55 protein-coding genes (2 of these 55 only partly in view) are annotated in these 55,252 nt (G+C 71.7%); 32 read left to right on the top strand and 23 right to left on the bottom strand.

Going from position 1 to position 55,252, the window contains the following annotated elements:
* The 3 genes from ACFWYW_RS05605 to ACFWYW_RS05595 all read left to right on the top strand — a co-directional run.
* Nucleotides 1–1,135, top strand: partial view of a glycerol-3-phosphate dehydrogenase/oxidase gene (locus ACFWYW_RS05605; RefSeq protein WP_379613722.1) — the 3' portion only. 320 nt of this gene lie to the left of the window's left edge; only the last 1,135 of its 1,455 coding nucleotides appear in the window; its start codon lies beyond the left edge, outside the window; the stop codon is at nt 1,133–1,135.
* A 159-nt stretch (nt 1,136–1,294) separates the two neighbouring features.
* Nucleotides 1,295–2,164, top strand: a complete 870-nt coding sequence (locus ACFWYW_RS05600; protein ID WP_379613724.1) for a sucrase ferredoxin — start codon at nt 1,295–1,297, stop codon at nt 2,162–2,164.
* A 101-nt stretch (nt 2,165–2,265) separates the two neighbouring features.
* The gene (locus ACFWYW_RS05595; protein ID WP_157245964.1) at nt 2,266–2,577 is read left to right on the top strand and encodes a WhiB family transcriptional regulator; all 312 of its coding nucleotides are present in this window, start codon (nt 2,266–2,268) and stop codon (nt 2,575–2,577) included.
* Between the two features lie 108 nt (nt 2,578–2,685).
* Here ACFWYW_RS05595 and cydB read toward each other — a convergent pair whose 3' ends face one another.
* From cydB to ACFWYW_RS05575, 4 genes are all read right to left on the bottom strand, one after another.
* Nucleotides 2,686–3,681 carry a cytochrome d ubiquinol oxidase subunit II gene (gene cydB / locus ACFWYW_RS05590; protein ID WP_379613726.1) on the bottom strand — a complete coding sequence of 332 codons (996 nt, stop codon included), beginning with the start codon at nt 3,679–3,681 and terminating at the stop codon, nt 2,686–2,688.
* A gap of 9 nt (nt 3,682–3,690) precedes the next feature.
* Nucleotides 3,691–5,070 carry a cytochrome ubiquinol oxidase subunit I gene (locus ACFWYW_RS05585; RefSeq protein WP_379613727.1) on the bottom strand — a complete coding sequence of 460 codons (1,380 nt, stop codon included), beginning with the start codon at nt 5,068–5,070 and terminating at the stop codon, nt 3,691–3,693.
* A 54-nt stretch (nt 5,071–5,124) separates the two neighbouring features.
* Nucleotides 5,125–5,358 carry a DUF397 domain-containing protein gene (locus ACFWYW_RS05580; protein WP_379613729.1) on the bottom strand — a complete coding sequence of 78 codons (234 nt, stop codon included), beginning with the start codon at nt 5,356–5,358 and terminating at the stop codon, nt 5,125–5,127.
* Nucleotides 5,359–5,461: 103 nt separating this feature from the next.
* Entirely contained in the window at nt 5,462–6,340 is an 879-nt protein-coding gene (locus ACFWYW_RS05575; RefSeq protein ID WP_379613731.1) for a helix-turn-helix domain-containing protein, read from the bottom strand.
* Between the two features lie 162 nt (nt 6,341–6,502).
* On the opposite strand from ACFWYW_RS05575, the gene ACFWYW_RS05570 reads away from it, so the two are divergent.
* Nucleotides 6,503–6,985 (top strand): ATP-binding protein, encoded by a 483-nt coding sequence (locus tag ACFWYW_RS05570; protein ID WP_184971621.1) that lies wholly within the window; start codon nt 6,503–6,505, stop codon nt 6,983–6,985.
* Between the two features lie 7 nt (nt 6,986–6,992).
* Here ACFWYW_RS05570 and ACFWYW_RS05565 read toward each other — a convergent pair whose 3' ends face one another.
* The 3 genes from ACFWYW_RS05565 to rsgA form a co-directional block, all read right to left on the bottom strand.
* Nucleotides 6,993–7,772 carry a hypothetical protein gene (locus tag ACFWYW_RS05565; protein WP_379613734.1) on the bottom strand — a complete coding sequence of 260 codons (780 nt, stop codon included), beginning with the start codon at nt 7,770–7,772 and terminating at the stop codon, nt 6,993–6,995.
* 101 nt (nt 7,773–7,873) lie between these two features.
* A complete protein-coding gene (locus tag ACFWYW_RS05560; protein ID WP_379613736.1) occupies nt 7,874–8,503 on the bottom strand; it encodes a phosphoribosyltransferase in 630 nt (209 codons plus the stop codon).
* Nucleotides 8,504–8,531: 28 nt separating this feature from the next.
* Complete coding sequence (gene rsgA, locus ACFWYW_RS05555) at nt 8,532–9,629, bottom strand: ribosome small subunit-dependent GTPase A (RefSeq protein ID WP_379613738.1); 1,098 nt, start codon at nt 9,627–9,629, stop codon at nt 8,532–8,534.
* A 304-nt stretch (nt 9,630–9,933) separates the two neighbouring features.
* Here rsgA and ACFWYW_RS05550 point away from each other — a divergent pair, with 304 nt between their 5' ends.
* From ACFWYW_RS05550 to ACFWYW_RS05540, 3 genes are all read left to right on the top strand, one after another.
* On the top strand, nt 9,934–10,494 hold the full coding sequence (locus ACFWYW_RS05550; RefSeq protein WP_379613935.1) for a sigma-70 family RNA polymerase sigma factor: 561 nt from the start codon (nt 9,934–9,936) through the stop codon (nt 10,492–10,494).
* Nucleotides 10,491–11,204: an anti-sigma factor family protein gene (locus ACFWYW_RS05545; RefSeq protein ID WP_379613740.1), complete on the top strand. Its 714-nt coding sequence runs from the start codon at nt 10,491–10,493 to the stop codon at nt 11,202–11,204. The genes ACFWYW_RS05550 and ACFWYW_RS05545 overlap by 4 nt, the downstream gene beginning before the upstream one ends.
* Before the next feature lie 136 nt (nt 11,205–11,340).
* Nucleotides 11,341–12,576, top strand: a complete 1,236-nt coding sequence (locus ACFWYW_RS05540; RefSeq protein WP_379613742.1) for a CHRD domain-containing protein — start codon at nt 11,341–11,343, stop codon at nt 12,574–12,576.
* A 129-nt stretch (nt 12,577–12,705) separates the two neighbouring features.
* Here ACFWYW_RS05540 and glyA read toward each other — a convergent pair whose 3' ends face one another.
* The 4 genes from glyA to ACFWYW_RS05520 all read right to left on the bottom strand — a co-directional run bounded on the left by glyA (nt 12,706) and on the right by ACFWYW_RS05520 (nt 16,316).
* Nucleotides 12,706–13,959, bottom strand: a complete 1,254-nt coding sequence (glyA, locus tag ACFWYW_RS05535) for a serine hydroxymethyltransferase (protein WP_379613744.1) — start codon at nt 13,957–13,959, stop codon at nt 12,706–12,708.
* Nucleotides 13,960–14,105: 146 nt separating this feature from the next.
* A complete protein-coding gene (locus ACFWYW_RS05530; protein WP_379613746.1) occupies nt 14,106–15,059 on the bottom strand; it encodes a YihY/virulence factor BrkB family protein in 954 nt (317 codons plus the stop codon).
* 57 nt (nt 15,060–15,116) lie between these two features.
* Entirely contained in the window at nt 15,117–15,491 is a 375-nt protein-coding gene (locus ACFWYW_RS05525; RefSeq protein ID WP_379613748.1) for a YccF domain-containing protein, read from the bottom strand.
* Nucleotides 15,492–15,518: 27 nt separating this feature from the next.
* The gene (locus ACFWYW_RS05520) at nt 15,519–16,316 is read right to left on the bottom strand and encodes a TIGR03084 family metal-binding protein (protein WP_379613750.1); all 798 of its coding nucleotides are present in this window, start codon (nt 16,314–16,316) and stop codon (nt 15,519–15,521) included.
* Nucleotides 16,317–16,354: 38 nt separating this feature from the next.
* Between ACFWYW_RS05520 and ACFWYW_RS05515 the strand changes: the two genes are divergently transcribed.
* The 6 genes from ACFWYW_RS05515 (at nt 16,355) to ACFWYW_RS05490 (ending at nt 20,193) form a co-directional block, all read left to right on the top strand.
* On the top strand, nt 16,355–16,489 hold the full coding sequence (locus ACFWYW_RS05515) for a hypothetical protein (RefSeq protein WP_379613752.1): 135 nt from the start codon (nt 16,355–16,357) through the stop codon (nt 16,487–16,489).
* Nucleotides 16,490–16,567: 78 nt separating this feature from the next.
* Entirely contained in the window at nt 16,568–16,651 is an 84-nt protein-coding gene (locus tag ACFWYW_RS05510; protein ID WP_311132608.1) for a putative leader peptide, read from the top strand.
* Nucleotides 16,652–16,767: 116 nt separating this feature from the next.
* A complete protein-coding gene (locus tag ACFWYW_RS05505) occupies nt 16,768–18,441 on the top strand; it encodes a nitrite/sulfite reductase (RefSeq protein WP_379613754.1) in 1,674 nt (557 codons plus the stop codon).
* The gene (locus ACFWYW_RS05500) at nt 18,438–18,584 is read left to right on the top strand and encodes an Insertion element protein (protein ID WP_246510212.1); all 147 of its coding nucleotides are present in this window, start codon (nt 18,438–18,440) and stop codon (nt 18,582–18,584) included. Before ACFWYW_RS05505 ends, ACFWYW_RS05500 begins: the two co-directional genes overlap by 4 nt.
* Nucleotides 18,581–19,309, top strand: coding sequence for a phosphoadenylyl-sulfate reductase (locus ACFWYW_RS05495; protein WP_379613756.1), 729 nt, complete (start codon nt 18,581–18,583; stop codon nt 19,307–19,309). The genes ACFWYW_RS05500 and ACFWYW_RS05495 overlap by 4 nt, the downstream gene beginning before the upstream one ends.
* Before the next feature lie 140 nt (nt 19,310–19,449).
* Nucleotides 19,450–20,193 carry a sirohydrochlorin chelatase gene (locus tag ACFWYW_RS05490; protein WP_379613937.1) on the top strand — a complete coding sequence of 248 codons (744 nt, stop codon included), beginning with the start codon at nt 19,450–19,452 and terminating at the stop codon, nt 20,191–20,193.
* 172 nt (nt 20,194–20,365) lie between these two features.
* Here the strand turns inward: ACFWYW_RS05490 and ACFWYW_RS05485 are convergent, their stop codons facing one another.
* Nucleotides 20,366–21,019 carry a DUF1707 domain-containing protein gene (locus ACFWYW_RS05485; protein WP_379613758.1) on the bottom strand — a complete coding sequence of 218 codons (654 nt, stop codon included), beginning with the start codon at nt 21,017–21,019 and terminating at the stop codon, nt 20,366–20,368.
* A 126-nt stretch (nt 21,020–21,145) separates the two neighbouring features.
* Here ACFWYW_RS05485 and ACFWYW_RS05480 point away from each other — a divergent pair, with 126 nt between their 5' ends.
* Nucleotides 21,146–22,489: an ankyrin repeat domain-containing protein gene (locus ACFWYW_RS05480; RefSeq protein WP_379613760.1), complete on the top strand. Its 1,344-nt coding sequence runs from the start codon at nt 21,146–21,148 to the stop codon at nt 22,487–22,489.
* Between the two features lie 12 nt (nt 22,490–22,501).
* Here the strand turns inward: ACFWYW_RS05480 and ACFWYW_RS05475 are convergent, their stop codons facing one another.
* The 5 genes from ACFWYW_RS05475 to ACFWYW_RS05455 all read right to left on the bottom strand — a co-directional run bounded on the left by ACFWYW_RS05475 (nt 22,502) and on the right by ACFWYW_RS05455 (nt 26,704).
* Nucleotides 22,502–23,392 (bottom strand): maleylpyruvate isomerase family mycothiol-dependent enzyme, encoded by an 891-nt coding sequence (locus tag ACFWYW_RS05475; RefSeq protein WP_379613762.1) that lies wholly within the window; start codon nt 23,390–23,392, stop codon nt 22,502–22,504.
* The gene (locus ACFWYW_RS05470) at nt 23,392–23,943 is read right to left on the bottom strand and encodes a sigma-70 family RNA polymerase sigma factor (RefSeq protein ID WP_379613764.1); all 552 of its coding nucleotides are present in this window, start codon (nt 23,941–23,943) and stop codon (nt 23,392–23,394) included. Before ACFWYW_RS05470 ends, ACFWYW_RS05475 begins: the two co-directional genes overlap by 1 nt.
* A gap of 500 nt (nt 23,944–24,443) precedes the next feature.
* Nucleotides 24,444–25,046 (bottom strand): hypothetical protein, encoded by a 603-nt coding sequence (locus ACFWYW_RS05465; RefSeq protein WP_379613766.1) that lies wholly within the window; start codon nt 25,044–25,046, stop codon nt 24,444–24,446.
* A 198-nt stretch (nt 25,047–25,244) separates the two neighbouring features.
* Nucleotides 25,245–26,189 (bottom strand): hypothetical protein, encoded by a 945-nt coding sequence (locus ACFWYW_RS05460; RefSeq protein ID WP_379613768.1) that lies wholly within the window; start codon nt 26,187–26,189, stop codon nt 25,245–25,247.
* On the bottom strand, nt 26,189–26,704 hold the full coding sequence (locus tag ACFWYW_RS05455; protein ID WP_379613770.1) for an RNA polymerase sigma factor: 516 nt from the start codon (nt 26,702–26,704) through the stop codon (nt 26,189–26,191). Before ACFWYW_RS05455 ends, ACFWYW_RS05460 begins: the two co-directional genes overlap by 1 nt.
* A gap of 121 nt (nt 26,705–26,825) precedes the next feature.
* Between ACFWYW_RS05455 and ACFWYW_RS05450 the strand changes: the two genes are divergently transcribed.
* The 10 genes from ACFWYW_RS05450 (at nt 26,826) to ACFWYW_RS05405 (ending at nt 39,214) form a co-directional block, all read left to right on the top strand.
* A complete protein-coding gene (locus tag ACFWYW_RS05450; RefSeq protein WP_379613772.1) occupies nt 26,826–27,251 on the top strand; it encodes an OsmC family peroxiredoxin in 426 nt (141 codons plus the stop codon).
* A 33-nt stretch (nt 27,252–27,284) separates the two neighbouring features.
* Nucleotides 27,285–29,402, top strand: coding sequence for a glycogen debranching protein GlgX (gene glgX, locus ACFWYW_RS05445; RefSeq protein WP_379613774.1), 2,118 nt, complete (start codon nt 27,285–27,287; stop codon nt 29,400–29,402).
* A 269-nt stretch (nt 29,403–29,671) separates the two neighbouring features.
* On the top strand, nt 29,672–30,958 hold the full coding sequence (locus ACFWYW_RS05440; RefSeq protein ID WP_379613776.1) for an ABC transporter substrate-binding protein: 1,287 nt from the start codon (nt 29,672–29,674) through the stop codon (nt 30,956–30,958).
* Nucleotides 30,958–31,887: a carbohydrate ABC transporter permease gene (locus tag ACFWYW_RS05435; RefSeq protein ID WP_379613778.1), complete on the top strand. Its 930-nt coding sequence runs from the start codon at nt 30,958–30,960 to the stop codon at nt 31,885–31,887. Before ACFWYW_RS05440 ends, ACFWYW_RS05435 begins: the two co-directional genes overlap by 1 nt.
* Nucleotides 31,874–32,734, top strand: coding sequence for a carbohydrate ABC transporter permease (locus ACFWYW_RS05430; protein ID WP_379613780.1), 861 nt, complete (start codon nt 31,874–31,876; stop codon nt 32,732–32,734). The genes ACFWYW_RS05435 and ACFWYW_RS05430 overlap by 14 nt, the downstream gene beginning before the upstream one ends.
* A 19-nt stretch (nt 32,735–32,753) precedes the next feature.
* The gene (locus tag ACFWYW_RS05425; RefSeq protein ID WP_379613782.1) at nt 32,754–35,099 is read left to right on the top strand and encodes a polysaccharide lyase 8 family protein; all 2,346 of its coding nucleotides are present in this window, start codon (nt 32,754–32,756) and stop codon (nt 35,097–35,099) included.
* A 37-nt stretch (nt 35,100–35,136) separates the two neighbouring features.
* Nucleotides 35,137–36,099: an acetylxylan esterase gene (locus tag ACFWYW_RS05420; RefSeq protein ID WP_379613784.1), complete on the top strand. Its 963-nt coding sequence runs from the start codon at nt 35,137–35,139 to the stop codon at nt 36,097–36,099.
* A 9-nt stretch (nt 36,100–36,108) separates the two neighbouring features.
* Entirely contained in the window at nt 36,109–36,864 is a 756-nt protein-coding gene (locus tag ACFWYW_RS05415; RefSeq protein WP_379613786.1) for an SDR family NAD(P)-dependent oxidoreductase, read from the top strand.
* Nucleotides 36,852–38,633 (top strand): heparinase II/III family protein, encoded by a 1,782-nt coding sequence (locus tag ACFWYW_RS05410; protein WP_379613788.1) that lies wholly within the window; start codon nt 36,852–36,854, stop codon nt 38,631–38,633. The genes ACFWYW_RS05415 and ACFWYW_RS05410 overlap by 13 nt, the downstream gene beginning before the upstream one ends.
* Nucleotides 38,630–39,214 carry a hypothetical protein gene (locus ACFWYW_RS05405; RefSeq protein WP_379613790.1) on the top strand — a complete coding sequence of 195 codons (585 nt, stop codon included), beginning with the start codon at nt 38,630–38,632 and terminating at the stop codon, nt 39,212–39,214. Before ACFWYW_RS05410 ends, ACFWYW_RS05405 begins: the two co-directional genes overlap by 4 nt.
* Here the strand turns inward: ACFWYW_RS05405 and ACFWYW_RS05400 are convergent.
* Nucleotides 39,211–41,214 (bottom strand): hypothetical protein, encoded by a 2,004-nt coding sequence (locus ACFWYW_RS05400; protein ID WP_379613792.1) that lies wholly within the window; start codon nt 41,212–41,214, stop codon nt 39,211–39,213. The two genes, ACFWYW_RS05405 and ACFWYW_RS05400, sit on opposite strands and share 4 nt — an antisense overlap.
* An 86-nt stretch (nt 41,215–41,300) precedes the next feature.
* Between ACFWYW_RS05400 and ACFWYW_RS05395 the strand changes: the two genes are divergently transcribed.
* Nucleotides 41,301–42,356: a LacI family DNA-binding transcriptional regulator gene (locus ACFWYW_RS05395; RefSeq protein ID WP_379613794.1), complete on the top strand. Its 1,056-nt coding sequence runs from the start codon at nt 41,301–41,303 to the stop codon at nt 42,354–42,356.
* On the opposite strand, the gene ACFWYW_RS05390 is transcribed toward ACFWYW_RS05395, so the two are convergent.
* A complete protein-coding gene (locus tag ACFWYW_RS05390) occupies nt 42,328–42,732 on the bottom strand; it encodes a hypothetical protein (RefSeq protein WP_379613796.1) in 405 nt (134 codons plus the stop codon). The genes ACFWYW_RS05395 and ACFWYW_RS05390 overlap by 29 nt on opposite strands.
* Nucleotides 42,733–43,270: 538 nt before the next feature.
* Here ACFWYW_RS05390 and ACFWYW_RS05385 point away from each other — a divergent pair.
* The 3 genes from ACFWYW_RS05385 to ACFWYW_RS05375 are packed head-to-tail and all read left to right on the top strand — an operon-like array spanning nt 43,271 to nt 45,481.
* Nucleotides 43,271–43,963 carry a pyrimidine reductase family protein gene (locus ACFWYW_RS05385; RefSeq protein ID WP_379613798.1) on the top strand — a complete coding sequence of 231 codons (693 nt, stop codon included), beginning with the start codon at nt 43,271–43,273 and terminating at the stop codon, nt 43,961–43,963.
* 4 nt (nt 43,964–43,967) lie between these two features.
* Complete coding sequence (locus ACFWYW_RS05380; protein WP_379613800.1) at nt 43,968–45,104, top strand: ATP-dependent DNA ligase; 1,137 nt, start codon at nt 43,968–43,970, stop codon at nt 45,102–45,104.
* 26 nt (nt 45,105–45,130) lie between these two features.
* Nucleotides 45,131–45,481 (top strand): hypothetical protein, encoded by a 351-nt coding sequence (locus ACFWYW_RS05375; protein WP_379613802.1) that lies wholly within the window; start codon nt 45,131–45,133, stop codon nt 45,479–45,481.
* A 7-nt stretch (nt 45,482–45,488) separates the two neighbouring features.
* Here the strand turns inward: ACFWYW_RS05375 and ACFWYW_RS05370 are convergent, their stop codons facing one another.
* Nucleotides 45,489–46,196: a polyphenol oxidase family protein gene (locus tag ACFWYW_RS05370; protein WP_379613804.1), complete on the bottom strand. Its 708-nt coding sequence runs from the start codon at nt 46,194–46,196 to the stop codon at nt 45,489–45,491.
* A 49-nt stretch (nt 46,197–46,245) separates the two neighbouring features.
* Here ACFWYW_RS05370 and ACFWYW_RS05365 point away from each other — a divergent pair, with 49 nt between their 5' ends.
* From ACFWYW_RS05365 to ACFWYW_RS05355, 3 genes are all read left to right on the top strand, one after another.
* On the top strand, nt 46,246–47,679 hold the full coding sequence (locus ACFWYW_RS05365; protein WP_379613806.1) for an aldehyde dehydrogenase family protein: 1,434 nt from the start codon (nt 46,246–46,248) through the stop codon (nt 47,677–47,679).
* A 66-nt stretch (nt 47,680–47,745) separates the two neighbouring features.
* Nucleotides 47,746–48,213, top strand: a complete 468-nt coding sequence (locus ACFWYW_RS05360) for a hypothetical protein (RefSeq protein ID WP_379613808.1) — start codon at nt 47,746–47,748, stop codon at nt 48,211–48,213.
* Nucleotides 48,214–48,876, top strand: coding sequence for a class F sortase (locus ACFWYW_RS05355; protein WP_379613810.1), 663 nt, complete (start codon nt 48,214–48,216; stop codon nt 48,874–48,876). It abuts the gene before it with no gap.
* Here ACFWYW_RS05355 and ACFWYW_RS05350 read toward each other — a convergent pair.
* A complete protein-coding gene (locus ACFWYW_RS05350) occupies nt 48,854–50,704 on the bottom strand; it encodes a polysaccharide lyase family 8 super-sandwich domain-containing protein (protein WP_379613812.1) in 1,851 nt (616 codons plus the stop codon). The two genes, ACFWYW_RS05355 and ACFWYW_RS05350, sit on opposite strands and share 23 nt — an antisense overlap.
* 10 nt (nt 50,705–50,714) lie before the next feature.
* Nucleotides 50,715–52,775: an acyl-CoA dehydrogenase gene (locus ACFWYW_RS05345; protein WP_379613814.1), complete on the bottom strand. Its 2,061-nt coding sequence runs from the start codon at nt 52,773–52,775 to the stop codon at nt 50,715–50,717.
* 130 nt (nt 52,776–52,905) lie between these two features.
* Between ACFWYW_RS05345 and ACFWYW_RS05340 the strand changes: the two genes are divergently transcribed.
* On the top strand, nt 52,906–55,035 hold the full coding sequence (locus ACFWYW_RS05340; protein ID WP_379613816.1) for an alpha-L-fucosidase: 2,130 nt from the start codon (nt 52,906–52,908) through the stop codon (nt 55,033–55,035).
* A gap of 5 nt (nt 55,036–55,040) precedes the next feature.
* Here the strand turns inward: ACFWYW_RS05340 and ACFWYW_RS05335 are convergent, their stop codons facing one another.
* Nucleotides 55,041–55,252 carry the 3' portion of a hypothetical protein gene (locus ACFWYW_RS05335; RefSeq protein WP_379613818.1) on the bottom strand. It continues 55 nt past the right edge of the window, so only the last 212 of its 267 coding nucleotides appear in the window; its start codon lies beyond the right edge, outside the window; its stop codon occupies nt 55,041–55,043.

Raw genomic sequence — 55,252 nt, 5'->3', positions numbered from 1 at the left:
GGTCAGGGCCCATCCGTACCTGCTGCCGCTGACCCCCGGGGTCTCCAGAGGACAGGAGTCGCTGGTCATGACCGGCTACCGCCTGGGCGACGGGCTGCGGGCCGCCGCGCGCACGCCGCGCCGCCTGCTGCCCGGTCCGTCCCGCCTCACGGCCGTCCGCGCCCGCGCAGCCGCTCCCGTTCTGAGCGGGTACGGCCTGCGCGGCGCCCTGCTGTCCTGGGACGGACGGCTGGAGGACGACGCCCGGCTCGTGGTGGCCATCGCCCGCACGGCGGCGGCGTTCGGCGCACGCGTCCTGACCCGGTGCCGGGCCCTGGAGCTGACGCCGACCGGCGCGCGGGCCCGCGACGAGCTGACCGGCGAGGAGTTCACGATCAGGGCCCGCGCCGTGATCAACGCGGCCGGGGTGTGGGCCGGGCAGCTGAACCCGGAGGTCACGCTGCGCCCCTCGCGCGGCACCCACCTGGTCCTGCGCGGCGAGACGCTGCCGGGGCTGCGGGCCGGGCTGCATGTCCCGATTCCCGGGGAGAGCAATCGCTTCGCCCTGGTCCTGCCCCAGCACGACGGTCGCGTCTACGTCGGCCTCACCGACGAGCCGGTGGACGGACCGGTCCCCGACGTGCCGGAGGCGCCCGAGGACGACATCAGGGCGTTGCTGGAGGTGCTGAACGGCATCCTGGAGGCTCCGGTGACCCGTGAGGCGGTCGCGGGCGCCTACGCGGGCCTCAGGCCGCTCCTGGCCCAAGGAGACGGCTCGGGCCGCACCGCCGACCTGTCGCGGCGGCACGCCGTGCTGGACGCGGGCGGGTTCGTCACGGTGGTAGGGGGAAAGCTAACGACATATCGCCGCATGGCGGAGGATGCCGTGGATCGGGCGGTACGGCGGGCGAAGCTGCCCGCCGGACCGTGTGTCACCACGGAGGTGGTTCTGGCGGGGCGGGCCGTACGGCCTTATGCCGAGGCGGAGCCCGAGCCGGCCGGGGCGGGCGTCACGAAGGGCGAGCTGCGCTTCGCGGTGGAGCACGAGGGCGCGCTCGACGAGGACGACCTCCTGGACCGCAGGACTCGCATCGGCCTGATCCCGGAGGACCGCGTGGCGGCCCTGCCGATCGCCCGTGACGTGCTGAAGGGTTGAGACCCCTGGTTCGCGGGTAAGAAGATCCTTTTCATCGGCGTGTCGACCCCGCGCCGACCCCTACCCTGGCGTTAGGTTAGTCTTACCTAAATTTCCGTCGGGGGAAGGTGGAACGTGGCCAGGGGTTGTGATCATCCGGACGGGTGCCACACCGGCGGCGTGCCCACCTTCGCCAGCGCGACGGTGGGTGCGCGGCTCTGGCTGCTCATCGAGTATTCCGGAGCCTGGCCCTCGCACGTCGACGACGGGACGCTTCCGCCGAAAATCTCCGAGCTGATCAGGCGGGCCGTGGCGCGGGGCGTCAGGCCGCAGCTGATCCGCCGCCCCGGACGCCGGACCCGCCCGCAGGAGCAGGGGATCCGTGTGCTAGCCGGGTATGCGATCGGCGACAACCCCTGGCTGGCCGGGGGTGTCATCGCAGGTCCCGACGATCTTGACCTGGACGCGCTGGTGGCCGGAGTGGTCCCGGAGTCCTGCATACTTGAAGACGAGCCGGTATTTCTGGTCTGCACGCACGCCAAGCGCAATGCGTGTTGCGCCCGCATTGGACTACCCCTCGCCCGTGGACTGGCGGAATTCCTGCCGGACAGGGTGTGGGAAACATCACACGTTGGTGGCGATCGGTACGCCGCCAACCTCGTGTGCTTGCCACACGGAATTTTCTACGGCAGCATGTCTCAGGCTGCTGCGCTCGCAGCAGCGAACGCGTACCGGTCCGGCGAGGTGATTCTCGACCGTTTCCGGGGACGCGCAGGCATCCCTGAGCCACTGCAAGCCGCGGAGCACTTCGCCCGAACCCATACGGGAGAGTGCGGACTCGGCGGAGTGGCCGTGGAATCCGCCAGGTCGGACGGCGACGTCACCGAAGCCATCGTGCGCATCGGAGACGTCCGGATCCAGGTTGTGGTTGAGCCATCGGTGTTCCAAGCACCGTGTGGTACGGCTTGCGCCGAGAAAATCACCACCTACCGGCTGGTCTCGCTGGACAGGCTCACGCCTGTGCGGTACGCCACGCCCGCCCTTACCTGATCACGGGAACATCACGGCCAGGCCTTGCGTTGGAACAGTGACGCCGAAAGCGTCCAATGCGGCTCAATTACTGAAATACCTCTCACGAAGGTGGTTTTCTCATGTCTCAGGTACGTCGGCAGCTCGCCCGCCCGCGCCCCAGCTGGGGATGGCAGGATGATGCCGCGTGCCGGGGTGAGGACCTCGTGCTCTTCTTCGGCCCCGATGGGGAGCGGCAGCCCGAGCGTGACGTACGCGAGCGGAAGGCCAAGGCGATCTGCGGCGGCTGCCCCGTCCGCAACGAGTGCCTTGACTACGCGCTGTCCCGTCCGGAGAAGTACGGCACGTGGGGCGGTCTCAACGAGGACGAGCGCGCCAGCGAGCGTCGCCGTCGTATGCGCCGCGCCGCCAGCGCCGGCATCTCCGCGGCCTGAACTTCACCACCGGCACCACAGATTCTCCCCGCGTGATCACGCAGTTGTTCCGATGAGCGGAGCGCGCCCGTGCGCGCTCCCGCGAACCCGGTCGGAACAACTGCCTGATCAGGCAGGAATGTCACGAACGCCGATCCTCCGGCGGAACACCCAGTACGTCCAGCTCTGGTAGAGCAGCACCAGCGGCAGGAAGATCACCGCGATCCACGTCATGATGCCCAGCGTCTTCGGCGTGGACGCGGCATTTTTCACGTTGAGGCTGTTGGCCGGATCGAGCGTCGAGGGCAGGACGTCCGGGTAGAGCACCGCGAACAAGCTGGTCACCGCGACCCCGATGGCCACCGCCGACAGGGTGAACGACCAGCCCTCCCGCGCCCTGGCGATCGCGCCGAGCGCGGCCAGCCACGCCAGCGCCGCCACGACGGCGAGCACCGCGGTCAGCACCGTCCCGCCGTGGAACTGCGTCCAGCCCAGGAACAGCACCGCGAGCGCCGCGGCGAACACGCCCGTGCGCAGCGCCAGCGACCTGGCCCGCCGCCTGATCTCCCCCGTGGTCTTCAGCGACAGGAAGATCGCGCCGTGGGCGAGGAACATCGTGAGCGTCACCAGCCCGCCCAGCAGCGCGTACGGGTTGAGCAGGTCCCAGAACGTCCCCACGTACTCGTGGTCGGCGTCCAGCTTCACCCCGCGCACGATGTTGGCGAAGGCCACGCCCCACAGCAGCGCCGGCGCGAACGAGCCGGCCACGATGCAGCGGTCCCAGCCCGCCTTCCAGCGCGCCGAGTCGCGCTTGGCCCGGTACTCGAAGGCCACCCCGCGCAGGATCAGCGCCACCAGGATGATAAGCAGCGGCAGGTAGAAGCCGCTGAACAGGCTCGCGTACCACTCGGGGAAGGCGGCGAACGTGGCCCCTCCCGCGGTGATCAGCCACACCTCGTTGCCGTCCCAGACGGGTCCGATCGTGTTGATCATCACGCGGCGTTCCACCGGGTCGGCGGGCAGCACCGGCAGGAGCATCCCCACGCCGAAGTCGAAGCCCTCCAGGACGAAGTAGCCGACCCACAGGACGGCGATGGCCACGAACCAGACGTCGTTCAGCGTCATCGGGCTCTCCTAGTAGGCGAAGGTCAGGGTGGTGTCGTCCTCGGGTTTGTCCTGGATCTGGGGCGGGGGCTGCCGGCCGTACTTGATCATCAGGCCGAGTTCGACGACGGCGAGCGCGCCGTACAGGAGCGTGAAGACGATCAGCGAGGTGAGGACGGTGCCCGCGCCGACGGCGGGTGAGACGCCCGCCGCGGTCTTCATCTCGGTGAACACGATCCACGGCTGGCGGCCCATCTCGGTGAAGATCCATCCGAAGCTGTGCGCGGCGACCGGCAGCACCACCGACCAGGCGGCGGCCCGCCAGAGCCAGCGCTTGTCCGGCAGGCGGCCCTTCCTGGTCAGCCAGAGGAGCACGAGCGCGATCAGCGCCGCGAGGGCGCCGCAGCCGATCATCAGGCGGAAGCCCCAGTAGGTGACCGGGATGTAGGGGCGGTAGTCGCCGGGGCCGAAGCGCTGCTCGTACTCGGCCTGGAGGTCGTTGATGCCCCGCACCTTGCCGTCGAAGGAGCCCGTGGCCAGGTACGACAGCGCGCCCGGGATCTCCAGTTGGAAGATCGGCCGCCCGCCGTCCAGCGTGCCGATGGTGAACAGCGAGAACGGGGCGGGCTGGGCGGTCTCGTAGAGCGCCTCGGCGGCGGCCATCTTCATCGGCTGCGTCTCCGTCATGATCTTGCCCAGCGTGTCGCCGGAGAAGAAGACCAGGACGAAGGCCACGAGTGTGGTCCAAAGGCCCAGCTTGAGCGTGGGGCGGAAGACGTCGGCGTCGCGCCCGCGGGCCAGGTGCCAGGCCGAGACCGCCAGCAGGACGGCCCCGCCCGACAGCCAGGCGCCGAAGATCGTGTGGGGGAACGCGGCCAGCACGACCTTGTTGGTCAGCACGGCGCCGAAGTCGGTCAGCTCGGCCCGCCCGGCCCCGAGCTTGTAGCCGACCGGCCACTGCATGAAGGAGTTGGCGGCCAGGATGAAGTACGCCGACAGTGCGCTCCCCACCGCCACCACCCAGATGCAGGCCAGGTGGATCTTCTTCGGCAGCCGGTCCCAGCCGAAGATCCACAGCCCGAGGAACGTGGACTCCAGGAAGAACGCCAGCAGGGCTTCCAGGGCCAGCGGCACGCCGAAGACGTCACCGACGAAGCGGGAGTAGGAGCTCCAGTTCATGCCGAACTGGAACTCCTGCACGATTCCGGTCACGACGCCCATGGCGAAGTTGATCAGGAAGAGCTTGCCGAAGAATTTGGTCGCCCGGAGATAGTGCGCCTTGCCGGTTCGGACCCACGCCGTGTGCAGGATCGCCACCAGCAGCGACATTCCTATGGTGATCGGCACAAACAGGAAGTGGTACACCGTGGTGATACCGAACTGCCACCGTGCGAGATCCAGCGCGTCCATGAAAGATCACCCTATGGAGGCGCTCGGACGCGTATTGTTACGACACGCCTACCATCAGGCGATCAGATCGTCGAACTCCCCATCTTTCGCACCCAGGACGAAGGCTTCGATTTCAGCCTGCGTGTAGATCAGGGCGGGGTCGTCGGGGAAGCGGGAGTTGCGCATGGCGATCTCACCGGTCGGCAGAGCCGCCACCTCCACGCAGTTGCCGTTGGGGTTGCTGCGGCGGCCCTTGCGCCAGCGGACGGGAAGGGCACTCGCGGGCGTTCCGTTGCGGAACTCTTGCATGGGGGACACTCCTTGCGTGCTTACAGATGCACGTGCATGCGCAGATTACGGGAGCGTGCTGATCGTCATATACGGGATGACCAAAATTGCCGTATGGGGTGGATCACACCGGGAGCAGGCGTTCGAGGAAGCGCCTGGTCTCCGCGGGCGAGTCGGCCTGGACGCTGAGCCGGTCCATGACCTGCACATAGTGTTCGGCCTCCGCGGGCTTGTCGAGGTAGAGCGCGCTGGTGAGCTGTTCCATGTACACCACGTCGGGCAGTTCGCGTTCCGGGAAGCGCAGGATGCTGAAAGGCCCGCCCGCGGCGGCATGGCCGCCCCTGTCGAAGGGCATGACCTGAAGTGTCACGTTCGGCTCCGCGGTGGTGTCCAGGAGGTGTTCCACCTGCTCACGCATGACGTCGGGGCCACCGAGCGTACGCCGCAGGACCGCTTCGTCGATGACCGCCCAGAGCGTCAGCCTCGGGTCGGCGGACAGGCGGCGCTGCCGGGTGGTGCGCAGGGCCACCCTCCGGTCCAGCTCGCCGGTCTCGGCCTCGTCGTGGGCGAGCCGGATGACTGCACGTGCATATGCCGGAACCTGCAGCAGGCCGGGCACGAACTGGTTCTCGTAGGTGCGGATGAGCGAGGCGGAGCCCTCCAGTCCGATGTACACCTCGAACCAGGCGGGCAGCAGGTCGGCGTACTTGTGCCACCAGCCGGGCGCGTTGGCCTGCTTGGCCAGTTCCAGCAGCGGGGCGCGCTCGGCCTCGTCGCTCACGCCGTAGAGCGTGAGCAGGTCGGCCACGTCGCGCTGCTTGAAGCTGACCTGCCCCAGCTCCAGGCGGGAGATCTTCGCGTGCGAGGCCCTGATGGCGTATCCGGCGTCCTCGCGGGAGATGCCGCGGGCGGTACGGAGGTTGCGGAGCTGGGTACCGAGCAGGATGCGCAGGACCGTAGGACTCCCCTGCCCGCCGGACAGAAGGTTCCACTGTGCACTCACCCGGGGCCCCCGATTCTCGAAAGCACCCAGTCTCCCATGGCGTTGACATACCATGACAGATCATCTGCACGTGCATTTGCGGTTTGCATCCGTAATACACGAAAGTCTTGCATCTGTAAGCACACAAGGTAAAGATGGGCACTGGATCACCAGATCGGGGACATGATGACGACTTTCGACGCACGTCCGCGAGCCGCCACTGGTCCCGTACCGCCACCATGGCTGGCCGCCGTCCTGCTGCATGGGCGAGCGGAGGGACAGGAGGCGGTCTTCCGGTTTCACGAACTCAGCGCGTTCGAGCCCGCGTGTGTGGCCACGTCACGCCGCTTCGTCGAGCGGACGCTGAAGGAGTGGGGCGGCGCGCCTGAAATCTGCTTCGACGCCCAGCTCGTGGTCTCGGAACTGGTCACCAACGCCATGCGGCACGGCGGCGGCGCGCTGCACCTGCGGCTGCTCGCCCACGCCGCCGAGCTGGCCTGCGTGGTGAGCGACTACAGCCGTGCCGCGCCCGTGCCCGCCGCTCCCGGTGTCTTCGCCGAGTTCGGGCGGGGGCTGGCGCTGGTCGAGGGGCTGACCCGCGCGTGGGGGTGGCTCACGCCGCCCGGCCCCAACAAGCTCGTCTGGGCCTGCATGTCGCTGCGCTGAACCTCCGTCATCTCCGCCCGGCGTCCTCCCAGACCAGCCGGCGCGTCCTGGTGTCGAACGGGTCCCGGCTCGGCCGCCCCGGAGGCAGCACCGGTGCCAGCGCCTCGAAGACCCGGCGCACCGCCACCTCGTCGTACCCGGCCAGCTCCCGCGTCGCCCGCAGCCACAGTGCTCCCCCGGGCAGTTTCTCCGCCTCGTGGAAGGCCGCCGTGTCCACGCGCCCGGCCAGCTCCGCCGGGCAGATCGTGATCCACGAGTAGCCGCGCAGGAACCGCCGCGCCTGGCGCGCGGAAGGGATCCGGCCGCCCCGGACCACCGCGCCGTCCAGGGCCGTCATCCCCTGCCCCATCGAGTCGTCGGCCACGTGCCCGAACGCCGGGTCGACGGGGGCGGCGAAGTCGCGCAGCACGCCGGCCCACCTTTCGGCCACGCCGGGGGCGGCCAGGCCGTACTCGGGGGCGCGCAGGAAGGACCAGGCGCGCAGCTGCGTGTGGGCGAGCCGGTCGGAGAAGCGCTCGACACCCACGATCAGCGCGTCGTCGTGGCCGTCGCCGTCGCACAGCTCCACCCACGCGTCGTTGAACTCCCCAGCCGCCACCGCCAGCAGCCAGTCGACGCTCGCCACCGTCAGCGGGCGGTACTCGAAGCCGCGCGCGTCGGTGTCCACGCACACCACACCGGAACGCAGGCCCGGAGCCAGCGCCGCGGGCACCTCGGACAACCAGCGACGCGCGTGCCCGGCCGGGTAGGGGCCATCGACGTCGATGACGATGTCGTGAGAGCTCATGCCCGCCCTTCGTTCTCGTGCGACACCGGCAGACTAATCACCGTGAGCCATCCGGGACGGGGCGTAACCGATCCGTACCAGAATTCACAGCCCACCCTCAGCTACCGCTCCCCCAGCAGCCGCAGCACGTCCGCGTCGGTCAGCTGGTCGAAGCTCTCGTACCACTGGCCGACCGCACGGAAGTCCGCCGGAGTGGCCAGCACCACGACCTCGTCGGCCTCCCCCCGCAGCGCCCTGACCGTCTCACGAGCCCCCACGGGTACGGCCAGCGTCACCCTCCCCGGAGCGGCGGCCGCGACCGCCAGCAGCGCGGCCCTGGCCGTGCCCCCCGTCGCCAGCCCGTCGTCCACCACGATCACCTCCTGCCCCATGAGGTCGGGCAGCGGCCGCTCACCCCGGTAGACGGCCACCCGGCGGGCCAGCTCCATCCGCTCCTGCTCGACCACCCCGGCCACGGACGCCGGCGTCATCTCGAGCCGCCGCAGCAGCTCCAGGTCGAGGACCGGCTCGCCGCCCTCGGCGATCGCCCCCACGCCCAGCTCGGGCGTGGGGGGATAGCCGATCTTCCTGGTGACCAGCACGTCCAGGACCCCGCCGAGCCGCCGCGCGATGGGCTCGGCGACGGCGACGCCGCCGCGGGGCAGCGCGAGCACCACGGGATCGCGCGCGAACAGCAGCCGCTCGGCGAGCAACACCCCCGCCTCGGCCCGATCCGCGAACAGGTACCCCACGCCCTCTATCTACCCACTCTGGTGCGGGTCAGGGGCGGTTACGGCCGGAGCGGCGCATCTCCTTGTGGATGATCTTCCACTTGTTCTGCTGCTCCTTGCGCAGCCGCGCGTCGGTGCGCGACGCCATCCACGCGGCCTCCCGCTGGAGCTTGCGCCAGCTGGTCAGCCGCCGCTCGGGCAGCTCGCCACTCTCCACGGCGGCCAGCACCGCGCATCCGGGTTCCCCGTCGTGGCCGCAGTCGGCGAAGCGGCACGCGCGGGCCAGTTCGTCGATGTCGGCGAAGACCATGTCCACGCCGTCGGTCATCCCGAACAGCCCGACCCGCCGGATGCCCGGCGTGTCGATGATGAGCCCGCCGCCGGGCAGCGGGATGAGCTCCCGGTGCACGGTGGTGTGGCGGCCCCTGCCGTCGCCGGCGCGGACGAGCTGGGTCTCCATCACGCCGTCGCCCGCCAGCGCGTTCACGAGCGTGGACTTGCCCGCGCCGGACGGGCCGAGCACGACGGCGGTCCTGGAGCCCTCCAGGTAGCCGCGCAGGAGCTGCACGCCCTCGCCGCTCTGCGAGGAGACGGCGTGCACGTCCACGCCGGGCGCGGCGACGCGGACGTCGGCCAGCAGGTCGTCAAGACCGTTCTCGAACAGGTCGGACTTGGTGATGACCACCACGGGCGTGGCGCCGGACTCCCAGGCGAGCGCGACGAGCCGCTCGATCCTGGCCAGGTCGGCGAAGTCGGTGGCGTGCATGGACGGCTCGGCGACGAAGACGATGTCGACGTTCGCGGCGAGCACCTGGCCCTGACCGTCGGCGGACAGGCCCCCTCGTGAGGTACGGCCGACGCCGCCCCTGACGAAGGAGGTGCGCCGGGGCAGGACCGTGTCGAGTTCGTAGCGGCCCTCGTCGAGCCACCGCAGCGCGGCCCAGTCGCCGACACACGGCAGCGCGACCGGGTCCTCGGCCGAGGACCTGCGCACGCGGGCGCCGTACTTGACGTGATGCTGGCCGTCGTCCGCGATCACTTCGGCGGCGCCGCGGTCGACGCGCGCCACGCGGGCGGGAATGGTGCCGTGCGGCAGTTCGGCGGACTGCGATTCGGTCCAGCCGAGCAGAGAAAGATCGTAAGTCAACGGAGGTGACACCTTCGGGAAGAGGATCCCGGGTCACTCGTCAGATGAGCACCCGGAGGCTGATGGACGACAGGTCGAGCAGAACAACCCGCATAGTCGACACCTCCCAGCTCAGGGCACCCGAATGGGCACGGACGACACTTTACGCACGCGCCCGGGCGCGGGGCAACTTCGAAATCCGTTGAACCCTGGTGGCGGCGAGCCCCGTACTCCCTGCCGACGCCGGATTTCGCCGGCCACGATGGAAGGGGGCATGATGCGACTGAGCACCTACCCCGCGCCTTCGGCCGACGGAGCCGCCGACATGCCGAAACCCCCGCTGCGTCACCTTGTCCGGCGGCTGCGCCCGGCCGGGCGCGATGACGACGAGATCGCCGTCGCCGCGCTCTACCGGGAGTACCACCGGCCGCTGCTGGGGTTCGTGATCCGGCTGGTCGGCGGGGATCGGCAGTGGGCCGAGGACGTGGTGCAGGAGACGATGATCAGGGCCTGGCGCAGCGCCGGGCAACTGGACTCTGACGCGTCTTCGCTGATGCCCTGGCTCGCCACCGTCGCCCGTCGTATCGTCATCGATGACCGGCGGCGCAAGGACGCTCGTCCACAGGAGTCAGGTGACGGGCCGCTGGAGAGCGTCCCCGTCCCCGACGAGATGGAGAGTCTGCTGCATCAGGTGGTCGTGTCGGAGGCGCTGAAGTCGTTATCGCCCGCGCACCGCGAGATTCTCAACGAGACGATCCTGCGCGACAGGTCGGTCAACGACGCCGCCCTGGCGCTGGGCATCCCCGTGGGCACCGTGAAGTCCCGGGTCTATTACGCGGTCCGCGCGCTTCGCGTCGCGCTGGAGGAGAGAGGGGTGACGGCGTGAGCGCGCGAGTGGAGCACACCGATGTGGGCGCCTACGCCCTGGGTCTGCTGGAGGCCGACGACAAGAGGGCGTTCGAGGCGCACCTGGACACCTGCCGGGCCTGCACGGCGGAACTGGCCGAGCTGTCGGGGATGGCCGGCGTCCTGACCGGTGTGGGCCGGGTGGAGCCCGAAGAACCGGAGCAGCAGGGCGAGGGCGAGGTCATCGACCTGCTCAGGCGGCGCAAGGCGGCCGACCGGCGGACCCGGCGCGGCACCCTGATCATCGGGGTCGCGGCGGCGGTCACGCTGGTGGCGGGCGGCATCGCGGTGGGCTCCGGGCTCAGCGGCCCGCCGTCACAGGTCGCCGTGGGCGGAACGCACCACGGTACGGGCCCGGCCGAGCAGTTCTACGAGGAGGGCACCCCGGCGGGCGGCGTCGGCGTCACCGGCGTCACCGGCGGCGTGGTCTACGAGTCCAAGGGCTGGGGCACGCACGCGGCGCTGAAGCTCGAAGGCGTCAGGGGTCCGCTGGAGTGCGAGCTGGTCGCGGTCTCCACGACGGGCGAGCGAAAGGCGATGACCGGCTGGGCGGTTCCGCCCAAGGGATATGGCGTCGATGGGGAGCCGCCGCTTTACATGCACGGCGGCAGCCCATGGAACCCGGAGAAAATCGACCGTTTCGAGGTCGTCACCACGGCGGGCAGGACTTTGCTGACCGTGGACATCTGAAAAGCCTGACGAAGGCCCTCTCACCGCTGGTGGGAGGGCTTTTTTGATGCCCGGGAAATTCGCCTGAACCTTTTCCGGCGGGCTTGCGTACAGCTTGGCGTACCGAGCGAGAATCACCCCAGTAAAGAGGTTTCCCATGCTGACGCTTGCCCTTTCAGGTGCACTTCTGGTCACCTCGCTTTCCCCAGTGCAGAGCGCCGCCGCCGATGTCTATCTGGCCGCCGGTCTGCGCGGCGCTGATGCCGACGGGCGCTCCACCGTGGTGCTGAAGATCAGCGGCGACCGGCTGAGCTTCGCGATCCGCTGGAACAAGGTGGACGCCCCCACCGCCGCCCACATCCACCTGGGCGCGAAGGGCGCCGACGGCGCCGTCAAGGTCGACTTCTTCAAGCAGCCGCTGCCCGCGACCGTGCTCGGCGTAACCGGCTCGGCCACCGCCGACGCCGGCCTGCTCAAGCAGCTCGCCGCCAATCCCGGCGGCTTCTACGCCAACCTCCACAACGCCGCCTTCCCCAAGGGCGCGGTACGCGGCCAGTTCCACAAGCTCGCCAAGCCCGTCGACCTCAACGGCGTCCTGCACGGCAGCAACCTCGCCGCGCTCTCCTCCCGGGCCGACGGCGCCCAGGAGGTGCCCGCCGCCGACGGCAAGAAGCGCGGCGACCGGGACGGCGCCGCCACCTGGTGGCTGCGGCCCAACGGCGCCGCCCTCGCCTACACCGCGACCTGGAGCGGCCTCGGCGCCCCCACCAACGGCCACGTGCACAAGGCCGTCAAGGGCAAGAACGGGGACGTGGTGGCCGATCTGTTCGCCGCGGCCAAGGGCCTGCCCGCGAACCTGACGGGAGTGGCGGGCGAGGCTCCCGTCGCTCGCAAGGTCGTCAAGCGGATCGCCGCCAACCCGGGCGGCTACTACTCCAACCTGCACACGACCGACTTCGACGGCGGCGCCGTACGCGGGCAGTTGTCCGGTGAGTCCTTCGCCCACCCGCGCGCGATGACGGCGGACGTGCTGAGGGGCGCGCAGATCTACCAGTGCAAGGGCGGGGCGTTCGTGCAGCTCGGCGTGACGGCCAAGCTGCGCAGGGGCATCGACCACGACTTCGTCGGCCGGTTCGACGGCCCGCCGCAGTGGATCGCCCCGGACGGCAGCGCCGTACGCGGAAAGCTCGTCACCAAGACCCCGAACGGCGACGGGAACATCCCCGAGCTCGTCCTGGATGCCCAGCAGTCGGGCAAGGGCAAGGGCCTGCTGGCCTTCGCCACGACGATCCTGCGCCTGAACACCACGGGCGGCGTGGCCCCGAAGGGCTCCTGTCAGGAAGGCGCCCAGGTGAAGGTCCCCTACGGCGCCGACTATCTCTACCTCGGCTGAGCCTCCGGTCACCGGGCTCCCGTCCCCCTGTCCCGGTGACCGGCTTCCCTCCGGAGCCCTTGCCCTCTCCGGAGACGCCGGCGCCCGCCGCCCTTCAGAGGGGGCGGCGGGCGCCGGTCTTTTCGCGTTCTACGACAGGCCGGGGGCGGGGAACTGGGCGGTCAGCTCGCTGACCTCGTGGTGGACGCGGGTGATGACGTCCTCCGCGTCGCCCTTGGCCAGCGCGGTGACGACCTCGTCCATCCAGGCGCCGATCTGGCGCATCTCGGCTTCCTTCATGCCGCGGCTGGTGACCGACGGGGTGCCGATGCGGATGCCGGACGGGTCGAAGGGCTTGCGGGTATCGAACGGCACCGCGTTGTAGTTGGTCTCGAGACCGGCGCGGTCGAGCGCCTGGGCGGCGGGCTTGCCGCCGATGCCCTTGGGCGTCAGGTCGAGCAGGATGAGGTGGTTGTCGGTGCCGCCGGAGACCAGGTCGAACCCGCGGCCGGACAGCTCCTCCGCCAGCGCCTTGGCGTTGGCGACGATCTGGTGGGCGTAGGCCTTGAACTCGTCGGTGGAGGCCTCGCGCAGCGCCACGGCGATGGCGGCGGTCGTGTGGTTGTGCGGGCCGCCCTGCAGGCCGGGGAAGACGGCCTTGTTGAGCGCGGTGGCGTGCTCGTCGGCGGTGGCCATGAGCATGGCGCCGCGCGGGCCGCGCAGGGTCTTGTGGGTGGTGGTGGAGATGACGTCGGCGTGACCCACCGGCGACGGGTGGGCGCCGCCCGCGACCAGGCCGGCGATGTGCGCGATGTCGGCCGCCAGCACGGCGCCGACCTCCCTGGCGACCGAGGCGAAGGCCTCGAAGTCGATGGTGCGCGGAATGGCGGTGCCGCCGCAGAAGATCAGCTTGGGGCGGTGCTCCAGGGCCAGGGCGCGTACCTCGTCCATGTCGACGCGGCCGGTGTCCTTGCGCACGCCGTAGCGGACCGGGTTGAACCACTTGCCGGTGGCGCTGACCGACCAGCCGTGCGTGAGGTGGCCGCCGAAGGGCAGGCCCATGCCCATGACGGTGTCGCCCGGCTTCAGGAAGGCCATGTAGATGGCCAGGTTGGCGGGCGAGCCCGAGTACGGCTGGACGTTGGCGTGGTTGACCCCGAACAGCGCCTTGGCCCGGTCGATGGCCACGGTCTCGATCTGGTCGATGACCTGCTGGCCCTCGTAGTAGCGCTTGCCCGCGTAGCCCTCGGAGTACTTGTTCGTGAGGACGGTGCCGGTGGCCTCGAGGACCGCCCTGGAGACGTAGTTCTCGGAGGCGATCAGCTTCACGGTGTCGGCCTGGCGGCGCTCCTCCGCCTTGACCAGCTCCGCGATCTGCGGGTCAACGCTAGCGAGAGAAGACATGGCACTCCTGTCGTCTTTGACATCCTCGCGAAGACCCAGGCGCTCGGCCTCCGCACGATTCCGCTCCCCGGTGGTTCAGGCCCACCCTATGCGCCGGTCGCGACGCCCTAGACGATAGCGGAAGGCGCTCGGGCGCGGCGCGGAGCCTACTTCGCGACGGCCGAGCGGGTGTCGCCCCAGAGGCGGTCGACCTCGGCGTTCAGGATGGCGCCGATGAGCACGGCCAGGGCGGTGATGTAGAGCCACAGCAGCACCGCGACGGGGGCGGCCAGCGAGCCGTAGATGGAGACCGGCGAGAACCAGGCGGCCAGCACCGACCGCAGCACGCCCGCGCAGACGATCCAGATGAACAACGCCAGGATCGCCCCCGGCAGCTCCCGGTACCACTTCGTGCGCACGGGCACGCTCACGTGGTAGAGCACGGTCAGGAAGAGCACGGAGCCGACGATTACGACCGGCCAGTACGCCAGGTCGATCACCGGCGTGTACTGCGCCGGCAGCGCCTCCTTGAGCAGCGTCGGCCCGATGACCAGGACCGGCATGACGATCAGCCCGATGGCCAGGCCGACGAGGTACAGGCCGAAGGACATCAGCCGCGTGCGCACGATGCCGCGTTCCTCGCCCAGGCCGTAGGCGACGGAGATCAGGTCCACGTAGACGTAGAGGGCCCGCGAGCCCGACCACAGCGACAGCAGGAAGCCGAGCGAGATGATCGAGACCTTGCTGGCGTCGTCCCGGAGAATGTCGGCGATCAGCGGCTTGACCACCTTCTCGACCGCGTCGGTGGTGAACAGCACGGCCGCCTGCTCGACGACCCACTGCTCGACCTTGCCCACGTTGTCGCGGCCCAGCCAGACGCCCAGCTTGGCCAGCACACCGATCAGCCCGAGCACGAACGGCGGCAGCGACAGCAGCGCGAAGAACGCCGCCTCCCCCGCCAGCCCGGTCACCCGGTAGTCGACACCCGCGTTCGTCGTCGCGCGCACGAGCGCCCACGACTTGGTGTCACGCACCCAGCTCAGGTGGGTCCTCACCTTGCTCAGGACCTGCCTGCGCCGCTTGCGCTGTGTACGCCGGGTAGGCGCATCGGTCGACGTCATGGCACCAACACTCTCGCAGGTGTACTTCCCGCAAGCTTATGCTCCGCCGCGCCCGGACTATCTGACGTCCACGACGCGCGCGCCGAGCGGTAGCAGGGAGATGGGGATCATCTTGAGGTTCGCGACGCCCAGCGGGATGCCGATGATCGAGACGAACAGCGGGATCGAGGTGAGCACGTGCCCGATGGCCAGCCAGATCCCGGCCACCACGCACCAGATGACGTTGCCGATCGTGGACATGACGCCGGCGTCCGGCGAGCGCTCCACGGTGCGGCCGAAGGGCCACAGCGCGTAGCCGGCGATCCGGAACGAGGCGATGCCGAAGGGGATCGTGATGATCAGAATGCAGCAGATGACCCCGGCGACGGCGTAGCCGAGCGCCAGCCAGATCCCGGCGAAGATCAGCCAGATGACGTTCAGCAGTGTCCGCATGTGTCCAGCATGTCAGTGCGTCGCCGCTCAGGTCATCGGGGCCTTCCCCGAGGCGGCCCTGCCCTTACCCGGAGGGCCCGCGAAGGCCTGCGCGATCGCCATCCACGCCGCCGCCGTCTCGCCGCGCACCTCCAGCGCGGTGTCGTCGAGGTGCGCGCGCTGGGTGACGGCCAGGCAGAAGTCCAGGGCGGGGCCGCGCACCGAGTCCGCCGCGCCCTGCGGGCCCGCCGTCCACGGGCTCCCGCCGGGCAGCGTCAGTTCGACCCTGACGGGCCGCTCGGGGATCGGCAGACCCCTGATCACGAAGCTGTACGGCAGCGCCCGCACCCCGATCGAGGCCACGTGGCGCAGCCGGGCCGTGGGCTCGCGGGTCACGCCGAGGGCGTCGGCCACGTCCTGGCCGTGGGCCCAGGTCTCCATGAGGCGCGCGGTGGCGAAGGAGGCGGCCGACATGTCGGGGCCGTACCAGGGCAGGCGCCGCCTGGCGTCGAGGCCGGACAGGGCGGTCAGCAGGGCGGCGCGGGCCGTACCGAACCAGGCGTGGACCTCGGCCGGTGACAGGGCGCGGGCCCGTACGGCGAGGTCGTCGACGGACGCGGGGCCCTTCATGAGCTCCTCGGCGCTCGCGCGGAAGGCGTCGGGGTCGTTGACGGCGCTCACGGCGGCGTCGTCGAAGTAGGCGAGATGGCTGATCTGATCCCGGATCGCCCAGCCTTCGGCGGGGGTGGCCAGCTCCCACTGGGCGGGGCTGAGCGGAGCCAGCAGCGCCTCCAGCGAGGCGCTCTCATCACGCAGGTCGGCGGCGAGCTCGCGCATGAGGTCCATGGCACCGCACTCTAACCGAACAACATTCCAGTGCGACAATGTCGAAGGTGATTTGCGAGAGCTGCGCGGAGCGCCGCCACGAGGAGTGTCGGGGCGGCTCCTGGTGCGACTGCCAGCACCAGCCCCCGCAGGAGCCCAAGGAGTCCGAGCTCGACTGGCCACGGCAGGGGTGAGTAGGGGTACCCCTGTTCTGGTCCCAGAGTCTGGACCCCTTCTTGGACATCCCTGCGCGCCGGGGTATCGTTTGGAACATGCCAGCGGACCCCATGCTTGTCGGTCGACGCCACGTCGATCTTCAGCGTGTCCGCAGTGCCATCTGTTGCGACGCCCGCTAATCCCTGCCTGTATTTCGCAGCGGCGCGCGTCGCACAAGCTCTTCTGGGACCCCTGCACTCAATGGTGAGGCAGGAGGGACATCCCGCGCGCGCCCACAAACCCTGAAGGACGCGCAATGAGCACCCCTGCCAGCCGGCACCACAAGCGCCCGCGCGGAGAAGGCCAATGGGCCCTCGGTTACCGCGAACCGCTCAACAAGAACGAAGAGAACAAGAAGAACGACGACGGTCTCAACGTTCGCCAGCGGATCATCGACGTCTACTCGAAGCTGGGCTTCGACTCCATCGACCCGGCCGACCTGCGCGGACGTATGCGCTGGTACGGCCTCTACACCCAGCGCAAGCCCGGCATCGACGGCGGCAAGACCGCGATCCTCGAGCCCGAGGAGCTCGACGACCGCTACTTCATGCTCCGCATCCGCATCGACGGCGGCCAGCTCGACCTGCGCCAGCTCCGGGTCATCGCGGACATCTCCAACGACTACGGCAGGGGCACCGCCGACCTGACCGACCGCCAGAACGTGCAGTTGCACTGGGTGGAGATCGAGTCGGTGCCCGACATCTGGCGGCGGCTGGAGGAGGTCGGCCTGTCGACCACCGAGGCCTGCGGCGACACGCCCCGGGTGATCCTCGGTTGTCCGCTGGCCGGGATCGACGCCGAGGAACTGCTGGACTCGACCGGGGAGATCCGCGAGGTCCACGACGAGTACATCGGCGACCCGGCGTACTCCAACCTGCCTCGCAAGTTCAAGTCGGCGATCAGCGGCTGCCCGGCCCACTGCACGGTGCACGAGATCAACGACGTGGCGTTCGTGGCGGTCCAGTTGCCGACCGGCGAGAAGGGCTACGACCTGTGGGCGGGCGGCGGCCTTTCCACGAACCCGATGTTCGGCAAGCGCATCGGCGTCTTCGTCCGGCCCGACCAGGTCGCGGATGTCTACGGCGGCGTTATCGGGATATTTCGTGATTACGGGTACCGCCGTCTCCGGCACCGTGCCCGGATCAAGTTCCTCGTCAACGACTGGGGACCCGAGAAGTTCCGCGAGGTCCTGGAGACCGAGTACCTCAAGGAGCCGCTGCCCGACGGCCCCGCCCCCGAGGCGCCCCGCGGCAACCGCCGCGACCACGTCGGCGTCCACCCGCAGAAGGACGGCAACTTCTACGTCGGCTTCGCGCCCAAGGTCGGCCGCCTCGACGGCGACAAGCTCCACGCCATCGCCGACATCGCCGAGCGCCACGGCTCCGGCAGGGTACGCACCACGGTCGAGCAGAAGATGGTCATCCTCGACATCACGCCCGACCGGGTCGACAGCATCGTGGCCGAGCTGGAGGCCAACGACCTGCAGGTCCGCCCCTCCACCTTCCGCCGCCAGACCATGGCCTGCACCGGCATCGAGTACTGCAAGCTGGCCATCGTCGAGACCAAGGCGGTCGCCTCCGACCTGATCGACGAGCTGGAGCGGCGCCTGCCCGACTTCAGCGAGGCGCTGACGATCAACGTCAACGGCTGCCCCAACTCCTGCGCCCGCATCCAGGTCGCCGACATCGGCCTGAAGGGCCAGCTCGTCGTCAACGACAAGGGCGAGCAGGTCGAGGGCTTCCAGATCCACCTGGGCGGCTCGCTCGGCGTCAACCCGGGCTTCGGCCGTAAGGTGCGCGGGCTCAAGACCACCTCCGACGGCCTGCCCGACTACGTCGAGCGGGTGGTCACCCACTTCGAGGACCAGAAGAAGGAAGGCGAGAGCTTCGCCGACTGGGTGCAGCGCGCCGACGAGGCGGACCTCAAATGAGCGGCGCCCGCGCGGTTCCTTTCCACTGCCCGTACTGCGGCGATGAGGATCTGGAGCCCTACGAGGGCGACGGCGGCTGGTACTGCCGCGCCTGCGCTCGCGCCTTCAAGCTGAAATTTCTGGGAATCGGGGTAAAGATATGACGCTGGTCGAGATCGAGACCGGTTTAAGAGCACAACGCGGCACGCTCGACCTGCAGAACATCGTCGAGTCCGCCGCCATCTTCCTGGAGGGCGCGCCCGCCCGCGAGATCATCCGCTGGGCCGCGGCCACCTTCGGCGACCGGCTCACGCTGACCTCCTCGATGAGCGACGCGCTGCTGATCGACCTGGTCAGCCGGGTCAAGCCGGGTATCGACGTGCTGTTCATCGACACCGGCTACCACTTCGCCGAGACGATCGGGACCCGCGACGCCGTCCAGCAGGTCTACGACGTCAACGTGATCAACGTGCAGCCGTCGCGGACGGTCAAGGAGCAGGAGCGCGACCTCGGGCCCCGGCTGTTCGGCCGCAACCCGGACCTGTGCTGCTACCTGCGCAAGGTCGAGCCCCTGAACCGGGCGCTCGAGCCGTACCTGGCGTGGATCTCCGGCATCCGCCGCGACGAGTCGTCCACCCGCGCCGGAACCAGGGTCGTGGAGTGGGACGCCAGGCGGCAGATGGTCAAGGTCAACCCCATCGCCTCCTGGACCCAGGAGGACGTGGACAACTACATGGCCGACAACGGCGTGCTGGTCAACCCGCTGCACTACGACAACTACCCGTCCATCGGCTGCGCGCCGTGCACGCGCCAGGTGGCCGATGGCGAGGATCCGCGCAGCGGCCGGTGGTCGGGCCTGGGGAAGACCGAATGCGGCATTCACCTCTGACTACCGAAATTTCGCCCGACGGGCGGCATCCGTCGGGCGAGGGACCCCGTTCTGGCAGGGGCGAGGTCCCGGTGACGAGGGTGGGCGGGCTCGCAGGGACCCGCCCACCACTCGCCACCCCGTCCTCTCCGGGGTCCCCTCTGGGCCGCGTGCCGCTGGTCGCGGTGGCGCACGGCTCGCGCGACCCGCGCGCGGCCGCGACCGTGGAAGCCCTCCTCGACCGGGTACGGCTGGCCAGCCCCGGCCTCCCGGTGCGCACCGCCTACCTGGACCACGCGGCCCCCACGCTCGGCCAGGCGCTGCACGGCCTGCGCGAGGCCGCGGTGCTCCCGCTGCTGCTGACCGAGGCCTACCACAGCCGCGTCGACCTGCCCGCAGCCCTCAACGAGGCGCGCGCCCGCGACCCCCGGCTGCGCGTCCACTACGGCACGACGCTCGGCCCCCACCCGCTCCTGCTCGCGGCGCTGGAGCGCCGCCTGTCGGAGTCGGGGGTACGGCCCGGCGACCCGGACACCGCCGTCGTCCTGGTCTCGGCGGGCTCCAGCGACGCCAGGGCCAACGCGGTCATCGCCGACCTGGCGCGGTTGTGGTCCGACGGCGGCCCGGGCCGGCGGGCCGGCTGGTGGCGGGTCGTTCCCGCCTACGCCTCGGCCGCCGGTCCCACGCCCGCCGAGGCGGTGGCCGCGCTGCGCAGGGCCGGGGCGCCGCGGGTGGCGGTGGCTCCGTACCTGCTGGCGCCGGGGTTCTTCGCGGACAAGGTGCGGCGGGAGTCGGGGGCCGACGTGGTCGCCGACGTCCTGGGCCCGGCTCCCGAACTGGTCGACGTCGTCCTGGAGCGCTACGCCCAGGCGTTCGCCGCGGTGGCCGCCGCCCCGGTCGCATGACGTGGTGGCCGCCGCCCCGGTCGCCTGACGTGGTGGCCGCCGCGCCGGTCGCCTGACGTCTCACGAGCCCGTCCGATCCGGCCGGAGCACGGGCTCGGGGCACGTCCAGGCCGTCAGGGCGGTTCTGGGCCCGTTCACCGGCATGGCGTCGCGCGCGCCCGCCGGATCGTGGTCAGTCGCCGAGGCGGCGGGGGTCTCCGTAGAGCTGGCCGGGGGTCAGGCCGAGGTGTTCGCGCCAGGCGGACCAGCCGCGCTTGATCGGCTTGGCGCGGGCGTCGCCGTACACCTTGATGTCGCCCATCACCGCGTAGCCGTGCACGCGCACGACGGGCACGTTCATGCCGGGGGCGGCCTCCAGCACGTCGACCTTCTTGTCGCCCATGAAGGCGAAGCCGTCGAGGTCCACGTCCACTCCGTCGGGCACGATGATCTTGACGTCGCCCATGACGGCGACGGCGGTGATGTCGATGACGTCCGTGCGGACCTCGGCCTCGCGCAGGTCCATCACCACGTCGCCCATGACCGCCACCGCGCCGAGCTCCTGGTCGACCCGCCACTTGCCGCGCCGCTTGGTGTCGCCCATGAACGCCAGGAACCAGCGCTTCTTGCGCTCGGGCGCCGGTGCCGCCACGGGCACGGCACCGGCGGCGGGCAGGTCCTGGGTGAGGAGCGCCAGCTCGGCGTGGGTGGTCGCTGTGTAGGCCGCCTCGGTGCGGTCGGTGAGCTCCACGAGGGTGAGCCTGCCGTCGACTGAGGCGACGCGCAGTTGCTCGACGACGGCCTCGCGCTCGGCGTCGGAAGCGCGCAGTTCCCCAGAGTCTGTCATAGTCGCAACATATCGCGTCTTGTGGCGCTCGCGGTCCTCCAGAAGGAGGATTCCTCGTCCATCGAACCGCGCACCTCGCCGGGACGTTCGTCGGGGTTGGGGCGGTGAGGCGTTAGGGTCGCTGTCATGCGTGAGGATGAGCTGTACCAGGCGGCGTTGAAGGGCGACCTGGAGACGGCGGGCACGTTGCTCGCCGCCGGGGCTGACGCCAACGAGGCCGGTGAGGAAGGGCTGCCGCTCTGCGCGGCCGCGGCCTGGGACCGGGTGTCCGTCATCGGGGCGCTCCTGGCCGCCGGGGCCGATGTCAACGCGAAGGAGAGCGGCGGCTGGCACGCCCTGCTGTGGGCCGCCGCCAACGGCAACGCCGACGCCGCCCGCGCGCTCATCGAGGCCGGCGCGCAGGTCGACGAGCCGAACGAGGACGGCGACACCCCGCTCAGCCTGGCCTCCAGGCGCGGCGCGCTCGGGGTGGTGCGGGAGCTGCTGACGGCCGGGGCCGACCCGGAGAAGTACGATGGCGACGGCGACAGCCCCTACGACATCGCGATCGACTGGGTCGGCGTCCACCTGGAGACCGCGCTGCTCGACCAGATCGGGCAGGAGGGCTGGGAGTACGTCGTGGGCAGGCAGTTCGCCAAGGACGGCACCGAGCTGGTGACGGTGGCCGGCCGTTCCGCCGACGGCGAGGAGAGCGAGCAGGTGCAGGCCCAGCGCGGGCACGCGGCCGTCGCCACCCTCCTGGAGGACGCCACCGGGCTCTACACGCCCATCCCCCAGCTCGTCGCCAGGGCGCTGGCCCACCGCGACGTCGACGAGGACGCCGAGACCTGGTGGGTCGTCGCCGACTCGCTGGGCAAGCGGGCCGACGAGGAGACGTACGAGGCGCTGGCGCGGTTGTGCGTGAGCGAGGACGCCCGCGAGCGGGAGTTCGGCGTGGACGCGATCGCGCAGTACGGCGTCACCGAGGACGGCGAGAAGCCCTACCTGGAGCGCACGCTGCCGCTGCTGCAGAAGATGGCCACCACCGAGGGGAACCCGCAGGTGCTGCGCTCGGTGCTGGCCGCGCTCGGGCACCAGGGCGACCCGCGGGCGCTGCCGCAGGTGCTCGACGTGCTCGGCCGCCCGGACCACCAGCGCACGATGACCGACGCGATCGCGCTGGCCGACGTGCTGCCGCCCGGCCACGCCGAGGGGCTGGCGCTGCTGGTCTCGATGACGCGCGACGACGACTCCGAGGTACGCGACTGGGCGACCGCCGGGCTCTCCTCCCTCGACGCCGACACCCCGGAGATCAGGGACGTGCTGGCCCAGCGGCTGGACGACACCGACCTGCGCACGGTGGCCGAGGCCACGCGGGGGCTGGCCGAGCGGGGCGACGCGCGGGCCGAGGCCGGGGTGAAGCGGGTGCTGGCGGAGAGCGACGACTCCTACGAGCGCGAGATGGTCACCGAGGCGGCCGCCAAGCTCTGACTCCCGGACCTTTCAGGGGCCGGACAGGGCCGGCGCGGTGCGCAGGATGTCGGCGGCCAGGGCGTGGTCACCCGTGATGTCCGCGGGGAACGCCTCGGGCTCGCCGCGCCCGCCCAGCAGGAAGCAGAAGCCGATCACGTCGGCGGTGATCGAGACGTCCGGGGCGCCGGGGGCCGTGTCGTGGACGCCCAGCGGCATGGTCCACTCCCCGCCGCCGGGTCCGGTCAAGGTCAGGTTGAGGGTACGGCCGGCGCCGTCCACCCCGGACAGCAGCATCGTCCACGGCAGCAGGCGGGCGCACAGGTCGGCGGTCGGCCGGATGTGGTCCGGGACGGGGTGCGGCAGGCGTAGCCCGGCGACCGAGGCGGCGTCGTCGGTGTGGATCCACGTCTCCAGGCCGCGGGCCAGGACATGGTCGCTGACCGCGCCGGCCACGCCGTCGAGCGTGGCCGGGGTGTCGGGGGTCAGGCCGCCGAGGTGGCGGCAGAGGGCGTCCGCCTGTGCCCGCCAGTCGCGCCGGGTCTGCTCGGGGCTGCGCGCCCGCTCGTACTCCTGAACCTGGAGGGTGCGTCCCATCGCGTCGAGCGCGTCGAGGGCGGGGCCGAGCACGGGGGCGCCGACCGAGGCGGCCAGCAGCCCGTCCTTGGCGGCGAGGTGGGCGACGAGCTCCTGCAGCGTCCAGCCTTCGACGATCTCGCGGGCCCAGTCGTCGTCCATCGCGGCGGCCAGCAGCGCGTCCATGGCGGCCACCCGTCCGGCGTACGGCTCCGCCCACGCGGCCGTGGGCGCGGCGGGCCGGCGGCGGGCCCTCGCCCCGGCCAGCAGCTGCGGCCGGAGCGACCGCTCGGGCACGGCCGCTTCCTCCATGAGGGCGTCCAGGTACAGACGCTCGACGGGCTCCATCACACCTCTTCCTCTGCCAGCGCGTCGGCCAGGCGCCGCAGCGCCAGCCTGATGCGTGACTTGGCCGTGCCCTCGGGCACGCCCAGCTCCTCGCCCACTTGCCGATATGTACGGCCACCGAAGTACGCCAGTTCAATCGCCTCGCGTAAACCTTCGGGCAGCCGGGTGACCGCCTGGCGTACCCGCTTGGCCTCGTCGGCGGCGAGCACGGTCTCCTCCAGTCTCTCAGGCGGGGGCTCGAACAGCCTCGGCCCCAGGACGGAGACCCGGCGCCGCTCCTCGGCGCGTACATGGTCGACGGCGCGCCGGTGCGCGATCGTGGCCAGCCAGGCGCGCAGGGTGCCGCGGTCGGGGTCGTAGGCCAGGGGCCGTTCCCAGAAGATCAGGAACACCTCCTGGGTGATGTCCTCGGCGATCACACGGTCCCTGGTGACGCGGAGCGAGAGACCGAAGATCAGCGAGGAGAGATGGTCATACACCTCACCGAGCGCGGACTCATCGCCGCCGACCACCCGTTGATGCAACAGGCGGTCGTCGAACGGTGCCTCCACTGGCACCACACTCCCGTGATCCGGACCTAGGCGGCGGGTGCGCCGCGACCCGAGCATGTCACTATTCGCCGGAAATGTTGAGCCGGATGACGAACGAAACCCCCGATTTCCGCGCCCCTGTTTTGGGCTCGGCTCGGGTGCCGGGTTCCCCTCGTGCCGGACCCGGTCTCCCCGGGCCTCGCCCTACGCGGACCAGGACCACGAGGCCCGCCCGGCACCCAGCCTCACGGCATGCGGCACCCCGGCCCGGGACGAGGGGCAGGGGGCGACCATGGCGTGCGGCGTTCGGTCCAGGTAAACGGGGCGCGATGCCGGAGAGTGTCCCGGGCAGGGGGTGGGGGTCCTGCCCGGGACCCGCGCGGGGAGGGGCGCCGCGCGGAGTTTCGGGAGAAACGCGGTTGGGTGGGCCGAGGGTCCCGGCTGGGGATTTGATCGAGCCGCCGAGGCCCTATGGATGCTGGCCCCCGAGGGTGGTTGGGGCCGAGGGGATGTGGGGTGGGTTAGGAGGAGGGGTAGGGCGGGGTGGGGTAGGAGGTGGTGATGCGGTGGTGGTAGGCGGCCACGGTTTCGGCTGTTGCCTGGTCGCCGTCCAGGATGGCGGCGATGCGGGCCTGGGACCTCAGGGCGAAGGACTCGGCCCACCAGTCGCGGGGTCCCGGGGCGGGGCGGTCGCGGAAGAGCGGGAGGCAGCGGCGGGTCAGGGCCCGCCACTCCAGTGTTGCCGACAGGCCGTCGAGGTCGCACAGGGCGTGGGCGGCGAGCATGCGTGCCGGTGAAGGGGGCGGGAGGTCGCGCCACAGGGCCGGGCGGGAGAAGGGGAGGCTGCGGCCGGTGATGCCGTCCGGGTCCTTGACGACGTAGCCGATGCCGGTGCCGCCTATCCACAGCATGGCCAGCCCGGTGGCCAGGCGGTGGGCGGGGCCGTACTCGAGAGTGGCCAGGTCGTCGACGGCGGTGACGAAGCCGGGGCGTGGCGGGCCGTCCTTGGGGGACCACAATCGGCGCAGTACGCCTTCGAGCGGACCGCACCAGCGGCGGCCGTCGCGCGGGGTGGGACGGAGATCCTCCGGATGGGGCGGGCACCAAGCGGGCGTCATCATCATGCCCGGTAATAGTCCGGCCGCCCGGCTTTTCTTACGGCTCCGCGCCGCCGCGTCTTTCACCGCCTTACGAAGCCGCCGTACGAACCGCCTCAAGCCGCCTTGCGGAGCCGTCGTGTTTGGCCGTCGGGCTGAGGTGGGTTGCCGGGGCGCGCTTCTCACGTGGGCTGCCGGGTCTCGCCGTACAAGGAACGGGGCGGGTCAGTCGCGCGTGGTGGCCGTGTCGGCGCGGTCGAGGAAGGTCCAGAAGTCGCGGACGCAGGGCGGCGTGGCCTCCAGGCCGGTCGCGGGCCGCAGCATCACGCGCTCCACCCCCAGCAGGTCGCCGCTCCCCCGGTCGGCCACCAGCACCCACCGGTCGGCGGCGCCCACGTCGACGGCGACCCCCTGCCCCCTGCGTTCGCGCCGGTCGGTGATCTGGCCCAGTGTGCGCAGGCCCGGCCGGTCGGCCAGGGCCCGCCACAGCGCGGCCACGCGCGCGGCGTCGAGGACCTCGCTCTCGTTGAGGGAGACGATGGCGGTGAGCAGCCCGTACGTCCCGGGCTCCGCCGACAGGCGGGCGCGCAGGTCGGCGGAGTCGCCGGGGAGCGGGAGTCCCGGCCGGTACGCCCCCTCCCGCCCCTGCTGCCCTTGGACGAGGCGTTCCCCGTCGAGGGCCAGCGTGTACTCCACCCGGCGGCCGGAGCCCCGGACCGGCGTCCACTGCCTGGACAGCACGCCGGCCCGCCCGCCCGGCCTCAGCAGCGACGACGCCACCGTGATCCGGCCGTGGCCGCGCACAGCCACCCGTCCGGCCCGTGCCGCCGCCTCGGCCAGGCCGAGTACGACGCGCCGGGCCCCGCCCCCGGTCCCGGGCAGTTTGCGCGGCCGTGGCCCCGGCTCTCCGCACAGCGCGAGCGGCGCGCCGGGGTAGCGGAAGTAGGCGGCGACGGTCACCTGGCCGGGCGCCCTCGGGGTGGGGATGGCGCCGGCGGCGAGGATGACCAGCCCGGTGGCCAGCGCCGCGCCGAACGTCAGCCGCCAGGACAGGGTGGAGCCGCGGCGCGGCCGGGCCGTACCGAGGATCTCGGCGAGCAGCAGTTCGTCGGGCGGCACCTCGTGCGGGGCCGGGTCGTGGCGTGCCATCAGCCGTGCGAGCTCGTCCATCAGCTCCCCTCCTGGAACCCGAGCGTGCGCAGGTGCTCGCGCAGGCGTGCCCTGGCCCGGCTGAGCCGGGTGGCCATGGTGCCGGCGCGGCAGCCGGCGACCGTGGCGGCCTCCTCCACGCTGAGCCCCTCCCAGTAGAAGAGGCGCAGGGCCTCCCTGTCCTTGCCGGCCAGCCTCGCCAGCGCCTCGTGGAAGGCGAGCCGGGTGACGATCTCGCCGTCGAGGCCCTGGTCGGCCGACGGCGCGCGCCAGACGGCCAGCCGGTCGGCCAGGGCCTGGCGTCTGCGCAGGCCGCGCCACTCGTTGCTGACCTGGCCGCGGGCGATGCCGAGCAGCCAGACCCGCTCGGCACGGCGCTCGCCGGGCGCCTGCCCGAGACGGCGGAAGGCGTCGGTGAAGGTGCGCGCGGCGACGTCGGGCGCCGCGTCCCGCCCTACTCTGCGCGCGGCGTAGCGCAGCACCGAGGAGTAGTGGCGGTGGTACAACGCGGCATACCGCTCATCGTCATCCGGCACGGGGCCCTCCGCTGCGGGGATTACGACGCTCCGCTCCGATTACAACCGACCACTCATGGTCACCGCGGCGATACAGGATATGTTCGGACCTGTATCGGCAATCGATGAAGGGACTATCGCCATGGCGACCACGCGTACGGCCACCACGCAGTGGAAGGGCGCGCTGCTCGACGGCTCCGGTACGGTCTCGCTCGACACCTCCGGCGTCGGCACCTTCGAGGTCTCCTGGCCGTCGAGGGCCGAGGCGGCCAACGGCAAGACCTCGCCCGAGGAGCTCATCGCCGCCGCCCACTCCTCCTGCTTCTCGATGGCGCTGTCGCACGGCCTGGCCGGGGCCGGTACGCCGCCGGAGTCGCTGGAGACCCGCGCCGAGGTGACCTTCCAGCCGGGCGAGGGCATCACGGGCATCGTGCTCAGCGTGAAGGGCCACGTCCCCGGCCTGACGCCCGGCCAGTTCCAGGAGGCGGCCGAGACGGCGAAGGCGAACTGCCCCGTCAGCAAGGCCCTGTCGGGAACCACGATCAGCCTGAAAGCGGAACTGCTCTAGCAACGGGACGATCGCGTGCGACAATTGGGTCACATGCGTGAGGTCTGGCCGGGCGAGCCCTATCCACTCGGCGGCACCTGGGATGGCGTTGGCACCAGCTTCTCGGTGTTCTCCGAGGTCGCCGAGCGGGTTGAGCTGTGCCTTTTTCAGGACGACGGCTCCGAGGAGCGCGTTGATCTGCCGGAGATGGATGGGTTCGTCTGGCATGGCTACCTGCCCGGGATCGCCCCCGGCCAGCGGTACGGCTACCGCGTCCACGGCCCGTTCGCGCCCTCGCAGGGCCACCGCTGCAACCCGGCCAAGCTGCTGCTCGACCCGTACGCCAAGGCGATCGACGGGGAGCTGACCTGGAACGAGGCGTTGTTCGCCTACCGGTTCACCAATCCGGCCGAGTTCAACGACGCCGACAGCGCGCCGTACATGCCGAAGAACGTGGTGATCAATCCGTTCTTCGAGTGGGGCAACGACCGGCCGCCGCGCACGCCGTACCATCAGACGCTGATCTACGAGGCGCACGTGCGGGCGCTCACGATGCGCCACCCGTCGGTGCCGGCGGAGCAGCGGGGCACCTACGCGGGGATCGGGCATCCGGCGGTGATCGACCACCTGGTCTCGCTCGGGGTGACCGCGATCGAGCTGATGCCGGTGCACCACTTCGTGCCCGAGCACTTCCTGGTGGCGCGGGGGCTGACGAACTACTGGGGCTACAACACGATGGCCTTCCTGGCCCCGCACGGTCCCTATTCGAGCGCGGGCTCGCGCGGGGAGCAGGTGCTGGAGTTCAAGGCGATGGTGCGCGCCCTGCACGAGGCGGGCATCGAGGTCATCCTGGACGTGGTCTACAACCACACGGCCGAGGGCGACCACATGGGGCCGACGCTGGGCTTCCGCGGCATCGACAACTCCGCCTACTACCGCCTGCACGACGGCGACCGGCGCTACTACCTCGACTACACCGGCACCGGGAACTCGCTGAACGTCCGCTCGCCGCACGCGCTGCAGCTCATCATGGACTCGCTGCGCTACTGGGTGCTGGACATGCACGTGGACGGCTTCCGCTTCGACCTGGCCTCGGCGCTGGCGCGAGAGCTGCACGACGTGGACCGGCTGAGCGCGTTCTTCGACCTGATCCAGCAGGACCCGGTGATCTCGCAGGTCAAGCTGATCGCCGAGCCGTGGGACGTGGGCCCCGGCGGCTACCAGGTCGGCAACTTCCCGCCCCTGTGGACGGAGTGGAACGGCAAGTACCGCGACACGGTGCGCGACTTCTGGCGCGGGACCGGCTCGGCGCTGCCCGAGTTCGCCTCCCGGCTGACCGGCTCCGCCGACCTCTACGCCACCTCCGGCCGCCGCCCGGTCGCCTCCATCAACTTCGTGACCTGCCACGACGGCTTCACCCTCACCGACCTGGTCTCCTACGACCGCAAGCACAACCTGGCCAACAGCGAGGACAACCGCGACGGCACCGACGACAACCGCTCCTGGAACTGCGGCGCCGAGGGCCCGGTCGAGGACCCGGACATCGTCCGCCTGCGCCACCGCCAGCGCCGCAACTTCCTGGCCACGCTCTTCCTGTCACAGGGCGTGCCGATGCTCTCCCACGGCGACGAGCTGGGCCGCTCGCAGCGCGGCAACAACAACGCCTACTGCCAGGACAACGAGCTGACCTGGATCGACTGGACGGCCGTCCACACCGAGTCGGACCTGCTGGAGTTCACGCGGTCGCTGGCCAGGCTGCGCCGCGAGCACCCGGTCTTCCAGCGCCGCCGCTTCTTCCGCGGCCGCACCGCCGACAACGGCCGCGACCTGGTGTGGCTGACCCCGGCGGGCGCCGAGATGAGCGCCGGCGACTGGCACACCGGCTACGCCAAGTCGCTCATGGTCTATCTCAACGGCGACGCCATCACCGAGCCGGGCCCGCGCGGCGAGCGCATCCAGGACGACTCGTTCCTGCTGCTCATCAACGCCCACCACGAGGACATGACGTTCACGCTGCCGGGCGAGGAGTTCGGCGCGGCCTGGCAGACCGTCTTCGACACCAGCGACGACACCGCCCGCGACGAGCCCTTCCCCGACGAGCAGTGGCCGCCCGCCGCTCTGGTCGCCGTCGCCTCGCGCAGCCTGCAGCTCCTGCAGCGCAAAACCCCCTAAAACCTCTTAGAAGCTTTTTAGAAGCTTTTAGAAGTACGGCAAGCCACCCCCACGCCACCCGCCGCCGTGCGCGGGCGCCGATCGTGGGGGTCGCTTCTCACGTCGCACGTGGTCCCCGCCGCGACGGTCTGGTGTACCGATGCACCGTCAATGACCTAACGCGCCCATGTCCTTCAGGTTAACTCCCTGTTGACCACCGCAAGAGGCGTCCCTATGGTTGGTGCATCGATTCATCGGCGCCCCTTCCCCCCAGAACTGAGAGGCATCCCATGGACCTGACGAGACGGGGTTTCCTTGCTGCGCTAGGCGCCCTCGGCACGGCCGCGGTCGCCACCGGGTGCGCCGCCGGCGGCTCCTCGGCCGGGAACGCCGACGGCGCCGTGGAGGGCGAGATCACGCTCCTGACCCCGATGTTCGAGGGGTCCAGCGGCAAGCAGCTCCTCGAAGGCACGCTGCTGCCCGCGTTCCTGAAGCGGCACCCCAAGGCCAGGGTGCGCGTCGACTACACCACCTACGCCGCGCTCAACGAGAAGATCACCACCGCGCTGGCCGGCGGGCTCCTGCCCGACGTGCTCATGCTGGGCGTCGGCTGGGTGCCGCCGTTCGCGCACAAGAAGGTGCTGGCTCCGCTGCCCGACTCCGTGGCCGCCCGCCACCAGTACGAGCCCAGGGTGCTGGAGCCCTCCCGCTACGACGGCAGGCTCTACGCGCTGCCGGTGGTGCTCGACACCCGGGTGGTCGCCTATCGCAAGGACATGTTCGACAAGGCCGGGGTCAAGGGGACGCCCCAGGACTGGACCGAGCTGCGCGCCCTCGCCAAGGAGCTGACCAGGCGCGACGGCGCGGGCAAGCTGGCCACCGCGGGCTTCGACCCGTTCTCGGTGGACCTGCGGCAGTGCTGGGAGACGTTGCTGTTCGCCAACGGGGGCAAGCTGTTCGACGAGGCCGGCCGTACCCCGTTGTTCGCCGACGAGCGCGGCGTCGCGGCGCTGCAGCTCTTCCTCGACCTGATCGCCGACAGGAGCACCGAGTACTCCTTCAAGTCCGAGACCGGCCAGCCGAGCCTCATCCAGCAGGGCAAGGCGGCGATGGCGATGACCACGACCGCGCTGTGGCTGCAGATGGAGCAGCAGACGCCCGAGCTGATCAAGGACGACGTCATCGGCACGTTCGTGGTCCGCAACACCAACGAGGCGATGCTGCAGGGCGGCACGCTGGCCTCGGTGTCGGCGCACAGCAGGCAGCCGGCCGTGGCGCGGGCGCTGGTGGAGTTCCTGGCCAGCCCTGAGGTGATCCTGCCCGCGTCCCGGCAGCGCGGCTCGGTGCCCGCGGTGCGCAGCCTGCGCGACAGCGAGTACGTGAAGAAGAACAAGTTCGTCGGCTTCGCGCTGGACAACCTGGACAAGGCCTACTCCGAGGGCGGCACCGCGGCCTGGATGGAGATCCGCGAGAAGATCAAGCCGACGCTGGAGACCGCCGTCGTCGGCCAGCGCGGCGCCGCCGAGGCGCTCAAGGAGCTGTCCGGCCTGGCCGCCAACGCGATCGGCCGGCTCTGATGGCACTCGGCACGCTCGCCCCGCCGCGTCCCCCGCGCGTGGCGCCCCGGCCGGCGCGCTCGTCGCGCTCGCGGCGGCGCGCCGGGTACCTGATGGTGGCGCCGGCGTTCCTGCACATGCTGCTGTGGACCGGGCTGCCGCTGGTCGCGGCGGTGTTCCTGGCGTTCACCTCCTACGACATCCTGAGCGCGCCGGAGTTCGTCGGGCTTGCCAACTTCACCGAGATGTTCGGCGACCCGGTCTTTCGCCGGGCCGTGCTCAACACCGTCATCTACGCGATCTTCACGGTGCCGGTGGCGATGGGCATCGCGCTGGTGATCGCCGTCCTGCTCAACGGCAACGTGCGCGGCCGGAGGCTGTTCCGCACCGCGGTGTTCCTGCCGCAGGTCACGGCCACGATCGCGGTCGCGCTGGTGTGGCTGTGGATCTACAACCCGCGCGGCGGGCTGCTCAACGCGGTGCTGTCGTTCTTCGGCGTCGCCGGGCCGAGCTGGCTGTCGTCCACGACGTGGGCGCTGCCGGCGGTGATCGCGGTCGGCGTCTGGCAGGGCATCGGCATGAAGATGCTGATCTACCTCGCGGCGCTGCAGAACCTGCCGCCCGAGCTGTACGAGGCGGCCTCGGTCGACGGGGCCTCCAAGGTGCGCCAGTTCTTCAAGATCACGGTGCCGCTGCTGCGCCCGGCGACGTTCTTCGTCTTCGTCACCTCGGTGATCGGCGCCTTCCAGTCCTTCGACCAGATCTACGTCCTGACCGACGGCGGCCCCGCCCACAGCACCACGATGATCACCTACGAGGTGTACAAGTCGGCCTTCCGCGAGTTCCGCATGGGCTACGCCTGCGCGCAGTCGCTGGTGCTGTTCGCCATCCTGATCGCCCTCACGCTGATCAACCGGCGGGTCATCGGAGGCGACCGTGTCACGGCTTAGCCGCAGGATCGGCCTCTACGCCGCGCTGAGCGTGATCGCGGTCATCATGATCGCGCCGTTCGTGTGGATGGTGCTCACCTCGCTCAAGACGCCCGCCGACATCGGCGCCAGCCCGCCGCCCCTGCTGCCGACCACGTGGGCGTGGAGCAATTACGTGGACGCCTTCACCGCGGCGCCGTTCGCTACCTATGCCCGCAACAGCCTGATCATCGCGGTCAGCCACACGCTGATCAACGTCACCTTCGCGTCGATGGCCGGGTACGCGCTGGCGCGGCTGCGCCTGCCCGGATCGCGATGGTTGTTCGCCGCCTTCGTGGGCGCGCTGATGATCCCCACCTACACGAAGATCCTGCCGGAGTTCCTGATCGTCCGGTTCATGCCGCTGGCCGGCGGCAACGACCTGTTCGGCCAGGGCGGCACCGGATGGCTGGACTCGTGGTGGGGCCTGATCATCCCGGGCGCGATCGCGCCGTTCTCGGTGTTCCTGTTCCGGCAGTTCTACCTGTCGCTGCCCGTGGAGCTGGAGGAGGCGGCGCGGCTGGACGGGCTCGGCGAGTTCGGCATCTACTCCCGCATCATGACGCCGCTGGTGAAGCCGGCCTTCGCCACCGTCGCGCTGCTCACGCTCGAAGGGTCGTGGAACAACTTCCTGTGGCCGCTGCTGATCACGCGCAGGGACGACCTGCGGGTGATCCAGGTGGGCCTGTCGGTGTTCCAGACCGAGAACAACACGCAGTGGGCCTTCCTGATGGCCGGTACGACGCTGGCCACGCTGCCCATGGTGCTGCTGTTCGTCGCCTTCCAGCGCTACTTCGTCCAGGGCTTCGCCACCGCCGGCATCAAGTGACCCCCCGGAAGGATCTTCCATGTCCCTGCCTCTCACCCGGCGTACCGTCCTGATCGGCGCGGGCTTAGGAGCCACCGCCGCCTTCGTCGCCGGCCCGGCCGCGGCTCTCGTGGCCGATACCGCGGCGTTGCGGCTGCGCTGGCGGGCCCTGCTGACCGGCGGCGACGGCATCGACACCGGCGATCCGGACATCGCCGCCGCCGTGGAACGGATCGGGCGTACCGCCGCCGGGTTCCTCGCCACGCTCGACACCGGCGCCGGCCGTACCGCGCTGTGGCCCGACCTGGCCGATCCGGCCCGTTCCGGCCATGTGACGTCGAGCTTCTCGCGGCTGGCGAAGATCGCGCTGTCGTGGGCGACGCCGGGCACCGGCCATCACGCGCACGAGCCGACCCTGCGGGTGGTCCTGGACGCGCTGGACTGGATGTCCGCGCACCGCTACGGCCCCGCCCTGGCCCGCTACGACAACGACTGGGACTGGGAGATCGGCGCGCCCATCCAGCTCAACGACACGATGGTCCTGCTGCACGACGTTCTGGGGGCCGAGCGCCTGGCCAGGATGACGGCGGCGGTCCACCACTACACGCCCGACCCCAACCTGTGGCGGGCCGACCGGCAGATCGCCACCGGGGCCAACCGGGTGTGGGTGTGCACGGTCGTGGCGCTGCGGGCCGTACTGGATGGCGACGGGAGTGCGCTGGGCGAGGTGCGCGACGCGCTCAGCGACGTACGCGGCGGCGGCGCCAACAGCGTGCTGGCCTTCCAGGACGGCGGCGCCGGCGGCACCGGCGAGGGCTTCTACTCCGACGGGTCGTTCCTGCAGCACTGGAAGCACCCCTACAACGGCGGCTACGGCAAGGAACTGCTCAACACGCTGTCCAAGCTGCTGCACCTGCTGGCCGGCAGCACGTGGGCGGTGCGCGACCCGGCCGTGGACAACGTGTTCCGGTGGGTGGACGAGGCGTTCGACCCGCTGATGTTCCGCGGCGACATGATGGCGGCCGTCTGCGGCCGCGAGGTGGCGCGCGAGAGCAAGCAGGGGCACGCGGCGGCGCAGCCGGTGATCGAGGCGGCGCTGCGGCTGGCCGGGGCCGACGCGAGCCGGGCCACCCACCTGACGCGGCTGGTCAAGCGCTGGATCACCGAGGACACCTACCGCGACTTCCTCAAGGTCACCGACCTGTCGTCGATCGTGCTGGCCCGCAAGGCTCTCGGCTCGGCCGCGCCCGCCTACCCGGCGCCGGTCCTGCACCGGCAGTATCCGCGGATGGACAAGGCCGTCCACCACCGCCCCGGCTTCGGCTACGCGGTCAGCGCGTACTCCACGCGGATCTACAACTACGAGTCCATCCAGAACGAGAACCTGCGCGGCTGGCACCTGTCCGACGGCATGGTCCTGGTCTACGACGGCGACCTCGGCCACTACAGCGAGGACTACTGGCCGACCGTGGATCCGCACCGCCTGCCCGGCACCACGGTCGAACGGCGCGCGCTCGCCGACGGGCAGGACCAGCGGCGCGTGTCCGGCGCCGACTGGGCCGGCGGCGCCGCGCTGCCCGGCACCACGCTGGCCGCCTACGGCATGGACCTGCGCGGCCTCGACACCGGCCTGCGCGCGCTGAAGAGCTGGTTCTTCGTCGACGACGCGATCGTCTGCGTCGGCTCCGGGATCACCGGCCAGGACGTGGAGACCGTGCTGGAGAACCGCAAGCTGCGCGATCCGCAGGCCGTGCTGACGGTGAACGGCGCCGCCGTACCGGGCAGCCCGGGGACGCTCACCGGTGTGCGCTGGGCCCACCTCGCGGGCACCGGCGGCTACGTCCTGGCCGCTCCCACGCGGCTGCGGGCCGTGCGCGAGCCGCGTACCGGCCGGTGGAAGGACATCAACATCAAGTACGGCTCCGCCACCGAGATCACCCGCACCTACCTGACCCTGTGGCTGGAGCACGCGGCGGGCACCGGCTACGCCTACACCCAGCTTCCCGCGGCCTCCGCCGACCGGACGGCGGCGTGGTCGGCGGCGCCCGCCGCGCAGGTGGTCGCCGCGACGGGGGCGGTGCACGCGGTGGCAAGCCCGGGGCGTCACTTCCTGGCGGCCAACTTCTGGGGCGCCGGGCGGGCCGTCGACCTGGCGGCCGACGGGCCCGCCTCGGTGGTGACCCGCAGGCGCGGCTCGGCGACGGCGGTGGCGGTGTCCGACCCCACGCAGAAGCGCGATCGGGTGGTGGTGGAGCTGTTCCGGCCGGGGCTGCGGGTGGTGCGGGCCGATCCGGGGGTGCGGGTGCGGGCGCTGGCGGGCCGGATCCGGATCACCGCCGAGACCGCGGGCCGCCATGGGGCGACCCTCACCGCCGACCTGGCCTGAAAAGCCCCGAAAAATCGAGATTTGGAGAGGATTGCCCGTGCTCGTGGACATGCCGCTCGACCGGCTGCGCGACTACCGCCCGGAACCCGAGGAGCCCGCCGACTTCGACGCGTTCTGGAAACGCACGCTCGACGACTCCCCGGCCGGAGCGGAGTTCACGCCGTGGGCGGGCGGCCTGGCCACGGTCGAGGTCCTGGACGTGACGTTCAGCGGGTGGGCCGGGCAGCCGGTCAAGGCCTGGCTGCTGCTTCCCCGTCATCGGACCGCGCCGCTGCCCGCCGTCGTGCAGTACATCGGGTACAACGGGGGGCGCGGCCTGCCGTACCAGTCGCTGGCCTACAGCGCGGCCGGGCACGCCCACCTGATCATGGACAACCGCGGCCAGGGCGGCGGCGGCAAGGCCACCGCCGACACCCCGGACGTGCACCCGGCCGGCCACGGCTCCTCCGCGCCCGGTTTCGTCACCCGCGGCATCGAGGACCCCGAGCACCACTACTACCGGCGGCTCATGACCGACGCGGTCCGCGCGGTCGACGCGGTCAAGGCGCATCCCGACGTGGACGGCTCACGGGTCGCGGTGGCCGGGGGCAGCCAGGGCGGCGGGCTGGCGCTGGCCGTCGCCGGGCTGCGCGACGACGTGGCGGGGATGCTGGCCGACGTGCCGTTCCTGTGCCACTACCGGCGCGCGGCCGAGATCACCGACAACGGCCCCTACGCGGAGATCCGCCGCTGGCTGAGCGGCCACCGCTTCGCCGCGGAGACGGCCTTCAGCACACTGTCCTACTTCGACGGCGTCAACTTCGCCGCCCGCGCCTCCTGCCCCGGCTGGTTCTCGGTCGGGCTGATGGACAACGTCTGCCCGCCCTCCACGGTCTACGCCGCCGTCAACCGCTACGCCGGTCCCGCCTCGATCGAGGTGTACCGGTACAACGGCCACGAGGGCGGCGCCGAGTACGACCTGCCGCGCAAGTTCGCGGCCCTGCGTTCCCTGTTTTCCTAAGGAGTTCTGATGAGTACTGACCTGCTTGGCACCCGAGCCCTCGTCACCGGCGCGGCACACGGCATCGGCGCCGCCATAGCGGTGGCGCTGGCCGAGGCCGGGGCGGACGTGGCGGTGCACTACGGGCGCTCGGCGGGCGCGGCGGACACCGTGGCGCGGGTGGAGGCGTTCGGCCGCAAGGCGCTGGCCGTCCAGGCCGACCTGACCTCCACGGAGGAGGCGGGCCGCCTGGTCGGCGAGGCGGTGGCGTTCCTGGGCGGGCTGGACGTCGTGGTGTGCAATGCCGGGCATCTGGTGGGACGGTCTACCGTGGCCGGCATGTCCGACGAGCAGTTCGCCGCCACGCTCGACGTGAACCTGGGCGCCACCTTCCGCACCTGCCGCGCCGCCGTACCGCACATGGGCGCGAAGGGCCGCATCATCACGATGTCCTCGCTGGCCGCCCACAACGGCGGCGGCCCCGGCTCGGCGGCCTACGCGGCGGCCAAGGCCGGGGTCATCGGCTTCACCAAGGCCCTGGCCAAGGAACTCGCGCCCCAGGGCATCACCGTGAACGCCCTCGCCCCCGGCTTCATCGGCCAGACCGCCTTCCACGACACGTTCACCTCCGCCGAGGCGCGCTCGGCCATCGTCGGCGGCATCCCGGCCGGCCGCGAGGGCGACCCCGCCGACGTGGCCGCCGCCGCCGTCTACCTGGCCGCGCCTGGCAACGGCTTCGTCACCGGCACCACGCTCGACATCGACGGTGGCGTATGGCCCCGCTGAACGCGCCCCGCCTGCCACGCGAGCGCGGCGGCTGGTGGCACGCCTACGTCTGCGGCGTGCACGGCGTCGAACTCGCCCACGACGGCCTGCTGTCGGGCGCGTTCCCGCCGGAGGGGGCGCGCTGCCCGTACGGCTGCCGCGTGGACACCCCCGCCGTCCGCGGCGCGTGGGCCGCCCTGGCCCACCAGGCGTGCGCGCGCCGCATCCGCCTGCTCGCCGCCGTCTCCCCCGCACAAGCCCTCCCCTCACTGATCGAGTACGGCCGGCGGTACACGGAACTCACCTCCGGCGGCCGCCACGAACAGGCACAGCCGTGGATGCTCCGCGGCCGCATGTTCCACCAGGCGCTCAGCGAGGCGATCTGGGCGGTCTCGCTCGGCCACGCCGCCTGGACGCTGGCCGAACACGACGTCCCCGGCCTGGACCCGCTCCTCCCCCTGCTGGACTCGCTGCAACGGGCGGCCCGCGAGGCCCGCGCCACCCTCGTCGCCCAGGACCGCTTCACCTCCAACTACACCGCCTGGCTCAACGCCGCCGGCGCCGTCACCGCCCACGCCGCAACCCTCATCCGCACCGGCCCGGCGGACGCGGGCGGCTCGGCGGGCGCGGGCTGGCTGGACGGTCCGCATGGGCTGCACGCGCATGCCCTGGCGGCCGTCGCGCCGGACGGCTGGGAGTGGGAGGCCTCGACCTACTACCACGGCTTCGTGCTGCGGGCCTACCTGCTGCAGTTGCGCGGCACCCGCCCCGGGGACCTGCCGGACGCGGTCGCCGCCAGGCTGCTGGGCATGATCGCGGCGCTGGCCGGGACGGCCTCACCCGGCGGGGTGCTGCCCGCGCTGCACGACGGCCCCTACGACCGGCCCGCCACCGCCGCCGAGCACGCGGAGCTGGGGGTTCTGGCCGCCGGGTTCGCCGCGCCCGACCATCTGGCCGCCGTCACCGCCCGCGCCGTGGCCGACGCCGGGCCCGGCCATGACCGGCTGGAGTCCTACCTTTCCGGGTGGTTCGCCGGGCCGCCGCGCGCGGCCGTACCGCCGGGAACGCGTTTCCCCGACGCGGGCCTCGCGGTGCTGCGGGCGGGTGGCGTGCACGCCGTGCTCGACTACGGCCCGCACGGCGGCAGCCACGGACACCACGACAAACTCGCCCTCTACCTGTACGGCGAGCACACCCCCTGGCAGCCCGACCCCGGCCAGGTCCCCTACGCGGAGGACCGGTGGCGCGCCCACTTCGCCGGGCCCGACGCCCACCCCGCCCCCGGCCTGCCCGGCGCGGAACCCGCCGAGACCACCGGCACGCTGGACGCCGACGAACCCGCCCGGGTCACGGCGAGCTGCGACGACGCCTATCCGGATGTGCGCCTCACCCGGACGGTGCTGACCGGCTCCGGCTACCTGGCCGACCTGTGCGCGCTGGCGCCGAAGGCGGACGAGCCGGTGGTGCTGCGGTTGCGGCCCGGGGTGCCGGTGGAGGCGGCCGAGGGCGGCGGCGTGGTCACGACCGTGTGGCGGGGCGAGGAGGTACTGCGCGGCCGGCACGTGGCCGACGTCCCGGCCGTGCTCTCGGCCTTCCCCGCGCCGGGCCTGGCCGACGACCCGCAGCGGTCCCGCACCTGCCTGGACTGGGCGGCGCGGGGTCCGGTCACGTTCTGCTCGGTGTACCAGGCGGAGGGGGCGGAGCCCGCGGTGCTCGGCGTGGCGGTGGCGGACGGCGTTCTCCGGGTGACGCTCACGGGCGGAACCGTCGAGGAGCACCTGCTGCCATGAGCGGGCGGCGGTGGGATCAGGTGATGGTGCGGTGGCTCGGGTATGCGACCGTGCCGGCGTTCGCCGGGGCCGCGTTCTGCCTGCTGGCGCTGGGGGTGGTGACGTGGCTGCCCGCGCTGGCCGCCGCCGCCTCGGCGTTGCGGGCCTGGCGGGAGGAAGGCGAGCACCGGGTGTTCACCGGGGTGCTGCGCGCCTTCCCCGGCTACCTGCGGCCGCTGCTCGCGCACGCGCTCGCCTCCACCGCCGCCCTTGCGCTGCTCGGCGCGAACGTGCTGTTCCTGCTGCGGCGGCCGGGCGAGCTGGCCGGGCCGCTGCTGTGGGGGCAGCTCGGCGTCCTGGCCGCCGCGCTCGTCTACCACGTGCACCTGGCCGTGGCCGCCGCCCGCGCACCCGGCGCTGGGGTCCGTGCGTGGGCGATGACGGCGCTGCGCGGGTTCGGGGCGCCGGGGCCCAGCCTCGCGATCCTGGGGGCGGCGGTGGCGGCGGGCATCCTCACGATCGTGCTGCCGTTCGGGCCGCTGCTGTACGGGCCCACCGTCCCCCTTCTGCTCGCCCTGCATCTCGGCGCCGGGCGCGGTTAGGGCCAGTCGACCACGCCGGTCCACGGGCGCGGCGACTCGTGCACCGGCTCGCCGTCGCGCCGGACGCTGACCGCCTCCACCAGCGCCGCCCTGCCGCCGGAGACGATGACCGCCGCCGCCTCGGCCTCGATGCCGGCCGCCGTGATCTTCCGCTCCGCGGGCGACAGCAGGACCACCTCGCCGCCGAACGACAGCGCCGTGCCGTACCCGCTGTCGAGGGGGAGGCGCGCGGACGTCGGCGGGGCGGGGTTCAGGGCGGCGGACGGCTCGATCGTGTGCAGGAGGCACGCCTCCCGCACCCGCGCGGTCGTGGTGCGGACGGTGTGCAGCGTCTTCACGATGCGCAGGCTCGGCGTGGAGGAGGTGGGGTTGGCCTCGATCTCGGTGACGTCCCGGGTGACCTCGACGGGCTCGGGCGACAGGCGGCGTACCCAGGCGAGGGCGGGTCCCGAGACCAGCGCCAGGTCGGCGGCGCCCGGATCGGCGGGCCAGTCGGTGTGCAGGAGCATGGTCCAGGCGCGCGGCTCGGCGGCGGCCAGCGTGTCGAGCAGCACGGTACGGCCGCGCGGAGTGACCACGAGCGTGCGGTCACAGCGCAGCACGCCGAGCTCCTCGGGGAACATCATCGCCGTCGAGGAGGTGGCGTGGGCGAAGCCGTCAAGGGCCAGCACGTCGCGCATGCCGGGCACGCGGTCGTCGGGCAGGTCCTTGTAGACGTGGTAGCGGCCCTCACCCGCCCAGCCCGAGCCGTCGACGAGCACGAGGTTGTGGTGGGCCGCCCGCTTGGCGTTGCAGTATCCGTCGTCGACGGCGAGGAAGGCCCCGTGCGCGGCCAGCACGAACGAGCCCGCGTCCGGGTGGTGGTGTCCCGCGCTCAGCGTGTCCCAGCCGCGCTCGTCGCGCAGCCGCCGCGACTCCCGCCACGCGCGGTGCCCGCCGCCGGGCGCGGACTTGAAGCTGAGGTACGCGGCGTCGCCGGCCCAGCTCGTCCGCGTGGTGAGCTGGCCGAGGTCGGGGAAGTAGGCGCCGGTCTCCCGCGGCGGCTCCGGAGCGACCGACGGGTCGTACCAGAGGAGTTCGAGGTAGGCCTCGGGCATGATGCCCGGCTTGACGCCCGACTCGTAGGCCTCGCGCCACAGGAAACGCTCCGACACCAGGTCGGCCAGCCAGCGCGCGCGGCCGTCGCGGTAGACGGCGGCGAGCTTGTGGTACAGGGCCGGGCTGTGGCCGCTGCGGCGGTCGTGGCAGTCGCCGTGGTCGGCGTTCTCCTCGAATCCGGGCGCGCACTGGTGCAGCCGCCAGCCGAAGGTGTTGCGCAGGAAGCCGCCGCGATCCCACAGGCTCACGCCCTCCAGGCGTTCGACCAGGTCGGCGTGTACGGCCAGCCACGGCACGCCGTAGCGCCAGTAGACGACGCCCTCGCTGTCGGAGCCGTCCTCGGGCAGCAGTTCCAGGACGGTCTCCAGGTTGCGCCGGGCACGGGTGGTCCAGGCGGGCTCGTCCAGCAGGTACCCGGCGGCGGCCAGGCCCGCGTGGCAGATCCAGTTGTGGTTCTGCCAGTAGCTGGAGGACCACCAGCCGCCCTCGCTCGCGACCGCGTGGTCGTACAGGCGCCGGCCCTGCAGGCGCAGCTTGGCGCGCAGCGCCTCCAGGCGGCCGGGGCCGAGGTCGTCGCCGAGCCAGCCGCAGGCCATCGACAGCCCGTGGAGCAGCCAGCCGGCGTCCAGATCGTGGTCGGGCAGGTGCGCCTTGCCCCAGTGGGGATAGGAGATCGCGGTCGAGATCCAGCGCCAGGCCTCCTCCAGGTACGCGCGGTTGCCGGTCAGCCGGTAGGCCAGGGCCAGGTTGGCGGCGGCGGGGCCGAAGTAGGTGATGCTGGCGCGCGGGTGCTCCGCGGGCGGCCGCTGGCGGCGGTACCAGTCGCACTGCTCGTGCAACCGGCGCCACTGCGCGGCGTGCGTCGTGGTGAGCAGGTCCCTCAGGCCGTCGACGGGAAACACACGACCTCCTTGTGCAACGTTTTACCGACGCTTCACCCTAGACCATGGGCAGCAGGACTCTCCAGCGGGGCGCTACAATGACCGCCATGAGCGGTGCAACGATCCACCAGGTAGCGAAGGCCGCGGGCGTCTCCCCCAGCACCGTGTCCAACTTCCTCAACGGCCGCCCCGGCCGCATGCTGCCGGAGACCAGGGCCAGGGTCGAGGAGGCCATCAGGCACCTCGGCTACCGGCCCAACCGCGCCGCGCGGCAGTTGCGTACCGGGCGCGTCCAGGTGGTCGGGCTGGTCGTGCCGTCGGTGGCGAACCCGTTCTGGGGCGCGTTCGCGCTCCACCTGGAAGGGGCCGCTCTGGCCGCCGGGTACCACGTGCTGCTCTGCAACAGCGCCCGTGACCCCGAGCGCGAGCGCGCCTACATCGACGAACTGTGGGCCGACGGCATCCGCGGCGTCGTGCTCTGCTCCTCGCTGCCCTCGCTCGACCACGTGCTGCCCCTCGTCGAGCAGGGGCTCAACCTGGTGGCCTTCGACCGCACCGCCCAGGCGGGCGACCCGTCCCGCATGGTCAACATCAGCGTCGACAACGTCATCGGCGCCCAGCTCGCCACCCGCCACCTGCTGGAGCTCGGTCACCGCAGGATCGCGTTCGTCTCCGGCGCGCTGCGCAGCGTCAACCGGCGCGAGCGCTTCCGCGGCTTCCGCGACGCCCTGGAGAGCGCCGGGCTCTCCCCCGACGACGCCATCGTGTGGTCGGGCGCCGCCGACGAGCCCTACGGCGACCTCGACGTCGCCGGGCTCGGCCGGCGCGCCGCCGCCGACCTGATGCGCGAGGACGACCCGCCCACCGCGATCGTCGCCATCAACGACATGTGCGCGCTGGGTGTCAGCGCGGGCGTGCGCGACGCCGGGCTGCGCGTCGGCCAGGACGTCTCCGTCGTCGGCTTCGACGACATCGTCCTCGCCGACCTGGCCGCGCCGCCGCTCACCACCGTCCGCCAGCCCATGGCCGACATGGCCGCCGCCGCGTTCACCCATCTGCGCGAGTGCGTCGAGTCCGACGAGCCGGCCACCGGCCGCTCGCTGCTGATGCGGCCCGAGCTCGTGGTCAGGGGCTCTACTGGCCCCGTGCCACCGCCGCGGTGAGCAGCACCAGCACGAACGTCGTCACCCCCGCCACCCCGTGCAGCAGCACCGCCAGCACGGGCAGCCGCCGCTCCGCGCCCTTGGCGTGCCGGCCGCCGCCGAGCCAGCGCGTGAACAGCGTGAACCCCAGCAGCGCCGCGCCCGCGAGCACCCCGAACGCCGCCCAGGCCAGCACCCGGTTCCCGGTGAGCAGGAACGCGACCCAGCAGGCCAGCGCGCAGATCGCGAGAGCCGGATGGGAGAAGATCAGCGCCACCGGGAAGCGGGTGACCTTCGTCGCCTGTTGTCGCAGGCCGCCGCCCGACAGCCAGAGGTAGAGCAGGTAGATGCCGACGATCGCAGTGAACAGCCATGTCACGACAGTGACCAGACCCACCGGGCCTCCTTGTAGTCCCCACGCCCTATCGCCACGTTAAGCACAAGACATCACGTACGTCTTTCAGATCCACGAAAGCGCTATATCCTCCACCAACCACCCACCCGACCCGTCCTGCGCCATTCCACCCTGCTCTTTCCCGCCCGCCCGGCACACCCCCTTCCCTTGCCCACGCATCCCGGCCCACCACCTCCTGGCACACCGACTCTTCCCAGCGCACCGGACACACCCGGCTAACCCCCTCCCCCACGGCACCCAGACCCGCCGTCTCCCGCACGCCCGTCTCCCCACCGCTCTCGCGCGCACCCCCACCCAGGTCCGCCTCCCCACACGGCCTCCGCCGGGCACGTGTTGTTCGGGGCGACCACCCCTCCCGAGCGCTTCTCGGCCCACGGTGCCCGGCTCCCGGAAGCCCCACTTCTGGGTGCCGGTCCTTTCCCGCCCTGGGTGCTCCGGGTGGCCGGGCGTTTCGCCGCTCCTGCCCGCAGGGCAGCGGTGGCGGGGGCTGGTTGTCGGGGGTGTGTGCCAAGGTAGAGGGGTGCGTCGCATTCACCCGGACACCCATGACAACCCCGACCTGGTCCAGGCCTACGCCTACCCGGAGGGCCGGCCGTGGCTGCGGGTCAACATGGTGGCAAGCGCCGACGGCGCCGCCTGGCTCAAGGGCCTGTCCGGGGGGCTGTCGAGCAAGGGCGACCGCCGGGTGTTCGGGGTCCTGCGCGGGCTGGCCGACGTGATCCTGGCGGGCGCCGCGACCGTCCGCACCGAGGGGTACGGCCCCGCCAAACGCAGACCCGGCAGGGAGGTCCCCCCGCCGATCGCCGTGATCACCCGCCGGCTCGACCTCGATCTGGGCAGCCCGTTGTTCACCGAGGCCGAGTCGCCCACGATCGTCATCACCTGCGAGGCGGCCCCCGCCGACCGGCGGGCCGCGGCGGGCAGGCAGGCCGAGGTGATCCTGGCGGGCGCGGACCGGGTCGACATGCCGCTGGCCGTACAGGCGCTGCGTGAGCGTGGCCTGGACCGGATCCTGTGCGAGGGCGGGCCGCGGGTCAACGCGCAGCTCGCGGCGGCCGACCTGATCGACGAGTTGTGCCTGTCGGTGAGCCCGCTGCTGGTCGGCGGCACGGCGGCGCGCATACTCAACGGCGAGAGCGCGAACTGCGGTCTGACACTGGCCCAGGTGCTCGAGGAAGACGGCGTGCTGTTCAACCGCTATGTGAGGGAGTGAGCCGATGGAGGAGCCCACCGAGATCCAGCTCGACCTGCCGGTGCTGCCGCCGGTGCCGCCGATGCTGGCCAAGGCGGTCAAGGCGATGCCGAAGCAGGACGGCGGCCTTTTCTACGAGCCGAAGTGGGACGGCTTCCGCTGCATCATCTTCCGCGACGGCGACGAGGTGTTCCTGGGCAGCCGCAACGAGCGGCCGTTCACCCGGTACTTCCCCGAGCTGGTCGAGGCGGTGAAACGCGAGCTTCCCGACAAGTGCGTGGTCGACGGCGAGATCGTGCTGATCCATGACACGCACCTCAACTTCGAGCAGCTCCAGCAGCGCATCCATCCGGCGGCCTCGCGGGTGAAGATGTTGTCGGAGACGACTCCGGCCTCGTTCATCGCCTTCGATCTGCTGGCGCTGGGCGAGGAGTCGCTGATGGAGACGCCGTTCGCCGACCGCCGCGCCCGCCTTGAGGGGATATTTCCTGACAAGGGGCAGACGGGCGCCATCCGCCTCACCCCGGTCACCAGGAACGACGAGCAGGCCGGCGAGTGGTTCGAGATGTTCGAGGGCGCCGGGCTCGACGGCATCATCGTCAAACCCGGCGACCAGCCGTACATCCCCGACAAGCGCACCATGTTCAAGGTCAAGCACGAACGCACCGCCGACGTCGTCGTGGCCGGATACCGCGAGCACAAGACGGGCCCGATCGTCGGCTCGATCCTGCTCGGCCTCTACGGTCCCGACGGCAAGCTGCACCACGTGGGCGTGGCCGCCTCGTTCCCCATGGCGCGCCGGGCGGAGCTGGTGGAGGAGCTCAAGCCGTACCTCGCCCAGCTCGGCGAGCATCCGTGGGGCGCGTGGGCCGACCAGGCGATCCTTCAGGCGCAGGAGGGCGGCCCCGCCGCCACGCCCGCGCGCGGCGGCCAGCGCATGCCCGGCGCGGTCTCGCGGTGGAACGCCAAGAAGGACCTGTCGTTCATCCCGCTGCGGCCGGAGCTGGTGATGGAGGTGGCCTACGACGCGATGGAGGGTGACCGGTTCCGCCACACGGCCCAGTTCCGGCGCTGGCGGACCGACCGGACACCCGAATCCTGCAATTACGAGCAGCTTGAAAGACCTGTTGCCTATAACCTCGACGACATCCTTGCCCGCTGACCCCCAAAGCCGTTATATCTCGACATATGAGCACCGGCGATGACGTACGCGCGGCAGTCTCGGCCCGCCGCGACCTCGGACCCGAGTACGAGGACGCGGTGGTCGAGTCCTTCATCGACAAGATGAGCGCCGAGATCGATCGCAGGGTCGACGAGCGCGTCGCCAGGCTGCCCAGCGCCAAGCAGGTGGCGCGCCAGAGCAGCGTGTCCGACGCCATGCGGCTGGCGCTGGCGATCGTCTCGCTGGTCCTGGGCACCGCCGCCACCATCGTCCTGCTGGCCCTCGACTCCAGCACCAACGGCCTGGTGCCGATCTGGGGCGGCCTCGCGCTGGTCAACTGGGCCTTCGCCCGGGGACAGGGCGGCCGCAAGAGCTGACCCGGGCTCACTCCAGCCAGACGAGCCCGGCGAACCGCCCGGCGACCTGCTCGCGCCGGTGGGAGTAGAGGTCGCCGGTCTCGATCGTGCAGCGCGCGTCGTGGCGCACCTCGCCCACGCCCGCCGCCTGCAGTTGCGCCTTGATGCCCGCGGGCAGGTCGAGCGCGGGCGTACCCCAGGAGGTCGTGGAGTGAGTCTCGGGTACGCGGCCCGCCACCCGCGCGCGCAGGTCCTCGGGCACCTCGTAGCAGCGCCCGCACGCCCCCGGCCCGATCAGCGCCACCATCCGCGCGGCCAGCGCCCCCTTGTCCACCATGGCCCGCACCAGCGCGCCCGCGATCCCGGCCTCGGTGCCGGGCCGGCCGGAGTGGGCCGCCCCGACCATCCGCGCCACCGGATCGGCCACCAGCACGGCCGGGCAGTCTGCCCCGAGCGCGGCCAGCGCCAGGCCGGGCTCGCCGGTGAACACGGCGTCCACCGGCGGCGGATCGTCCCCGAAGGGCTCGCCGACGTGGACGACGTCCGCGCCGTGCACCTGCTTCATGAAGACGATCCCGCGCACGCCCAGCTCGGCCGCGAGGCCCGCCCGGTTGGCCAGCACGGCCTCGGGGTCGTCGCCGACCAGCCCACCGAGGTTGCGCGAGGTGTACGGCGGGGCACTCACACCGCCATGGCGGTCGGTGACGGCGGCACGGACGCCGGGAGCCAGCTGCATGGCGGCCATCCTATGGCCACTGATCCCAACCAAGCATATGCTTGGTCTCGTGATTGACTACCGCAACCTTATCGGCGGAAAGCTCGTCCCCGCGGCCGACGGCAGGACCCTCGACTCGGTCAATCCGGCCACCGGAGAGGTATGGGCCCGCATCCCCGCTGGCGGGAAGGCCGACGCGGAAGCCGCCGTCGCCGCCGCCAGGAAGGCGCTGCCCAGATGGTCCGCCCTGCCCGCTCTGGGCCGCGCGCACTTCCTGCGGCAGGTGGCCGAGATCTTCACCCGGCACACCGAGGAACTGGCCACCCTGGAGACCACGGACAACGGCCGCATCCTGCGCGACACCCTGAAGCGAGACCTGCCCGGCATGGCCTACCTGTGGCAGATCGCCGCCGGCCAGTGCCTGGAGGCGGTCAAGGGCGACACCGTCATCCTCGGCCCCGACGCGCTGGGCATGACGCGGCGCGAGCCGTACGGCGTGGCGGTCTGCATCATCCCCTGGAACAGCCCGATCTCGACGTTCTCCGCCAAGGCCGCCTTCGCCCTCGCCGCCGGCAACACGGTGATCGTGAAACCGGCCGAGCAGGCGAGCGTCTCGGTGCTGCGGCTGGGTGAACTGCTGGCCGAGGTCTTCCCGCCCGGCGTGCTCAACATCGTCGCCGGCATGGGCGAGGACGCCGGCGACGCGCTGGTCCGCCACCCCGGCGTCAACAAGATCAGCCTCACCGGCTCCACGGAGACCGGCCTGGCGATCACCAGGGCGGCCGGCATCAAGCCGATGACGTTCGAGCTCGGCGGCAAGTCCCCGAACATCGTCTTCCCCGACGCCGACCTCGACAGGGCGGCCGAGGGCGTGACGGTCAACTCGATCTACACGGGCAACGCCGGGCAGGTCTGCGTCGCCGGCTCGCGTATCCTCATCCACCGCTCGATCTGGGACGAGATGCTCGCCCGCATCACCGCGGCCGCCAGGGGCGTCATCCTCGGCGACCCGCTCGACCTGGCCACCACGATGGGCCCGATCGTCTCGGCCGGCCAGTACGAGCGGGTGGCCTCCTACCTGGAGATCGCCGAGAAGGAGGGCGCGGAGCTGGTCTTCGGTGGCCTGACCGGCGCCGACGTGGTCCCCGCGCTGCCCGGCGGCTACTGGGTCTCCCCCACGCTCTACACCGCCGGGGACAACGCGCTGCGCGTCTGCCAGGAGGAGATCTTCGGGCCGGTGGCAGTGGCCATGCCGTTCGACACCGATGACGAGGCGCTCGCCATCGCCAACGACTCCGCGTACGGCCTGGCCGCCGGCGTCTGGACCCGCGACCTGGCCCGCGCCCACCGGTTCGTCCGCGACCTGCAGAGCGGCACCGTCTGGGTGAACACCTTCCGCCAGATGCCGCCCGGCCTGCCGTTCGGCGGGGTGAAGGACTCGGGCTACGGCCACGACGCCGTCCTGGAGTACACCAGGGAGAAGGCGGCCATCATCCAGACCTAGGAGTGACGCGTTTCACTTCGGTCACACTACTTGACTCCAGGTCCAATAGTTCGCGAGGCTCGGCCCATGGCATTAGCGCGACGACTCGCAGCCGCCGGAGCCCTGGTGGCGTTCGTGATCGGCGGGGTGAGCCTCGCCGCCGGCATCGGCACGGCCACGGCGGAGACCGCATCGGACACCGCCACGGTGGTCTCCACCTGCCTGCCGCTCCCGCTGATCCCCTGCGACGAGCCTTCGGGCGAGGGCGAGCCGGAGGACCCGTGGTCGTCCGCCCCGAACCCGGTCGACAGCTGGTCGGACGGCCCGAAGCCGCAGGATTCCTGGTCCGAGCCCCCGCGGGAGGACGAGCCGAAACACCCGTGGAAGCCCGTCGACGAGGACGAGCGCAGAGTCCCCGACGGCCACCCCGAGACGGGCGCCGGCGGGCTGGCGCGCGAGGCCGCCGTCTGGCCGTTCGCCGTCGGCGGCGCCGCGCTCCTGACGGGCGCGGGTCTCACCGGTTTCGCGGTACGGCGGCGCAAGGGCGGCGCGTAGTTGGCCCAGAGGCTCATCCTGGCCGGGGCGGGCGCCGTCTCCCTGGCCGGGATCGCGCTGATCGCCCTCGGCCTGAACGGCCTGTTCACCCCGCCCCCCCCCCCGGCCGCCGCCACCCCCGCTCCGCCCCGCGACCTCGAGATCCCCAAGGGCGGCACTATCGCCGCCCCGATGGAGCCCGCCCGCCCCACCGCCGTCTACATCCCCTCCATAGGCGTGTCCGCCCCGCTGATGGAGCTGGGCCTGGACACCAAGGGCGCCATCGAGAACCCGCCGCTCAACCCCCCGAACCTGGCCGGCTGGTACCGCTACGGCCCGGTCCCCGGCCAGCGCGGCGCCGCCGTCATCACCGGCCACCTCGACACCAGGACGGGGCCGGCCGTCTTCGCGTACCTGCGCAACGTGAAGAAGGGCGACCAGGTGCAGGTGCTGCGCGCCGACCGGTCGGTGGCGGTGTTCCTGGTGGACAAGGTCGAGCACACCCCCAAGACCCGCTTCCCCACCCGCAAGGTGTACGGCAAGCTGGCCTACCCCGGGCTGCGCCTGGTCACCTGCGGCGGCGCCTTCGACGCCAGGGCGGGCAGCTACGAGGAGAACACGATCGTCTACGCCCACCTGGCCGCCCCGTACTACCCCCGCTCTAGCGGGCGGCCGGGAGGGTGAGGGTCGGGCCGGGCGGCAGCGACAGGGCGAGCTCGCGGGTGGTGCCGTGGTGGTCGAGGGTGAGGTTGGCCTGGCCGCCGGTGCCGAAGGGGCAGGCGGCGGACAGGGCTGACGGGCCGCGTACCTGCACCAGGATCGGGCGGTCCGTGGTGATGGAGCCGCCGGGCAGCGCGAGGGTGCCGGGGCGGTGGAAGACGATCTGGGTGAGGTCGAGGGTGCTGTGCCGTACCGCCTGGATGTCGGGGGTGTTGGCGAGGACGGTCAGCGGGCGCGGGGCGGTCAGCGTGTCGGCGGGCGGGCCGGGGACGGCGATGTAGGCGTAGGTGGCGTCCGAGGGGGCGCGCCCGTGGTCGAGCCAGATCTCCAGGACGTCCGCCGACAGCTCGCGCGCCGACTGCGAGCGGTTGACCGCGGCCCAGCTGCCCGAACGCGCGCCGGAGCGGACCGTCAGCGGGGCCGGGTGCGGGAAGAAGTAGGTGACGCCGTTGTGGTGGAGGGTGCCGTCGGCCAGGCGTACCTCGCCGGTCAGCGTGGTCTGGTCGATGGTGGTGTGGACGGGGACGTCCGGGTCGGCGCAGGTGATGCCGGCGCCGAGCGCCACGTACTCGTCCAGGAAGAAGAACCACGACTTGCGGGCGCGTACGCCGTCGCGGTCGAGGTGCATGGCGGCCATCGCGTAGGGGCCGTCGGTGAGGCCGCCGGCGAAGTCGGAGCCGCCGGTGTCCTGGCCGAAGTCGGCGGCCGGCAGCGGCCCGCCCCGATAGGCGACGGTGGTGCCCGGCAGGTGGCGCCAGTCCTGCACGGGCCAGAGCGCGTGGTACTCCTCGCCGGTGCGCCACAGGTGCGTGACGCCGTCGCACAGGTGCCGCCCGCTCAGGCCCTCGCCGTTGCCCGCCTCGGACAGGACCGTGCGGGTCGAGGAGGTCTTGACCGCCGCCGACCAGCCAGGACGGTAGACGGCCAGGTAGTCGGAGCGCCAGAAGTAGCGGGCGCCGGTGCCGGGGCCCTGCCCGAAGTGGAGCAGTGCCTCCGCGCGGGGCCCGCCGCCCGCGGCCAGGGACCGGGCGGCCACCTCCAGGGCGGGGCCGCGGGCGGCGTTGCCCTCGCGGGTGCTCTCCCTGCCCATGCAGGCGATGTCGTAGCGGCCGGCGTGGATCATCCAGCGCTGCCCGTCGAGGAGGTAGGCCGCCAGGACCTCCATCGCCTCCTCCGGCAACGCCATCGGGGTGCCCGCGGCCAGCGTGGCCAGGGCCGCCATGTCCACGGCGAAGCTGTGGCCGTAGCCGCCCGAGTAGAGCTGCGGGCCGTGCTGGTGGAAGCTGTGGTCGGGCTGGATCCCCTCGCCATCGCCCGGGACCAGCAGCGTCGCGGCCTGGCCGAACGCCTCGGCGAGCCCCTCGTCGTCGCCGTCGAGCAGGCAGCGGCGGATGACGACCTCGGCCGCCCAGAGCAGGTTCTGGCCGGTCATCCCGGTCACGGCGGCCCGCCCGAGTATCCGGGTGAGCCGCGGGTCGTGCGCGATCCCGAGCAGCAGCGCGGCGTCGCCGAGGACGCGCGGGGCGCCGAGCTGGTCGTACCACCAGTTGGGGCAGCGCAGGTCCATCCGCAGCCACGCGTCCAGGGCGCGCGTGGCCGGTTCCGGCTCGGCCGGGGCCAGCGCCCTGAGCCTGACCAGGTGCTCGAACGGCCCCCAGACGGTCACGTCCAGGTCGGCGTAGTCGATGTCGGCCCACAGGCCGTCGGGGCCCGGCGCGGCGGGCGGCGGCCCGGCCTCGCGGTGCAACGCGGCCAGCAGCCGCGCCCGGATCGTGTCGGCGGCCTCACTCACGACGATCACTCTAAGGGTCGCGGGGCAGCCCGAGCGCGCGCTCGGCGATGATGTTGAGCTGCACCTCCGTGGTTCCGCCGCCGATGGTGAAGGCGCGGGTGGTGAGGATCATGCGGTTCCAGTAGCGACTGGACGGGTCCACCGACCAGCAGAACTCCGAGATCGCCTGCGCGTGTCGCATGCCGAGCAGCTTGCGTACGCTCGCCGCGGTGCCGGCGCCGCCGCCCGACAACTGGGACAGCGTGACCCGCAGGCCGAGGGCGGAGATCGCCTGGCCCTCCGCCCACAACCGGCCGGCCTGCTCCCACTGCGACGGGCGCAGGCCGTCGCGGGCGGTGACCAGCCGCATCATGTCGGTGTGCTGCGAGCCGGGCCCCCAGGAGTCGCCGAGGGCGACGCGCTCGTGCGAGAGGGTGTCGCGGGCCACCTTCCAGCCGTGGTCCACCTCGCCGACCACCAGGTCGTCGGGGACGAAGACGTCGTCGAGGAAGACCTCGTTGAAGATCTCCTCGCCGTTGATCTCCTTGAGCGGCCGGACGGTGACGCCCGGCGTGGCCATGTCGACCAGGAAGTACGTGATGCCCCGGTGCTTGTCCGGGGAGGTCCTGGCCAGGCAGATGCCCCAGTGCGCGTACTGGGCCAGCGACGTCCAGATCTTCTGTCCGTTCAGCGACCAGCCGCCCTCCACCCGGGTGGCCTTGGTCGACAGTCCCGCGAGGTCGGATCCGGCGCCGGGCTCGCTGAACAGCTGGCACCACACGATCTCGCCGGTGAACGTCCCGGGCAGGAAACGTTCCTGCTGCTCGCGGGTGCCGTAGGCGACGATGGAGGGCACCGCCCAGGCCGCGATGCCCAGGTTGGGCCGCTTCAGCTCGCGGAACTCCTGGTGGATGACGACCTGCTCCAGCGGGGTGGCGGCCCGGCCCCACGGTTTGGGCAGATGGGGCATGATCCAGCCCTCCCGCGCGAAGCGGCCGAGCCGGGCGAGGGGCTCCTCTCCGGCCAGCTCCCGCGCCCGCGCCCGGATCTGCGCCCGCAGCGCCGCCGCCTCCTCGGGCAGGTCGGGCTCCATGGCGCGCCGCGTGCCCGCCGCGGCCAGGCGGGCCACGCGCTCGCTCCACTCGCCCGAGTCGCCGGCCAGCATGCGGCCGGACAGGGCGCGGCGGTAGTAGCGGTGCGCGTCGTGCTCGAAGGTGTAGCCGATGCCGCCCAGCACCTGGATGGCGTCCGCGGTGCAGCGCACGGCCGCGTCGGGCGCGAGCACCGCCGCCACCGCCACCGCGAGCCCCGCCTGATCCGCCTCCGCGCTGCTTGCCGCTTCTGTACTGCCTGCCGCTTCTGTACTTGTTGTTGCATCTGTACGGCCTGCCGTGTCGAGGGCGCGGGCGGCGTCCCAGACGGCGGCGCGGGCCTGCTCCAGGGCGACCAGCGCGGCGGCGACCCGGTGCTTGACGCCCTGGAACTGCCCGATCGGCCGGCCGAACTGCTCGCGGACCTTGGCGTAGGAGGCGGCAGTGTCCACGGCCCAGGCGGCCAGGCCGCACGCCTCGGCCCCGATCAGCACCGCCGCCAGCTCCCTGACCGGCACCGGCCCCAGCTCCCGCCCCTCGGGCACCTCGGTCACAGTCACCGCGCAGAGCGGGCGGTCCAGGTCCACGCCCTCCAGGGGCTCGGCGGTGACCGACGATCGGTCGAGCAGTGCCCAGCCGCCGTCCACGGGCACGAGGAAGAGATCGGCGCCGGCGGGGCCGAGGGCGGTAGCCGTACCGGAGAGGACGACCGTGGCGGTGAGGGTGCCGTCGGCGAGACCGTCGAGCAGGGGGTTGCCGTCGCCGAGGACGGCGGCGGCCAGGACGGTGGGCAGGAACGTGCCGCCGGCGCGGGCCCGGCCCAGTTCCTCCAGCACGACGCAGAGCTCCGGCAGCCCGAAGCCCTGGCCGCCGCGCGACTCCGGCACGTGGACGCCGAACAGGCCCTGCCGCGCCAGCGCCGCCCGGTCGATCCCGCGTCCGGCCAGCCCGCGTACGGACTCGGCCAGCGCCCGATGTTCCTCGGTCAGTCCGATGCTCATGGGCCGACTCTAGAACCTTGTTCGGTCACGTTCAAGGTTGGATGAATCTGCTGGCAACTCTGGCCAACCACGCAGAAACACGCATACGATCTCGGCGGTCATCCGACCTCTGAGGAAGCAAGGGGCAAGCATGGTGCTGAACGTCGGGTTCGGCGGATCGTTCACGACCAGGACCGGCTACACCCCGGCCACCGGCGAGGTCGCCGCCGGGCGGCTGACCAGGCGCACCGGCGGCGAGGAACACGAGATCGGCGCCGGAGTACGCCTGAAGGGCGGCGCGGAAGGCCTGACCTACCACCCGGCGCGACCGCTCGGCGCGGCCACCGTGGACCACCCGATCGCCGTGGAAGCCGCATACACCCCGGACCCGGCCCAGAACGCGTCGGCCACGATCCTGTCCATCGGCGGCGGCATCTGGTTCCGTCACCGCACGGCCACCGAGATGGAGTACGGCTTCGCCGACGTCAAGGCCACGGTGGCAGCCCCAGAGCCGGGCAGGGAACACACCGTGGCCCTCGCCTACGAACCGGCCCCGACCGGCGCGACCGTGTGGGCGTACCTGGACGGCGCCCCGCTCCCCCCGCTCACCTCGGCCGAGGGCAGGGCCCCGAAGCTCGCCGACACCATCGGCCTGGGCCACGGCATGAAGGCACTGGTCAGCCGGGCCATGGTCACCCCGTTCACCGGCGCCTACACCCCCGCCCTCCTGAGCACGCCGGCCTCGGCGCCGAACGACCCCAGTCCCGGGGCCCCGCTCCCGACGGACGCCCTGGAGCCAGGCTGGCGGCTGCCGGTGAGCGCGGCGGAGGACCCGGCCTCGCTGGTGGCCAAGGCCGCGATGCTCCGGCCCACCCGGCGCCAGTACGACTGGCAACGCCTGGAACAGACCGCCTTCCTCCACTTCGGCATCAACACCTTCACCGGCCAGGAGTGGGGCTACGGCGACGAGGACCCGGACCTGTTCCAGCCGACCGCCCTCGACACCGACCAGTGGGCCCGCGAGCTGAAGGCGGCCGGATTCGGGCTGGCCATCCTCACCGTCAAGCACCACGACGGCTTCGTCCTCTACCCCTCCCGCTACACCACCCACACCGTCGCCGCGAGCAGCTGGCGCGACGGCCGGGGCGACGTCCTGCGCGCCTTCACCGGCTCCGCCCGCGAGCACGGCCTGAAGGTCGGCGTGTACATCTCCCCGGCCGACGAGAACTCCTACGCCCGCGGCGTCTACGCCAACGGCAGCCCCCGCTCCCCCCGCCGCATCCCCACCCCGGTCGAAGGCGACACCCGCCCTCCGGCAGGAACGCGTACCTACGAGGCCACCGACTACGGCGCGTACATGCTCAACCAGCTCTATGAGGTGCTCACCGAATACGGCCAGGTGGACGAGGTCTGGTTCGACGGCTCGCTGGGCCGCATCCCACCGGGCAAGACCGAGAAATACGACTTCGACAGCTGGTACGCCCTCATCCGCGACCTGGCGCCCCAGGCCACGATCGCCGTGGCCGGTCCGGACGTGCGCTGGGTCGGCAACGAGGGCGGCCTGGCCCGCGAGAACGAGTGGAGCCCGATCCCCGTACGCCTGACCGGCGAGGCCCACATCGACTACGCCGTCCTCCCCGGCAGCCCCGACACCGGCAGCCGCACCGCCCTCACCAAGGCCGCCACGGCCACCCACCTCCAGTGGTGGCCCGCCGAGGTCGACGTCAGCATCCGCCCAGGCTGGTTCTACCACCCCGACCAGCAGCCCAAGACGGTCGGCCAGCTCATGGACATCTACCTCACGTCCGTGGGCCGCAACGCCGTCCTGCTGCTCAACATCCCCCCGGACAAAGAGGGCAGGCTACCCGCCCCCGACGTGGCAAGGCTGCGCGAGTGGCGAGCCAGACTGGACCGCGAGTTCCCCTTCAACCTGGCCACCGGCGCGAAACCCGGCCACCCGGCCGTAGACGGCGACCAGGACACCTCCTGGAAGGTCACCGGCCCCCTGGAGATCACGCTGCCCAGGGCACACGAGGTCGACAGGGTCGTCCTGGCGGAGGACATCCGCCACGGCCAGCAGGTCGAGTCAGCCGTGGTGGAGGTACGGCAGGCCGACGGCACCTGGCACCAGATCGCCGCCGCGGGCACGATCGGCTACAAACGCATCCTCACCCTGGCCGAGCCGGTAACCGGCCAGGAGTTCCGCCTCCGCATCACCGCCCACCGCGCCCAGCCGTACCTGACCCACTTCGCCCTCTACAGAACGGCCCCCGGCCGCTAGCGCCTCTACTTCTCGGGACAGCCTGGCGGCCCGCCACGCTCCAGTCCGATCAGAGGGGGCGGGTCGGGCTCGCCCGGGAATTGCTTGACGATGAGGCGGCTGGTCGCCACCGGCCCGTCGGGTTTCTCCTTGGCCCAGAACCTCGAGATTTCCTCACGGTCCGCGACGATCACGGGTGGGCCGGACGGCTTGACGGCACACGCGATCGCCTGCCAGG

This window comes from Nonomuraea sp. NPDC059023 (assembly GCF_042740095.1).
Taxonomy (GTDB): domain Bacteria; phylum Actinomycetota; class Actinomycetes; order Streptosporangiales; family Streptosporangiaceae; genus Nonomuraea.
The sequence above is the reverse complement of the archived record's forward strand: the minus strand, read 5'-3'. Positions and strand labels throughout refer to the sequence as shown.

Coding starts and splice junctions, on each gene's coding strand:
- ACFWYW_RS05500 (WP_246510212.1), top strand. CDS start 18,438: ATGAGCGGCGCCCGCGCGGTTCCTTTCCACTGCCCGTACTGCGGCGAT.
- ACFWYW_RS05375 (WP_379613802.1), top strand. CDS start 45,131: ATGAGCACCGGCGATGACGTACGCGCGGCAGTCTCGGCCCGCCGCGAC.
- ACFWYW_RS05460 (WP_379613768.1), bottom strand. CDS start 26,189: ATGGACGAGCTCGCACGGCTGATGGCACGCCACGACCCGGCCCCGCAC.
- cydB (WP_379613726.1), bottom strand. CDS start 3,681: ATGACGCTGAACGACGTCTGGTTCGTGGCCATCGCCGTCCTGTGGGTC.
- ACFWYW_RS05395 (WP_379613794.1), top strand. CDS start 41,301: ATGAGCGGTGCAACGATCCACCAGGTAGCGAAGGCCGCGGGCGTCTCC.
- ACFWYW_RS05410 (WP_379613788.1), top strand. CDS start 36,852: ATGGCCCCGCTGAACGCGCCCCGCCTGCCACGCGAGCGCGGCGGCTGG.
- ACFWYW_RS05525 (WP_379613748.1), bottom strand. CDS start 15,491: ATGCGGACACTGCTGAACGTCATCTGGCTGATCTTCGCCGGGATCTGG.
- ACFWYW_RS05580 (WP_379613729.1), bottom strand. CDS start 5,358: ATGCAAGAGTTCCGCAACGGAACGCCCGCGAGTGCCCTTCCCGTCCGC.
- ACFWYW_RS05440 (WP_379613776.1), top strand. CDS start 29,672: ATGGACCTGACGAGACGGGGTTTCCTTGCTGCGCTAGGCGCCCTCGGC.
- ACFWYW_RS05480 (WP_379613760.1), top strand. CDS start 21,146: ATGCGTGAGGATGAGCTGTACCAGGCGGCGTTGAAGGGCGACCTGGAG.
- ACFWYW_RS05530 (WP_379613746.1), bottom strand. CDS start 15,059: ATGACGTCGACCGATGCGCCTACCCGGCGTACACAGCGCAAGCGGCGC.
- ACFWYW_RS05495 (WP_379613756.1), top strand. CDS start 18,581: ATGACGCTGGTCGAGATCGAGACCGGTTTAAGAGCACAACGCGGCACG.
- ACFWYW_RS05450 (WP_379613772.1), top strand. CDS start 26,826: ATGGCGACCACGCGTACGGCCACCACGCAGTGGAAGGGCGCGCTGCTC.
- ACFWYW_RS05515 (WP_379613752.1), top strand. CDS start 16,355: ATGTCGAAGGTGATTTGCGAGAGCTGCGCGGAGCGCCGCCACGAGGAG.
- ACFWYW_RS05550 (WP_379613935.1), top strand. CDS start 9,934: ATGCCGAAACCCCCGCTGCGTCACCTTGTCCGGCGGCTGCGCCCGGCC.
- ACFWYW_RS05340 (WP_379613816.1), top strand. CDS start 52,906: ATGGTGCTGAACGTCGGGTTCGGCGGATCGTTCACGACCAGGACCGGC.
- ACFWYW_RS05405 (WP_379613790.1), top strand. CDS start 38,630: ATGAGCGGGCGGCGGTGGGATCAGGTGATGGTGCGGTGGCTCGGGTAT.
- ACFWYW_RS05510 (WP_311132608.1), top strand. CDS start 16,568: ATGCCAGCGGACCCCATGCTTGTCGGTCGACGCCACGTCGATCTTCAG.
- ACFWYW_RS05565 (WP_379613734.1), bottom strand. CDS start 7,772: ATGAGCTCTCACGACATCGTCATCGACGTCGATGGCCCCTACCCGGCC.
- ACFWYW_RS05435 (WP_379613778.1), top strand. CDS start 30,958: ATGGCACTCGGCACGCTCGCCCCGCCGCGTCCCCCGCGCGTGGCGCCC.
- ACFWYW_RS05370 (WP_379613804.1), bottom strand. CDS start 46,196: ATGCAGCTGGCTCCCGGCGTCCGTGCCGCCGTCACCGACCGCCATGGC.
- ACFWYW_RS05485 (WP_379613758.1), bottom strand. CDS start 21,019: ATGACAGACTCTGGGGAACTGCGCGCTTCCGACGCCGAGCGCGAGGCC.
- ACFWYW_RS05465 (WP_379613766.1), bottom strand. CDS start 25,046: ATGATGATGACGCCCGCTTGGTGCCCGCCCCATCCGGAGGATCTCCGT.
- ACFWYW_RS05425 (WP_379613782.1), top strand. CDS start 32,754: ATGTCCCTGCCTCTCACCCGGCGTACCGTCCTGATCGGCGCGGGCTTA.
- ACFWYW_RS05345 (WP_379613814.1), bottom strand. CDS start 52,775: ATGAGCATCGGACTGACCGAGGAACATCGGGCGCTGGCCGAGTCCGTA.
- glyA (WP_379613744.1), bottom strand. CDS start 13,959: ATGTCTTCTCTCGCTAGCGTTGACCCGCAGATCGCGGAGCTGGTCAAG.
- glgX (WP_379613774.1), top strand. CDS start 27,285: ATGCGTGAGGTCTGGCCGGGCGAGCCCTATCCACTCGGCGGCACCTGG.
- ACFWYW_RS05540 (WP_379613742.1), top strand. CDS start 11,341: ATGCTGACGCTTGCCCTTTCAGGTGCACTTCTGGTCACCTCGCTTTCC.
- ACFWYW_RS05415 (WP_379613786.1), top strand. CDS start 36,109: ATGAGTACTGACCTGCTTGGCACCCGAGCCCTCGTCACCGGCGCGGCA.
- ACFWYW_RS05570 (WP_184971621.1), top strand. CDS start 6,503: ATGATGACGACTTTCGACGCACGTCCGCGAGCCGCCACTGGTCCCGTA.
- ACFWYW_RS05595 (WP_157245964.1), top strand. CDS start 2,266: ATGTCTCAGGTACGTCGGCAGCTCGCCCGCCCGCGCCCCAGCTGGGGA.
- ACFWYW_RS05520 (WP_379613750.1), bottom strand. CDS start 16,316: ATGGACCTCATGCGCGAGCTCGCCGCCGACCTGCGTGATGAGAGCGCC.
- ACFWYW_RS05360 (WP_379613808.1), top strand. CDS start 47,746: ATGGCATTAGCGCGACGACTCGCAGCCGCCGGAGCCCTGGTGGCGTTC.
- ACFWYW_RS05380 (WP_379613800.1), top strand. CDS start 43,968: ATGGAGGAGCCCACCGAGATCCAGCTCGACCTGCCGGTGCTGCCGCCG.
- ACFWYW_RS05505 (WP_379613754.1), top strand. CDS start 16,768: ATGAGCACCCCTGCCAGCCGGCACCACAAGCGCCCGCGCGGAGAAGGC.
- ACFWYW_RS05475 (WP_379613762.1), bottom strand. CDS start 23,392: ATGGAGCCCGTCGAGCGTCTGTACCTGGACGCCCTCATGGAGGAAGCG.
- ACFWYW_RS05585 (WP_379613727.1), bottom strand. CDS start 5,070: ATGGACGCGCTGGATCTCGCACGGTGGCAGTTCGGTATCACCACGGTG.